Raw genomic sequence first — 57,332 nt, 5'->3', positions numbered from 1 at the left:
CCGATGGTGCGCCCCTTGGCGAGGGTCTCCTTCTTGACCAGGTCCAGCACCTCTTGCAGCGTCGGGATCTCGAACTGGCCGTCGTAGGCGGTGTTGGCCGGGCGGTTCGCCGGAATGCGCTCCTTGGCGCGCAAGGTTTTCAATTCGGCCAGCGTGAAGTCTTCGGTGAACCAGCCGGTGACCGGTATGCCGTCGATGGTCTTGGTGGCTTTCCGGGTGGCGAACTTGAGAATACCGGCGACGTCGGTGGTGCCGCCGATCTCGTTTTCATGGCGCGCCACGAGCACGCCGTCCTTGGTGCTGACCAGGTCCGGCTCGATGATGTCGGCGCCGTCGTCGATGGCCTTCTGGTAGGAGGCCAGCGTGTGCTCCGGACGCAGCGCCGAGGCGCCGCGGTGGCCGGTCACGGTCGGCTGCGGCGGCCAGGCGGAGCCCGGGTTCAGCAGGTCGTCGGCGTCGTTGCCGCCGCACGCGGACAGGAAAACCGCCACGCTGGCGGCGCAGAGCAGGGACATGGTCGGGCGGTGCAGGGTGCGAGTCACGATGGGTATCCAGTGTCACGTTAAAAGTGAAACAATTGTATCAACTTTACATGACCGCGGCGTGACCGCCGCGAGCGCGCCATCCGCCCCGCGCCCACACGCCCGGGTAGCGCCGCTATTTGCCGATGCAGAAGCGGCTGAAGATGACGCCCAGCAAATCGTCCGACGAGAACGCGCCGGTGATGCTCGACAGCTGCACCTGCGCCAGCCGCAGCTCCTCGGCGAACAGGTCGAGCGACTGGTCGCTCTGGGCCGCGTGCGCCGCCGCCAAGTCGAGGTGCTTGCCGGCCGACTTCAGCGCGATCAAGTGGCGTTCGCGCGCCAGGTACAGCGACTCGCCGGTCTGCTGCCAGCCGGCGATGCGCAGCAGTTCGGCGCGCAGCAGGTCGATGCCGATATGCTCGTGCGCCGACAGGTAGACGTGGGTGGCGTCGTCCATCGGGTCGACCGCCGGCTTGTGGCCCGACAGGTCGATCTTGTTCCAGATCCGCAGCACCGGCACGCCGTCCGGGAAGGCCGCGACGATGCCCTCGTCGGCGCGGGTCGGGCCGTGGTCGGCGTCGAGCAGGTGCAGGATCACGTCGGCCTTGCCGACCTCGCCCCAGGTGCGTTCGATACCGATGCGCTCGACCAGGTCGACGTCGTCGTTGATGGCGCGGATGCCGGCGGTGTCGATAATATTGAGCGGAATGCCCTCGATCTGGATGGTTTCGCTGACCTTGTCGCGGGTGGTGCCGGCGATCGGCGTGACGATGGCGACGTCGGCCCCGGCCAGCGCGTTCAGCAGCGAGGACTTGCCGACGTTGGGCTGGCCCACCAGCACCACGTTCAAGCCTTCGCGCAGCAAGGCGCCCTGGGCCGCCTGCTGGAACACCTTGCGCAGCGCCCCGATGACGCCGTCAAGCCGGCCGCGCGCGTCCGACTTCTCCAGGAAGTCGATTTCCTCCTCGGGGAAGTCGAGCGTGGCCTCGACCAGCATGCGCAGGCCGGTGACCTGCTCGACCAGCGCGTGGATGGTTTTCGAGAACGCGCCCGAGAGCGACTGCGAGGCCGACTTCGCCGCCGCCTCGGTGGAGGCGTCGATCAGGTCGGCCACGGCCTCGGCCTGGGCCAGGTCGAGCTTGTCGTTGAGGAAGGCGCGGCGGGTGAATTCGCCCGGCTCGGCCAGGCGCAGGCCGATCTCGCGGCCGGCTTCGAGCACGCGCGCCAGCAGCATTTGCAGCACCACCGGGCCGCCATGGCCCTGCAACTCCAGCACGTCCTCGCCGGTGTACGAGTGCGGGCCCTTGAAATGGATGGCGATGCCCTGGTCGATGAGGGCGCCGGCGGCGTCGGTGAACGGCAGATAGGTCGCGTGGCGCGGCTGCAAGGTGGCCGCGCCGAACAGCGCGGCCTGCAGCGCCGCCAGGTTTTTGCCGGAGGCGCGTACCACGCCGATGCCGCCGCGGCCGGGGGCGGTGGCGATGGCGGCGATGGGGGAAGAGTCGAGTTTCATGGTGTGATTGTAATTTATCGGGGCGCCGGGCGGGCGTAAAACAGCGGCGAACCGGGGACAGACCACGATTTCCGGGAAATACTTTCTCGGAAATCGTGGTCTGTCCCCGACATGAAAAAAGCCCGCGCTGGGCGGGCTTTTTTGCGAACCGGGCAAGCCGGTTTTATTTGAGCAGCGAGATCGGCGTCGACGGCGCGTACTTCTTGGTGATCACCCATTGCTGGCCGATCGACAGGACGTTGTTGACGACCCAGTACAGCACCAGGCCGGACGGGAAGAAGAAGAACATGACCGAGAACGCCAGCGGCATGAACAACATCATCTTGGCCTGCATCGGATCGGCCGGGGCCGGGTTCAGCTTGGTGGTGATATACATCGAGATCGCGTACAGCACCGGCAGGATGAACCAAGGGTCGGGGTCGGCCAGGTTGGTGATCCAGCCTATCCACGGCGCGCCGCGGATTTCAACCGACGCCTGCAAGACCCAGTACAGCGCCAGGAACACCGGCATTTGCACCAGGATCGGCAGGCAGCCGCCCAGCGGATTGATCTTCTCGGTCTTGTACAGCTCCATCGTGGCCTGGTTCATCTTGGCCGGGTCGCCCTTGTGGCGCTCGCGGATGGCCTGCATCTTCGGCGTGACGACCTTCATCTTGGCCATGCTGCGGTAGCCGGCGGCCGACAGCGGGAAGAACAGCAATTTGATCAGGACCGTGAAGGCGATGATGGTCCAGCCCCAGTTGCCCAGCACTTTGTGGATCTGTTCCATGACCCAGAAGATCGGCTTGGCGATTATCGTCAGCATGCCGTAGTCCTTCACCAGGTCCAGGCCTTCGGCGACCGGCTCGAGCAACTTGGCTTGCTGCGGGCCGGAGTACAGCTTGGCGCTGTTGGTGATGGTGGCGCCGGGCGCCAGCGTACCGAGCGGCATGACGACGCCGACTGCGTAGGTGTTGTTGCCGACCTTCTTGGTGAAGATGTCGCGCGCGACCTTATCCTGCGGCACCAGGGCCGAGACGAAGAAGTGCTGCGAAATCGCCACCCAGCCGTTGTCGGCGTGGGTCGGATGGTCCGGCACGACCTTGCGGTCCGGCTTGGCCAGCTGCTCGGCGTCTTCCTTCTCGATCTTCTCGAACGTCAGCTTCTTGTACTTGTCGGCGGCGGTGTACAGCGTCGGGCCGGTGTAGCTGCTGTTGAAGTAGGAGTCGCCGGCCGGCTTGTGGCCGTCGTGCACCAGCTGCATGTACAGCTCCGGCTTGACCGGCGCGGCGCCGACGTTGCTGACGTCGTGGCGCACGTCGATGACGTAGTCGCCGCGCTTGAACGTGAAGGTCTTGGTCAGCTTGACGCCGCCTTCGACCGCTTCCAGCACGAGCTGGACCTGGTTGCCGCCGTCCAGCGCGCGCGCGCCGGGCTGGGCCGCGAACACCGTCTGGTGGGTCGGAAAGCTGCCGGCGGTGGCGCCCACCAGGCCGGTTTGCGCCAAGTAGGTTTTGCCGGCGCCGGCGTTGACGTCGAACAGGACCTGGTTTTTCTTCTGGTCGATACCATCCTTGAACTGCAACAGTTCCAGGCGCACCAGCTGGCCGCCGAGGGTGTCGATGTCGGCCTTGACGACGTCGGTGGTGACGCTGATGCGCTCACCCTTGACGGCGGCCGCCGGCGCGAGCGCGCCCGGCAGCGCCGCGGCGCCGGTGGCCGCGCCTACCGCGGCGGGCAGGTCGGACGTGGCGCCGGGCGCCTTCGCGGCCTGCTGCGCCGCCGGGGCGAAGAACGACGGGTGCTTGTTCGAGACCATCCACTGATCCCAAAGGAAGAACAGCGACACGGAAAACACGATCCACAGGATGGTACGTTTATTGATATCCATTAGGGTATTTTGTCAGGAGTGGTTGCAACCGCAAGCGGTCGTTGAAGATGTGCCGCCGTCGGCCGGCGGGACGGGGTCGAAGCCGCCCTCGTGCCAGGGATGGCAACGGCCGAGGCGTTTGGCCGCCAGCCAGCTGCCCTTGGCGGCGCCGTGCAGGCCGATCGCCTCCAGCGCGTAACTGGAACAACTCGGGTAAAAACGGCAATTCTGCCCGAGCATCGGGCTGATCGCCAGTTTGTAGGCGCGCAGCAAGAGCAGCAGCACGCTTTTCATGGGGCTTTCCGGGCCTGTTGCGAGGCGAACAGACGAGTCAGTTCGACGCGCAGCTCCGCCTTCAGCTGGGCCGTCGTGGCCGGACCGGCCTTGCTGTTGACCGCCTTCGACAGGCGCACCACGCAGTCGAGCGGCGCCAGGTTCGAGACGCGGAACAACTCGCGCGTGACGCGCTTGATCGTGTTGCGGGTCGCCGCGCGCGGCGCGAAACGCTTCGCCACCACGACGCCCAGCCGCGCATGCGGCAAGTCGTTCTGGCGGGTGTACAGCACGAAGTGCGCGGTTTTTTGCGCCGGACGCAAACGAAAAACGGATGAAAATTCATCCGTTTTAACGATGCGCCGAACGCGTGCGAAGTCGTGGGAACCTTCGCCTGAATTGCCGACTGTGTTAGTGCAGCTAGTCACGCGATCAGCTGGCAAAGACTGGCCTATACGGCCAGACGTTTGCGGCCTTTTGCACGACGTGCATTGAGCACATCACGGCCGCCACGGGTGGCCATACGAGCGCGGAAGCCGTGCGTACGCTTGCGGCGGACGACGGAAGGTTGGTAAGTACGTTTCATGTTGGTCTCGCTAAAAACAAAAAAAATGCAAAATCGGGTCTGACGTCCCGTCAGTTTTTGGTGCCAATGACAATCGCGCACTTATGCCAAGGCACAAGCTGGCCAGTCTCATCGCCCGCTTAATCCACGCTTACTCCATATTGTCGTTCAAGTGAATAAACACGGAATACGGGCGGGGAACCCTGAATTATTCAGCATATGCCCCCCTGTTGTCAAGCATCACCGTCGACGCCGGTGAAATCGGCGCGCCGCGGCGGCCGTGGCGCGGCCCGCGCGCGACGCCGCTACGCCCGTGCCGGCGGCCCCGGCGCGGCGCGGCGGCGCGCAAAAATCAAGCGTGCCTGTGGATAACTTTCGCCGGCGAGAGTAGAATAGCGCGTTACGTGTGGCGAGCCCTCGCGCGATCCTTGCAGTTGTGGCAACACTGCACGCGGTTCGCACAGGGCAGTATCGATACGCCCTCCCACACCTTTTCACATAGACATTCATGGACAATTTCTGGCAGACCTGTTCCGCGCAATTGGAACTGGAGCTGACACCGCAACAATTCAGCGCGTGGATCAAACCGCTCATCGCCCTCGACTACGAGGACGGAAAGTTGCGCATTGCCGCGCCCAATCGTTTCAAGCTGGACTGGGTCAAGACCCAGTTCGCCAGCCGCATCAGCGCGCTCGCGGTGCAGTACTACGAAGGTCCGACCGAGGTCCAGTTCGTGCTCGACCCGCGCCTGGCCCTGCCGAAAAAGCCGGCGGCGCCGAGCGCCAGCCCCGCCAGCGACCCGAACGGCGGCGCCGCGCCGGCCAACCGCGCCGCCGACGCGGTGCCCAGCGTGCCCGAGCTGTTCAACATCGGCAACTCGCCGCGGCGCGAACAAAGCCGCATCAACACCGACCTGACCTTCGACAGCTTCGTCACCGGCAAGGCCAACCAGCTGGCGCGCGCCGCCGCGATCCAGGTCGCCAACAACCCGGGCGTGTCGTACAACCCGCTGTTTTTCTACGGCGGCGTCGGCCTGGGTAAGACCCATTTGATCCACGCCATCGGCAACCAGGTGATGGCCGACCAGCCGGGCGCGAAGATCCGCTACATCCACGCCGAGCAGTACGTGCGCGACGTCGTCACCGCCTACCAGCGCAAGGGCTTCGACGACTTCAAGCACTACTACCATTCGCTGGACATGCTGCTGATCGATGATATCCAGTTCTTCGGCGGCAAAAGCCGCACCCAGGAAGAGTTTTTCTACGCCTTCGAGGCGCTGATCGCGGCGAAAAAGCAGATCATCATCACCAGCGACACCTATCCGAAAGAGATCACCGGCATGGACGACCGCCTGATCTCGCGCTTCGACTCCGGCCTGACGGTGGCGATCGAGCCGCCGGAGCTGGAAATGCGCGTCGCCATTTTGCTCAAGAAAGCCAAGCAGGAAGGCGTCACCTTCTCCGACGACGTCGCCTTCTTCGTCGCCAAGCACCTGCGCTCGAACGTGCGCGAACTCGAGGGCGCGCTGCGCAAGATCCTGGCGTACTCGCGCTTCCACGGCAAGGACATCACGATCGACATCGTCAAGGAGGCGCTGAAGGACTTGCTGTCGGTGCAGAACCGCCAGATCTCGGTGGAGAACATCCAGAAGACCGTGGCCGACTTCTTCAACATCAAGGTCGCCGACATGTATTCGAAGCGGCGCCCGGCCAATATCGCCCGGCCGCGGCAGATCGCGATGTACCTGGCCAAGGAATTGACGCAGAAGAGCCTGCCGGAAATCGGCGAGCTGTTCGGCGGGCGCGACCACACCACGGTCTTGCACGCGGTGCGCAAGATCGCCCTGGACCGCACCAAGAACCCGGAGTGCAACCACGAACTGCACGTGCTGGAGCAGACGCTGAAGGGCTAAGTAGGTCGGCTTACGCCAGCGGCTTACCGCCGCGGAAGGAGCCAGCGGGACTGGCCGGAAAACGGGTTTGCCTTTATTATTTGGCAAAGTTGCGCGGCCCTGGCGGCGCACCTCCCGGACGCAGCGTTGTGAATGAAGTACCGTTAAAACCATCTATTCGAGGATTACTATGCAATTGGTCAAAACCACCCGAGATACCCTTCTCCGGCCACTGCAGATCGTGAGCGGTATTGTCGAGCGTCGGCACACTATGCCGATTCTGGCCAATATCCTCATCCGCAAGGACGGCGAGGGCGTCTCCTTCCTGTCGACCGACACCGAAGTGCAGATCACCACGCACGCCCAGATCGGCTCCGGCGCCGACGTCGCCGGCACCACCGTGGCCGCGCGCAAGCTGCTCGACATCCTGCGCGCGCTGCCGGAATCGGGCGACGTCACGATGACCCTGCTGAACAAGCGCCTGACGGTGCAAACCGGCAAGTCGCGCTTCGCGCTGCAGACGCTGGCGGCCGAGGAGTTCCCGACCGTGCAACAGGCCGAGACCTACAACGCCAGCGTCACGCTGCCGCAAAAGACGCTCAAGCACCTGTTCAACATGGTGCATTTCTCGATGGCGCAGCAAGACATCCGCTACTACCTGAACGGCCTGCTGCTGGTCCTGGACGGCAAGAACGTCATCGCCGTGGCCACCGACGGCCACCGCCTGGCCTTCTGCCAGGTCGAGACCGAGCAAACCTTCGAACGCCAGGAAGTGATCATTCCGCGCAAGACCATCATCGAGCTGCAGCGCCTGCTCGAAGAGAACGACGAGCCGGTCCAGCTCGACATCGCCGCGAACCAGGTCAAGCTGACGTTCGCCGACATCGAACTGATCTCCAAGCTGGTCGAGGGCAAGTTCCCCGACTACACCCGGGTCATCCCGAAGGGTTACAAGAACGACTTCACGATCGGCCGCGACGAGCTGCTGCGTTCGCTGCAACGCGCCGCCATCATGACCAGCGACAAGTTCAAGGGCGTGCGCTGCATCATCAGCCCGGGCAGCATGAAAATCAGCTCGACCAACGCCGACCAGGAGGAAGCCGTCGAGGAAATGGAAATCGACTACGGCGGGGACGCCGTCGACATCGGCTTCAACGTCACCTACCTGCTCGACGTGCTCAACAACCTGAAGTGCGAGCAGGTCAACATCGCGCTGGGCGACTCGAATTCGTCCGCGCTGATCTCCATCCCCGACAACGCCGACTTCAAGTACGTTGTCATGCCGATGCGGATTTAAGCCACAAGACGCCGGGGCCGGCCACCCGCCGGCCCCGGCGTGAGCAATTCCCGAATCAATCAGTTATTTGAGAAAGCAGTCCATGTCCGAGAGCCCACAAGAGAACCCGATCCCAACCGCAGCGCCAGCGCCAGCGGAAGAATACGGCGCCGCCTCCATCCAGATCCTGGAAGGTCTGGAAGCGGTGCGCAAGCGCCCCGGCATGTACATCGGCGACACCTCGGACGGCACCGGCCTGCACCACCTGGTGTTCGAGGTGCTGGACAACTCGATCGACGAATCGCTGGCCGGGCATTGCACCGACATCCACGTCACGATCCACTCGGACAACTCGATCTCGATCACCGACAACGGCCGCGGCGTGCCGACCGGCTTGAAGATGGACGACAAGCACGACCCGAAACGCAGCGCGGCGGAAATCGTCATGACCGAGCTGCACGCCGGCGGCAAGTTCGACCAGAACTCGTACAAGGTCTCGGGCGGCTTGCACGGCGTCGGCGTGTCGTGCGTCAACGGCCTGTCGAAACTGCTGAAACTGACCATCCGCCGCGACGGCAAAGTGCACTACATGGAATTCGTCCGCGGCGTGCCGCAGAACCGCGACATCGTCATGGTCGGCGACATCGCCACCTCGCCGATCAAGGTCATCGGCGAAACCGACAAGCGCGGCACCGACGTCCACTTCTGGGCCGACGAGCAGATTTTCACGCACGTCGAATTCCACTATGAAATCCTGGCCAAGCGCATCCGCGAACTGTCCTTCCTCAACAACGGCGTCAAGATCAAGCTGACCGACCAGCGTTCCGGCAAGGAAGAGATCTTCGCCTTCGAGGGCGGCACGCGCGGCTTCGTCGAGTACATCAACAAGGCCAAAACGGTCTTGCACCCGACCATTTTCCAGGCCACCGGCGAGCGCATGTCGGACCAGGGCACCAACATCTCGGTCGACGTCTCGATGCAGTGGAACGACGCCTACAACGAGCAGGTGCTGTGCTTCACCAACAACATCCCGCAGCGCGACGGCGGCACCCACCTGACCGGCCTGCGCGCGGCGATGACGCGGGTCATCAACAAGTACATCGACGAGCACGAATTCGCCAAGAAGGCGAAAGTCGAGATCAACGGCGACGACATGCGCGAAGGCCTGACCTGCGTGCTGTCGGTGAAGGTGCCGGAGCCGAAGTTCTCGTCGCAGACCAAGGACAAGCTGGTGTCGTCGGAAGTGCGCGGCCCGGTCGAGGAGATCGTCGCCAAGACGCTGTCGGACTACCTGCAGGAAAAACCCAACGACGCCAAGATCATCTGCGGCAAAATCGTCGAGGCGGCGCGCGCCCGCGAAGCGGCCCGCAAGGCGCGCGACCTGACCCGCCGCAAAGGCATCATGGACGGCCTGGGCCTGTCGGCCAAGCTGGCCGACTGCCAGGAAAAAGACCCGGCCCTGTGCGAACTGTACATCGTCGAGGGTGACTCGGCGGGCGGCTCGGCCAAGCAAGGGCGCGACCGCAAGTTCCAGGCCATCCTGCCGCTGCGCGGTAAGGTCTTGAACGTCGAGAAGGCGCGCTTCGAGAAGATGCTGTCGTCGGAGCAGATCACCACGTTGATCGCCACGCTCGGCACCTCGATCGGACCGGACGAATTCAACGTCGAAAAGCTGCGCTACCACCGCATCATCATCATGACCGACGCGGACGTCGACGGCGCCCACATCCGCACCCTGCTGCTGACGCTGTTCTACCGCCAGATGCCGCAACTGGTCGAGCGCGGCCATATTTACATCGCCCAGCCGCCGCTGTACAAGGTCAAGGCCGGCCGCGACGAGCGCTATCTGAAGGACGACGCCGAGGAGGCGACCTACATGATGACGGTGGCGCTGAACAGCGCCGTGCTGATCCCCCGCGACGGCGCCGAAGGCATCTCCGGCGAGGCGCTGGCCGAGCTGGTGCGCCAGTTCAACCTGGCCAACGCCATCATGATGCGCCTGACGCGCGTCATCGACCGCGCCGCGCTGACGGCCATCATGACCGGCGTCACGCTGCAGCTGGACACGATGGAAAACGCGCAAACCTCGGCCGCCGCGCTGCAAGCGACCATCAACGACAGCGCCGTGAAAGTATACGTGCGCTCGGACGAACTGTCGGAAAAGCACATGCTGCGCATCGAGCGTATGCATCACGGCAACATCAAAGTCACCGCGATCGACGCCGACTTCGCCCAGGGTTCGGACTACTCCGTGCTGGCCAACGCCGCCGCCACCTTCCAGGGCTTGATCGGCGAAGGCGCCTTCATCCGCCGCGGCGAAGGCGAGCGCATGAAGGAAACCGCCGTCGTCGACTTCCACCACGCCATGCAGTGGTTGCGCAACGAAGCCGAGCGCACCGTCTCGAAACAGCGCTACAAAGGGCTGGGCGAGATGAATCCGGAGCAGTTGTGGGAAACCACGATGGACCCGACCGTGCGCCGCCTGTTGAAGGTGCAGATCGAGGACGCCATCGCCGCCGACCAGATCTTCACGACCTTGATGGGCGACGACGTCGAACCGCGCCGCGCCTTCATTGAAAACAACGCCCTGCGCGCCGGCAATATCGACGTGTAAGGTGTCGGCGGCCGGGTCGAAACCGCCGGTCGCATCAAAGATCAGTTCTTAAAATAATGCCTTGCGTGGATTCCACGTAAGGCATTTTGCATCGCATTGGTAGCAGCCCTGCCTGATGTGTCGCAAAAGCCGCCGGCGTGCCGTACTACGCCCTCACGCCATTTCCCGGTTTCGCATCGCTGGCGGGGTGGCAAGCATACCCTTGCTCACGTGAAGCTCGCGTCAATCGTCAACGCGAAGTGTTTGCGTAAAATGCGCTATTGCTCCCACAACTTGAGGAACGTACCGTGTACTCACACACTTTTATCGGCGTCAATAACTTCGACCGTGCACTTTCGTTCTACACGGCATTAATGGAGGTCCTCGGTAACTCGCTGCGTTTCTGTGATCGAGAACGTCCGTGGGCCGGTTGGCAGTCGCATCCAGATCCCCGCCCTTTGTTCCTGATTGGCGCACCGCATGACCAGATGGCACATGATCCCGGTAACGGACAGATGATTGCATTCTTGGCGCCTACCCGCGCGGCAGTGGACCAGGCGTATCAGCTGGCGTTACAGCATGGCGGGTCGTCAGAGGGCGCGCCTGGCCTCAGACCTGACTACCACGAACACTTCTATGGCGCGTATTTCAAGGACCCGGAGGGTAATAAACTGTGCGCTGTCTGCCACGAGGCAGAGCTGAGTTTGGCTTGAAAATGCAAAAAAGCGCGTCGCGGATAGTAAAAAAGCCAACTGATCCAAGTTGGCTTTTTTCCGGATTCTAGCTTACAAACCCTCGAGCGTACTCACCCACTGGTCAAATCGCAAACATTTTTGCCGAATGGTCGTCAATCCAATCTCCAAAGCAAGCAACACGCCAAAATGTGGTTTTGCAGATTTGTAAGATGGCCAACGCGCAATAATACGTTTTGACGGCGCAGTGAAGGGCGAATTGTTCATGTATTCAGGGCCGGCGCATTGCGCCAATTCCGCCCGCCACGCATTGATTGTCGCCTGCGGCACATCGGCGTATTCAAATGCCGTCAAATCGCTGAACAGCAGCGCTTCGTACTCGTGCAGTTGCAGGTAGGGGATCAAATTTGGCTGAGCGACACCGGCGGCAAGGTTGACCTCCAGCGCCGCCACCTGGGGCAACGGCGGCTGGTTCGCGTCCCAGTTGGCGAAGCCTGGAAAGTCGGACGGCAGGCCATACACGTCAAAGAGCGTCGTGACCTTGGCCGCGGAGTCTTGCTTGCACCAAAGCCTGACCTGGCGCTCGATCTTGCCGTAGCTCACCAGGCCGCCCTTGTGCCCCTTGCTGGTCTCGATGATGCGTGGCGTCAGATAGACCTGAAAGTCCGTCAGATGCGGCGCCAACAATTCGCGGACGAAGGTTTCTTCGGTTTGCCCTTCAACCAAAATGTTGACGCGCGTGTGGTTGCCGGCCATTAGCGGGGCCTCCCTCCAAAGACGTTGCGCTTCCACAACTCCCCCAAGGAGTATTCGTCCAACCAGTCCTTGAGCTTGCCAGCTTCAAGCCGCTGGAATGTGGATTGCTCGTCGACGCGGTCGACGACGATCACCTGCTCGGCGTCGAATTGGTTGAGCAATTCCACCGACTGGGTCGACACAATCAACTGGTGCTTGTCGGCGGCCTGCCGCATCAACGACGCCAGCAATTCGATGGCATACGGGTGCAAGCCAAGCTCAGGTTCGTCGAATAGTATCGTGGCAGGCATCAATTCGTCCGGTTGCAATAAGACGGTAGCGAGGCAAATGAATCGCAGTGTCCCGTCCGACAATTGATGGCCGAGAAAAGGAAAGTCGCTACCCTTCTCGCGCCATTCCATCTGTATCGAGGTGAGGTCGAGCGGATTGGGACGCAACTGGAAATCGGCAAAGAACGGCGCCACCAGACGCACCGTGTCGGCGATGCGTGTGTAGTGTTCCGGGAACTGCTGCTGGAGGCGATATAGATAGGCCGCGAGATTCGCGCCATCCGGCCGCAACAAGGCGTTGTCGTTCAAGGCGCCGCTCTGCTTCATCGGCGCGCTGTCGCTGGTATCGTGAAAATGATAGACGATCCAACTCTTCACCGAAGCAACGACATAGGATGCCACCCTGGGATGGCGTTCATTCCCTGATTGGGTTTCGACGTGCCCGGACCCGAGCGGAAAATCGGCGTCGGTGTAAGCCCAGTAAAATTGTTCCTTGGCAAAAATAAAGCCGTTGCCAAGAGTGGGTTCAAGCGCAAGCTTGTAACCGTTATTGCCGAAGTACATCTCCGCCTCCATCCGCGGCGTGCGCTTGCGGCCGTGGTACAGAAAAGCGTCCGGGCCACCGCTCTTGGCGACGTAATAATTCAGCTCGCCCGCCATCAGACGGGCAAGCAAGCGGAAGAAGCTGATGAAATTGCTCTTGCCCGCGCCGTTCGCGCCGACCAATACGTTCAGGTTGTCGAGCCGGAGTTTTTCCAGCGCACGGATGGACTTGTAGCCGCGAATGGTGATCTTACGAATCGGATTCATGGCTCGTTTTTCCTTGGCGGGGAGTGCAATCATCATATCCCAGTTGTCTTTTGACCGCGCGCTGGCTTCGGCGCCGCGCTCGCTGCGCCGCCAAGCGCACGTAGCTATACAAGAACAGTTGCGCATCGGGCAGGAGCATGCTGACCGCGTCGAGCCGGCCGAACGCTATCAACGCGTCGTTGAGCCGGCTTTGCAGTTTGCCGTTGAAATCCAAGACCGGGAATGGTGGTAAGGCCATCGGCACAAAAGCTTGGCAGGCCACACCGCCGGCGCTGGTTGAAGTGTAGAGGCCCGTCGTTCCGCGTTCCATGAGCGTCTGTTAAGTTAAAATTAGCCAGGGCCTTATTTTAACTTAAGCCCCAAGTTGAAATAGAACTCCTCCCTTTTGCGAAAAAAAACCTGGGTGATGCCAGGATGCTGGCCGCCGCGCTCGAATCCAAATGCGCGACGTCCTATTCCGAGGCCCTTCAGGGATGGCCAAGTCATTGAGGGCATGATGACCGTAAAAAACCCGTTCTAGAACGCCAGCAAACCGTATCACAACCTCCAATGAAAGCCCACATGACCTCACCAGCGTTACCCAACCGTGCCACCTGCGATGAAACTTGCTTATGGCTGAGCGGGCAAACGGGCACGCCGTGGAACCTGGCCCGTCTGTTGGAAAACGGGCTGACGCCCTACGTCTGGCTCGAATACTCGGACGAATACGCCAACTTGTTTGCCGAAGGCATCACCGCCTACGCGGCGCCCGTCGTCTTTATCGAGGACACGCAACGACTGGCGGCCGGCAGCGACGACGTGCTGATCCGCTTCACGCGCGACTCCGACCGGCTCGCCATCCAACTGGAACCGCCGGGCTTGCGCATGCCGCTGCACGCCTTGCGGTTTTTCCAGCGCGACGTGGCGAAACTGGCGGACGAGTTGTTGCACCCGAAACCCGCCGAACCGGCACCGGTGGCGCTGCCCATGGAGAGCAAAAACGGCATCGGCAAGGAGCAGGTGCTTTGCGTTTTTGGCGGCATCGTCAAAATGGACCTCGACAAGGCCCTGGCCGGCGGACAAGGGATCTTTGGCGACGACGGCGCCCGCGTCAGGAAAAACTCGCGCGCCGGCAAGAACAGCCACCTGTGGAACCCGGTGACGCTGGCGTTCGGTCTGCACGACGTGCACCGGGTGCCGATGTCGCACCTGAAAAAGGCTTTCGCCACGCAGCCGCTGCTACGCGAATGGCAGGACGCGTGGCTGGAGTCGTTGGCGTTGCTGGGCGAATAAGGCCGCGCAGCCGGGTGCTATCGACACCGGGACCGGCACATCCAGCGCGCCTCTGCGCGCGCGGCCGCTGGGGTAGAATGCGCCTAGCGACCGCTGTCGCCCACCCGGCGCGCGGCCGCCGCCGGCCCCCACACACTCGACGATTCCATGAAAGCAGACAAGACCCTGGCCACCTACCGGCGCATGCGCGCGCAGCCGCTGTGGCGCCTGCTCGCCTCGGCCAACGGGCCGACGGTGATGGGGCTGCTGCAAACGCATCTGTACGACGCCGAGCGCAACCTGCCGGCGTCGATCTTCCACGAGCGCATCGAGCGCGAGCTCGAGCGCCTGCGCAACCTCGGCGAGGACTGGCCGCAGACGGCCCAGGCCTACGTCGCCGGCTGGCTCGCCGAGGGCCACCTGGAGCGGCGCTTCCCGGCCGGCGCGGCCGAGGAGGAGTACCAGTTGGCCACCTCGACCATCGAGGCGCTGCGCTTCGTCTCCGGGCTGGCCAAGCCGCACGCGGCCGCCACCGAGAGCCGCCTCGGCCTGGTCATCGACGCGCTCGCGCGCCTGTCCGACGACACCAACGCCGACAAGGCCAGCCGCATCGCCCGCCTGCGCGCCGAGCAGCGGCGCATCGAGCGCGAAATCGCCGACATCGAGCACGGCGTGCTGCGCGTGCTGCCCGAGGCCGCCGCGCTCGAGCGCACGCGCGAGATCATCACGCTGGCCGACGGCCTGGCCGGCGACTTCCGCCGCGTGCGCGACCAGTTCGAACAGCTCAACCGCGATCTGCGCGAGCGCATCATGGACAACGACGGCAACCGCGGCGACGTGCTCGACTCGCTCTTCGCCGGCATCGACCTGATCGGCGAGAGCGAGGCCGGGCGCACCTTTTCGGCGTTCTGGCGCCTGCTCACCGACCCCGAGCAATCGGCCACGCTGGAGCAGGCGCTCGACCAGCTGATGTCGCGCCCGTTCGTCGCCGGCCTCGACGCCAAGGAGCGCCGCTTCCTGCTGCGCCTGACCCGCACCCTGCTCGAACAGGGCGGCATGGTGCACGACGTGCTGCAGTCGTTCGCGCGCAGCCTGAAGCATTTCGTGCAAAGCCGCGAGTTCCTCGAGCAGCGCCGCCTGAGCCAGTTGCTGCGCCAGGCGCAGCGCGCCGCGCTGGCCCTCAAGGACGAGGTCAAGGCGACCGAGACGCTCCACTACACCCTGGCGCTGACCAGCAGCAGCCTGCGCTCGCTGTCGCAATGGCTGCTGCACGACCCGGCGCTGCAGGCGCTGCCGGCGCGCATGGTCGACGGCGACGCCGCGCCCATCGACCTGGAATCGGTCGGCGAGCTGGTGGCGCAATCGGAGATCGACTTCCGCACGCTGAAGGCGAACGTGCGCGCGGTGCTGGCGCTGCGCTCGCAGGCGTCGGTGGCCGACGTGCTGCTGGCGTTCCCCGCCGCGCAGGGGCTGGGCAGCGTGCTGGGCCTGCTGGCCCTGGGCAGCCGCCACGGCGAGCTCGCCGCGAACAGCGAAACGGTGGCGTGGACCGGCGCCGACGAGTGCCGCCGCAGCGCACGCATACCGGTGGTGTATTTTTTGAGGGAACGCGCCGATGAACTGGCCTGAGCAGCACCAAGACGACGCCACCGCGGCTAGCGCCGCGAGCGCGCAGGCGGCGGCCGCCGCGGCGCCGTGCGCCGAGGGCGCGCCGCCGACCACCGCGCTGTTCATGGGCGACAGCGGCGAACTGTCGCTCGACACGCGGCGCGCGCTGGTGCAACTGCTGTCCGGCCCGGCGCTGGACGGGCGCCGCCACGCCAAGCTGTGGCCGGTGCTGCTGCGCGACGAGGTGGTGGTGCGGCGCCGCCTCGCCGAGCTGTTCCTCGACCTGGTGATCGACCGCGACGCGCAGGTCGCCTTCACGCGCCAGGCCGACACCGGCGACCTGGAGGTGCCGCTGCTGCTGCGCCGCGCCCAGCTCACCTTCATCGACTCGATCCTGCTGCTGTACCTGCGCCAGCGCCTGACCCAGGCCGATTCGCACGGCGACCGCGCCGTCGTCTCGCTCGACGACATCACCGACAACATGACGCTGTACGAACGCGCCGCCAGCACCGACCGGGCCGGCTTCGCCAAGCGCGTCCACGCCTCGCTGGAAAAGGTCAAGAAGCACAACTTCGTGCAGAAGATACGCGGCAGCGAGGACCGCTACGAGATCTCGCCGACGCTCAAGCTGTTGTTCTCGGCCGAGGAGATCCAGACGCTGACGGGCCTGTACCAGCGCATGGCGGCGGGCGACGCGGCCGCGCCGGCGCGCCAGCCGCCGGCGGACGAGGACGGGGACGAACAATGAACCAGGATCCACGCCCGGCGCTGCTGTTGGCGCGCCAGCAATTCCGCATGGCCCGCCTGCAGGTGTACAACTGGGGCACCTTCTCCGATCTGCACGACGTGCCCATCAGCGAGCGCGGCTTCCTCATCGTCGGCCGCTCCGGCGCCGGCAAGTCGACGCTGCTGGACGCCTTTTCGGCGCTGCTGGTGCCGCCGCGCTGGATCGACTTCAACGCCGCCGCGCGCGAGGCCGACCGCGCCGGGCGCGACCGCAACCTGGTCAGCTACGTCCGCGGCGCCTGGGCGGCGCAGAGCGACGCCGCGTCCGGCGAATACGCCACGCGCTACCTGCGCGCCGGCACCACCTGGTCGGCGCTGGCGCTGAACTACCGTAACGCGCTCGGACACGAGGTCGCGCTGGTGCAGTTGTTCTGGTTGCGCGGCAACAGCAACGGCAACACCGACGTCAAGCGCTATTTCCTGGTCTTCGAGCGCCCCTTCGACCTGCGCGAACTGGGCGACTTCGGCGCCAACAACTTCGACGTGCGCAAGCTCAAGCTGGCCTTCCCCGACGCCTTCGCGCGCGACGAGTTCCGCCCGTATTGCGAGCGCTTCTGCCGCCTGCTCGGCATCGACAGCGACATGGCGCTGCGCCTGCTGCACAAGACCCAGTCGGCCAAGAACCTGGGCGACCTGAACACCTTCCTGCGCGACTTCATGCTCGACAAGCCGGAAACCTTCGACGTGGCCGAGCGCCTGGTCAGCGAGTTCGGCGAACTGAACGCGGCGCACCAGGCGGTGGTGACGGCGCGCGAGCAGGTGCAGACGCTGGCGCCGGCGCGCCAGCGGCACCAGCAGATGCAGTCGCTGCAGTTGCGGCGCAACGCCCTGGAGGAACTGCGCGCCGGCATGAACGGCTACCGCGAGCAGCGCCGCGTCGAGCTGCTGACCGCGTACCTGGCCGCCCTCGACGTCGAGGCGCACGGGCTGGACGGCCAGACCCAGCACCGCCAGGGCGTGCTGGACAACCGGACCGCGGCGTTGCGCGACCTGGAGTACCAGCGCCGCGAGGCCGGCGGCGACCAGATCGAGCACTGGGAAAACGAAAAGAGCGCGCTGGAAAGCCAGCGAGTGGAACGCATGCGCAGGCGCACCCAGGCGGTGGAGGCGAGCAAGGCGCTGGGCTGGACCTTCCCCAGCGCGCCGCAGGGTTTCGCCGAGCTGCTCGGCACGGCGCGCCGGGAGATCGACGACTGGAGCCGCGGCGACGCCGGACAGGAGGAAATATTGGTGCTGGACCGCGCCAGGACCGAGGCCGAGAACGCCCGCGCGGCGGTGGCGCAGGAAATCGCCTCGCTGCGGCGCCAGCCGTCCAACATCCCGGCGCCGATGATCGCGCTGCGGCGCGACATCGCCAGCGCCATCGGCGTGGCCGAGGCCGCCCTGCCCTTCGTCGGCGAACTGGTGGAGGTGAAGCCGGACGAGGCGCCGTGGCGCGGCGCCGTCGAGCGCGTGCTGCACGGCTTCGCGCTGGCCATCCTGGTCGACGAGGACCACTACGGCGCGCTGGCCAACCACATCAACGGCGTCAACCTGGGCCGGCGCCTGGTGTACTTCCGCACCGGCCGCGCCGAGGCGGCGCAGGCGCGCCCGCTGCGCGCCAACTCCCTGGTCCTCAAGCTCAACGTCAAGCAGGGCAACTACGCCGCTTGGCTGCAGGCCGAGCTGCGCCAGCGCTTCGACTACGACTGCGTCGATTCCATCAAGGCCTTGCGCGCCGCCAGCGAGCGCGCGCTGACGCGCGAGGGCCAGGTCAAGCACAGCCGCTCGCGCCACGAAAAGGACGACCGCAGCAGCGTCGACGCGCGCCAATTCTGGCTGCTGGGTTTCGACAACCGCGAAAAACTCGCCATCTACGAGCAGCAAAACCGCGACCTGCAAGCCACCGTCGCCGGCCTGCAGGCGCAGCTCGACAGCCTGCGCCAGCAGCGCACGCAAAGCGGCGCGCGCATCCTCAAATGCCAGACGCTGGTCAACCTGCAGTGGCAGGAGGTCGACGTGCTGCCGCTGGCCGAACGCATCGCCGCGCTCGAGCGCCAACTCAGGAGCGCGCGCGAAGGCAACGCGGTCCTGCAGCGCATCGACGCGCAGCTGGCCGAACAGCGCGAACTGGTGGTGAAAGCCGAAGCGAGCCTGCGCGACAGCATCGCCGACCAGAAGGCTTGCCAGCGCCAGATCAACGACCACCGCCAGCAGTTGGAAAAACTGCAGCAGGACGACAGCCTGGTGGCGCCGACGCCGCACCAGCGCCAGGGCCTGGACCAGCGCTACGCCGCGCTGGACGAGCCGCTGCGCCTGCGCAACCTCGACAACGCCGACCGCGCCGTCGGCAAGGCCCTCCACGCCGACATCGAGGCGCTGAACCGCGACATCGCCGTCTGCGAAAAATTCGTCGAAGCCCAGTTCGCCGCCTTCATCCAAAAATGGCAGGCCGATTCGGACGGCCTGGACGCGGCCGTGGGCGCCGCCGCGGACTTCTTCGCCAAGCTGGCGCGCCTGGAAACGGACGGCCTGCCGGCGCACGAGCAGCGCTTTTTCGAACTGCTGCAAAACCAGAGCAACCAGAACCTGGCGGCGCTGTCGACCTACCTGAACGACGCCCGCAAGGCCATTCTGGAGCGCATGGACATGGTCAACGAAAGCCTGCGCCAGGTGCCCTTCAACCAGAGCGCCGACCAGCGCACCTACCTGCACATCCAGCCCAGCGACCGCCAGTTGCCGGAGGTGCGCGAGTTCAAGCAGGACATCCAGCGCGCGCTCAGCCACGCCTGGAGCGACGACGCGCAATTCGCCGAGGCGCGCTTCGTCGCGCTGCGCCGCCTGGTCGACCGGCTGGCCAGCCAGGAGCCGGAGCAGCGCCGCTGGCGCGAGGCGGTGCTCGACGTGCGCCTGCACGTCGAATTCATCGGCCGCGAGCTCGACGAGGGCGGCGCCGAGGTCGAGGTCTACCGCAGCGGCGCCGGCAAGTCGGGCGGCCAGCGCCAGAAGCTGGCGACGACCTGCCTGGCCGCGGCGCTGCGCTACCAGCTCGGCGGCAGCGACTACGGCATGCCGATCTACGCCCCGGTGGTGCTCGACGAAGCCTTCGACAAGGCCGACAACGAGTTCACCGCGCTGGCGATGAACATCTTCGCCAACTTCGGCTTCCAGATGATCGTCGCCACGCCGCTGAAGTCGGTGATGACGCTGGAGCCGTTCATCGGCGGCGCCTGCTTTGTCGACATCCGCGACCGGCGCGTCTCCGGCGTCCTGATGATCGAATACGACGACCAGCGCCAGCGCCTGCGGCTGCCGCAACAAACCCGCGACGAGGCCTCCCATGAAGCTGCCCGCTGACGTGCGCCAGTTGCTGGCGCGCCGCTTCGACGCCATGCACCGCGACTGGCTGGCGGACGACGCCGGCGCGGCCGGCTGGCCGCTCGACATCGCGCTTGGCGCGCCGACCGAGGCGGCCGCGCTGCGCCAGGTCGAGGCGGTGCGCGCCTGGGTAGCCGCCTGGGGGGCGTGGCGGGGCGCGGGCGAGCTGCGCTGGTGCGAGCGGCAGTGGAAGGTGCTCGGCACCCAGCGCCTGCCCGCCACCCTCACCGTGCACGGTCCCGAGCAGGCCGCCCTGTGGATCGGCGAGCAGGAGCGCTGGGACCGCGCCGCCAGGCGCCGGCAAGTGCTGGCGGCGCGCTGGCCGGTGCTGGCGCGGCGCCTGCCGCGCCAGTTCGCGACGCTGGCGGACTATGCCGAGGCCGACTTCCAGCGCCTGCTCGACATGCTCGCCTGGATCGAGGCCAACCCGCGCTCCGGCCTGTACCCGCGCCAATTGCCGGTGGCCGGCCTGGACAGCAAATGGCTGGAGTCGCGCAAGGGCGCGCTGCTCGAACTGGTCGCGGCAATGCGCGGCGCGCCGGCCGACGGCGCCGATTTTTACGCCCTGTGCGGTTTGCAAAAGCCGCCCGCGCAGCTACGCATGCGCGTGCTGGACCCGGCGCTGCGCGCCCGGCTCGGCGGCCTGGGCGACGTCACCGCGCCGGTCGACGAATTGGCCCGCCTCGACCTGAAGCCGACGCTCGTGCTGGTCGTCGAAAACCTGCAAACCGGCCTGGCGTTGGCCGACATTCCGGGCGCGCTGGTCTTCATGGCGCTCGGCTACGGCGTCGACCTGTTGGCGCAACTGCCGTGGATCGCGCAGGCGCGCTGCCTGTATTGGGGCGACATCGACACCCACGGCTACGCGATCCTGCAGCGGGCCCGGGGCCATTTGCCGCAGCTGCGCTCGGTCCTCATGGACGAGGCCACCCTGCACCGCTTCGCGGCGCTGTGGACGGATGAAAAAACGCCGCACCCGGCGACCACGCTGACCGGGCTCACGCCCGACGAGCACGCCGTCTATACCGGCCTGAAACTGCACCGCTGGCGGCACCAGCTGCGCCTGGAGCAGGAGCGCATCGACTGGAGCGTCGCCTGGCAGGCGCTGCTTGCCGCGGCGGCGCACTAGAAGCGGCGAAGCGTGCGATAGCGCACGGTTGGCTTGCCTGCGCGCAGCGATGATGTGGCTTTCGCGACCGTAAATAGGAGAACACCATGACCAACCGCATCGGCAACAAGGATATCGCCCAGCACCGCAGCAAGCAGGAAAAGAAACGCATCAAGCAGGACAACATCGCCAGGGAAGCGGTCAAGAAGGCCACCGCCAAGGCGAAATACCGCAACGAGGTGAAAGGCCGCGTGTCGGCGGCCCAGGCGGCGCAGGCGTTTTAGCCGCCCTGGCGGCGCGCGGGCGCGCCGTTGCGCCTGCGCCGCGCGCCCTCCGGTGGGGATAACCACAGGGTGGGGCGGACGGCCCATATGCCCCAAGCCAGCCACACGCCGTAAGTGGATGCGGGCGGCAACCCGGCGCACGGACTCAGTCGACGATGAACAGCGTCGCGCCGGTCGCGGTGAAGGAGCGGTGCGGCTCGGCGTCGTCGGCCACCTGGTAGCTCATGCCGGCCTTGAGCAGGAAGGTGCGGCCGTCTTCCAGTTCGGTATGCAACTCGCCCGCCGTGCACAACAGCACGTGGCCCTTGACGCACCAGTGGTCGGCCAGATAGCCGGGCGTGTATTCGACCATGCGCACGCGGATCGGGCCGAATTTGCGGGTGCGCCAATAGGCCATGCCGCTGTCGCCTTTGTGCTCGGTTCGCTCAATCTGCGACCAATCCGTCACGCCGAACGGGATATCTGACATCTGCATCTACAACTCCTTGGTGGATGTCCGCCAGCGCCAGCGCGCTGGCGAAAAAAGCATCGAAGCGGTGTAGCGTAGCGTAAACCGCCCGGCCGCGCGGCGGCGGCGCTTTTTTCGCGCCGCCGCGCACTTTTGCGGCCGCCGCCGGCGCCGGTTTGCTATCATCGTGATTCTTGTCGGATGGTAATAATTCGACCCGTTCCACGCTGTCCCGCCGCAAAAAGGCACGCGCCATGACCCAGAATTTTTTCCAGACCTTCATCCTGCTGCTGCTGGTGACCGATCCCTTCGGCAACGTGCCGCTGTTCGTCAATGCGCTGTCCAAGGTGGCGCCGGCGCGGCGCTGGCGCGTGGTGGTGCGCGAATGCCTGATCGCCTTCGTCGTGCTGCTGCTGTTTATGTTCTTCGGCCGCCACCTGCTGGCGGCGATGCAACTGTCGGAAGTGGCGCTGCGCATCGGCGGCAGCGTGATCCTGTTCCTGATCGCCATGCGCATGGTGTTCCCTCAAGCGGGCGGCAACGGCGACGCCGACCTGGAGGGCGAACCCTTCATCGTGCCGCTGGCCATTCCCGCGCTGGCGGGGCCGTCGGCGCTGGCCACGGTGCTGCTGTTTTCATCGCACGAGATGCGCGACGTGATGGCGCATGTGGCGGCGCTCACCGCCGTGGCCGCCGTCTGGCTGGCCGTCTTCCTCAGCGCCGAGCGGCTGCAACGGGCGCTAGGCCCGCAGGTGATGACGGCGTTCGAACGCCTGATGGGGCTGATATTGACGGCGATGGCGGTGGAAATGCTGCTGGCCGGCGTGCGCGCGTTCGCCAAGACGCTGTAGCGCCGCCGCTTGCGGCGACGGTATAATATTTCTCCGCGCATCATCCAATAGCGCCGGGGGAGAACGCCGTGAGCCGCACCAACCATGTTTGCCTGATGGCCGAGTACAACCAGTGGATGAACGCCAAGGTCTATGCGGCGGCCAGGACCTTGCCGGACGCCGGACTGGGCGCCGACAGGAAGGCTTTTTTCGGCTCCCTGTTCGGCACCCTGAACCACATCGCGGCCGGCGACACGATCTGGCTGCGGCGCTTCGCCGCCAGCCATCCGGCCACGTTCGCGGCGCTGGAGCCGGTGCGGCAATTGGCGCAACCCGCCGGACTGAGCCAGCTGCTGTTCCCGGACTTTGACGCGCTGGCGCAATACCGGCAGTGGCTCGACGCCGTCATCGTCGAATGGGCCGGTGCGCTGAGCGAAGCCGACCTCGATCATGCGCTGCGCTATTCCAACATCAAGGGCGACGCCTTCGAGCGGGATTTTTTCAGCCTGCTGATGCATTTCTTCAACCACCAGACCCACCACCGCGGCCAAGCCACGACCCTGCTGTCGCAGGCCGGCGTCGACGTCGGCCCGACCGACTTGTTGATGCTGATTCCGAACCGCGCCGAGGCGGCTTGATGAATTCAACGCCGACGCGCTAGCTGGCGGCGCGGCGCTGCATCGTACGCCTTTCGGTCAGCGAGCCGACGGCCGCGCCCTGCCCCATCGCCATGCCGCCGGCGTCGTCGACCATGTCGGCGGCGGCGCGCACGCTGCGCTCAAGCTGGTCGGCGTTGCGCTGGCCGCGGTGGTACCAGTTGCGCACGATCTGCGCCGCCGTCTCGCGCCCGCCCAGGCCGAACGACAGGCCCAGCGCCAGCGCCAGCGCACCCACCACCGCCATGAACAGGGTGTTGACCAGCGTCGTCGCGATGCCGATCTGGTTGACCGCGACGACGATGCCGAAGGCCCAGATCAACCCGGAGGCGACCTTCGCCAGCAAGTCCGGGTTGCCCAGCCCGCCCTCGGCGGCGGCGCCGCGCACCAGGCTGCTCAAGGCCCGCGCGGCCAGGCCGGCGATCACCAGCACCACCAGCGCCACCACCACGTTCGGCAGCCACAGCAGCAATTGGCGCAGCACGTCCGACACCGCCGGCAAGCCCAGCGCGTCGAAGGCCACCACCAGCGCCACCAGCCGCACGAACCACTTCACGACCATGCCGATCATGCCGGACGCGTCGCTCCCGGTGCCCATTTTTTGCACGAAGTCGGAGAAGCCGGAGCGCTGCGACAGTTCGTTGAACTTGACCGTGCGCAGCAGCGCGGCGACGGCTTTTTCAATCACCGCCGCGATCAGCCAGCCGGCGATGAGGATGACGGCGAAGCCGATGATTTTCGGGATCGACGAAAAAAACATCGCCATGGCCGCAGCCAGGGAAGTCATCAGGGCGGTGCTCCACTCGGTGATTTGCGATTGCATATTTGCTCCAGTCTGCGTCGGTTGATCGGATAGACGGCGCCAACTGAATCGCCGGCCTTAGCAAATAGACAGGGCCCAACCGAAAAAGTTTATGCTTTTCCCGGCCGGCTTGCGCTTTTCGCGGCGGAAGCTGTTTCCCGCGCAAGAATCGACACGAAAATCGCCGCGGCGCTCGCGGCGGCGCGCGCACCGGCGCGGCGCGGGCACATTTCCCCAGTATTCCCCCGGTCTTTCCCTCGGCTCCTGCGCGCGCGCCGGCACTTGCGGCCGAAAACCCGCTATGCTGCGCCTGTGGCGCGTCCGCTAGCGCGACGCTATCCATGCAAGCACCCAACCATCGCACCGGCACCACGCCTTACCACCACCATTTATCACCATGAATCAGGCAGAACAGCAGCGTCTTCTCGACATTTTGGAGTACTGGCACAAGATCGAATTTTTCGTTCCGTTTGATCTGGCGCAAGTGAGCGACACGCAAGACGACTGGAAGTTGCGCTGGCTCGCGCGCGCCGACCTGGCGAGCCAGCCGGCGGGCTTCCTGTCGCAGATGAGCGTGCCGCCCGACCTGAGAATCAACGGCTTCAAGCTGTTCCTCGGCGTGTTCGACAAGGCCGAGATCGCCAGCGCCAGCAAGGCGCCCGCTTCCGCCCACGAACAAATGGAGGAGGCCGAAAAAGACAGCCTGCAAGGGCGCTCCTGCTTCGCCCGGATCGCCCTGAACGCCTTCGGCGAGCCGAATTTCGACCCGGTGTCGGTGTCGACCGTGCCGTGGGCGCTCGGCCAGGGCGTGGCCGGACTGGGGCTGGACGCCTTCGACGCCGCGCTGCAAGACCTGAAGGACCGCTTGCAGAACTTCCGCGCCGCTTGCCGCGCGGCGTTGGCGTCCGAGCCCGACGGCACGCCGACGGCGGCCATGAGCGGCGCCGACATCGTCGCGCTGTTCGAGCTATTCACCGCGTGGGCCAGTTTCACGCCAACGCGCGGGCAACCGCTGGCGCTGCTGGAAATCAGCACCGAGAAAATTCCGGCGCAGAGGGAACGCGCCGACGACGCCGCCCCGGCGCAGCCGTCGCAGCCGTCGCACAACGGCGAACTCGATTTCGACGTCGACATCGAACCGGAGCCGGCGGTCGACATCCTGAACAGTTTTTACATCGAAGACATCGAGCGCGCCATCTGCGCGGTGCGCGCCGGCGCCGTGCCGGCCGCGCTGCAAGCCTACCTGACGCCGCTGGCGCGCGAGCAGCGCATCGACCTCTACACCGACGCCGGCCGCCAGGCCATCGTCGAGACGCTGCATCCGCTGCGCGGCAACCGCGGCCACTGGCTGGAAGACGCCCAGCGCTCGATGAGCCTGATGCAGCAATTCGCCATCAACGCCGGCCTGCGCCACTTGGCCGACGGCGGCCTGTTTTCCGTCAACGGCCCGCCCGGCACCGGCAAGACCACGCTGCTGCGCGACATCTTCGCCGAGAACATCGTGCGCCGCGCCGCCGTGCTGGCGCGCCTGGGCAAGGCGGCCGACGCCTTTTGCGGCAAGGTCAGGGTCGGCTTCAACGGCGACACCAAGCAAGCCACCATCGCGCGCCTGATCCCCGCACTGTGCGGCTTCGAAATGGTGGTGGCCTCGTCCAACAACGCGGCGGTGGAAAACATCTCGACCGACCTGCCCAAGCGCAAACAGCTGGGCGCCGCCTGGTCCGGCGCCAGCTATCTGCAAACCGTGGCGCAGCGCCTGGCGGCCGAGGGCAGCGACGGCCGCGTCAAGCCGCTGGCGCCCGGCGACACGCCGTGGGGCCTGATTTCCTGCGCGCTCGGCAAGAGCGAAAACCGCAAGCGCTTCGTCTCGAAATTCTATTACGACGGCAAGGAGCCGTACCGCGCCGCCCAGCCCGGCGCGATGCAGCACATCCGCCAGTGGCTGGCCAGCCACCGCGGCGTCGGCTTCCAGCAAGCGGCCGCCGAGTTCCGCGCCGCCGAGCAAAGCGTCGAGGCGGCGCTGGCCGAGCTGGCCGACTACGCCGACCTGTGGGCCGGCGCCGGGTCGGCCACGCGCGAGCAGTTCTGCCGCGCCGGACTAGAGGCCGCCGAGCAGGCCGCGGCCCAGGAGGGCGCCGTCCAACGGGCGCTGGCCGAGGCCGAACGCGCGCTCGCCGGCCACCTTGAGCACCGCGCCGCGCTGCAGGAGGAAGAGCGCTTGCTCGACCGCGCCGCGCCGGGCTTTTTCGCGCGCCTGCTGCGCACCGCGGCGGCGCGCGGCCACCGCGCCGACGTGGCCGCCAACGCCGACGCGCAGCGCGCCGCCGGACGCGCCATCGCCGCCGCCAAGACCCTGATCGCCGGCGAGCTGGCATCGCAGCGCGCGCGCGCCGGCGCAGCCATGGCGGCGGCCCAGGGCGCCCTGGCGGCCATGCAACGCGACTGGGACGCGCTGCAAGCCCGCCAGCAAGCCTGCCGCGCCCGTTTCCCCGACCTGGCGCCGCCGGCCAGCCTGGCGCAACTGGAGGACGACGCGGTGCAGATCGCCGGCCTGTGGCACGACGCCGCCGTGGCGCATCTGCGCTCGACCCTGTTCGCCAAGGCGCTGGCGCTGCACGAGGCCTGGCTGGCCGAGGTGGCGCAAAAGGGCGGCGCCGGCTTCGGCGGCAACCTGTTCGCCATCGCCCTGCTGCTGGACGGCAAACGCCCCGACGACGACGCCCACGTCGCGCCGGTCTGGCAAAGCCTGTTCATGGTGGTGCCGGTGGTGTCGACCACCTTCGCCTCGTTCGCGCGGCAGTTCCGCGGCATGGACGCGGCGTCGCTCGGCTGGCTCTTCATCGACGAGGCCGGCCAGGCCGTGCCGCAAGCGGCCGTCGGCGCGCTGTGGCGCGCCCAACGCGCCGTCGTCGTCGGCGACCCGCTGCAGATCGAGCCGGTCTTCACCGTGCCGGCGCAACTGGTCAGGGACTTGTCGGCGCAATCGCCGCACACCGCCGACGCCGCCTACGCGCCCGACAAGGTATCGGTGCAGCGCCTGGCCGACGCCGCCAACCCCTACGGCACGCTGGTGGCCGGCGACGCCGCCGAGGGGCTGTGGATCGGCAGCCCGCTGCGGGTGCACCGGCGCTGCGCCGACCCGATGTTCGCGTTGTCGAACGCGATCGCCTACGGCGGCAAAATGGTGTTCGGCCTGGCCGACCGCGAACCGCCGGCGCACGCGCCCGGCCTGGGGCACAGCGCCTGGATCGACGTCGCCGGCGCGACCGCGTACAAGCAGGTGGTACCGCAGCAGATCGAGCTGGTGGCGGAACTGCTGGTGCGGCTGTACCGGCGCGAAGGCGCGCTGCCGTCGCTGTACATCATCTCGCCGTTCAAGGCGGTTAAAAACGAGGTGAAGAAGCGCCTGCTCGGCATCGACTGGAGCGGCGCCGCGCCGAAGCGCAAGGAACTCGAACTGTGGTGCCGGGAGCGGATCGGCACCGTGCACACCTTCCAGGGCAAGGAGCAAAGCATGGTGCTGATGGTGCTGGGCGCCGACCACGGCAGCGCCGGCGCGGCGGCGTGGGCGGCGTCGAAGCCGAACCTGCTGAACGTCGCGCTGACCCGCGCCGAGCACTACATCTACATCATCGGCGAAGCCGCGGTATGGCGCGACCAGCCGCATTTTTCGGTGGCGCACGCTTGTCTGCGCAAGACCGACGCGCCCAGCTTCCTGCGCCAACTGCCGCTGATGGCGTTACCCTCCGCAGGTCGGATGAGCGTAGCGTAATCCGACGCCGAGCCGCTGTCGACGCCAGTCGGGTTACGCCGCTGGTTTCAGCGTCGCCGCGGTTTGCCCGAACATCACGCGCTTGGCCTCCTCGCTCATGGTCGGCTGGGTATTAACCTCGTCGGCGCGGGCGTAGGCGCGCCGGGTCGCCGGTCGCGCCGCGATGGCCGCGAACCAGCGCGCCAGGTGCGGAAAATCGGACAGCTTCTGGCCCTGCTTCTCGTGCGGCACGACCCACGGGTAGGCGGCCATGTCGGCGATCGAATACGCGTCGCCGGCGAGGAAGGCGCGGTCGGCCAAGCGCCGGTCCAGCACGCCGTACAGGCGGTTGGTTTCGTTCACGTAGCGGTCGATCGCGTACTGGATTTTTTCCGGCGCGTACTGGACGAAATGGTGGTTCTGTCCGGCCATCGGCCCCAAGCCGCCCATCTGCCAGAACAGCCACTGGGTCACTTCGGCGCGGCCGCGCACGTCGGCCGGCAGGAACTGGCCGCTTTTCTCGGCCAGGTATTGCAGGATCGCGCCGGATTCGAACAGGGAAATCGCCGCGCCGCCGTCGGCCGGGGCCTGGTCGACGATCGCCGGAATGCGGTTGTTGGGCGCAATCGCCAGGAATTCGGGCCGGAATTGCTCGCCCTTGCCGATGTTTACCGGGAAGATGCGGTAGGGTAGGCCCGCCTCCTCCAAGAACATCGTCACTTTATGGCCGTTTGGCGTGGTCCAATAGTACAGATCGATCATGTTTTGCTCTCTCCAAGTGGGGTTGCCGGCAAGGCGCTAACAATGTGCATGCCGGCGGCTGCGGGCACCGATATAATGCCACGTAAGCAAAAAAAGATTTGGCCAGCCCTCCCCCGGCCCCAGCCTCCCCCTTCCGCAGCAACACACTGGAAAGCGACGCCCATGCGCAAGACCCTGATCGTTCTGATGGCTGTTTTCCTGGCGGGCTGCGTCGACGATTCGGCCTCCTACTACATCGACGGGCGCGACCATTCGCTAACCTTGCGCCGCCAGCAAAGCTATTTCTGGAAAGACCAGGCGGCCGTTTCGCTGGTGGCCGCGCGCGTGCCGGAGTGCCAGCGCCTGCACCGGCTGACCACCGCGGAGCCGGCCGGCGACATGAAGGCCGAGCTGTTCGCCGCCGGCGACGGCACCTGGAACCTGCGCCTCGGCGACCAGTTGTGGCAGGTCGAAACGACCACCTGCAACAGCCTGACCGAGTTGCAGAACGATCCCAAGGCCGACCTCGGCCAGCTGGTCGGCAGCTTCGTGGTCAAGGGCGACAAGCTGGTGTTCGAGGCGGCGCCGGCGCAGTAGCGTTGCGTTTGCCAGGATCAAAACCGCGAGTTGGCGTGTCGTAGGTCGGATAGCGAAGCGTAATCCGACAATGTTGGCCGAAGCGAGACGCGCCGCCCCAGGCCGACGTTGTCGGGTTACGCCCTCGCGGGCTAACCCGATCTACAAAATCCGGCGTTTACGCGCGCGGGTAAGCAACATTATTCGGCCTGCGCTTGGACGCGATAAGACAAAAACAACAAAGTTGCCTATCCATTCAAACGCTCGCTGTCGAGGTGGGAGAGTTGGTAGTCGTTGTAGCGGCCGCCCGCCGCCGCGTCGGCCGGGATGGCCTCGTCGAGCCGGGCCAGGTCGGCCGCCGACAACTTGACGCTGGTCGCGCCCAGCGCCTCCCGCAGGCGGTCGCGGCGGCGCGCGCCGACCAGCGGCACGATGTCGTCGCCCTGCGCCGCCACCCAGGCGATGGCGACCTGCGCCACCGTCACGCCGAGCGCGTCGGCGATCGCCCGCACACGCTCGACCAGGTCCAGGTTGCGCGTCAGGTTGGCGCCCTGGAAGCGCGGGCTAAGCTGGCCGCGGAAGTCCGCTTCGCCTTCGCGCTGCTTCGACCAGTGCCCGCTGATCAGGCCGCGCGACAGCACGCCGTAGGCGGTCACGCCGATACCCAGTTCGCGCGCAACCGGCAGGATGTCGCGTTCGACGCCGCGCGAAATCATCGAGTACTCGATCTGCAGGTCGCTGATCGGATGCACCGCGTGGGCCCGGCGCAAGGTCTCGGCGCCGACCTCGGACAGGCCGATGTGGCGCACGTGGCCGGCCTTGACCAGGTCGGCGATGGCCCCCACCGTGTCCTCGATCGGCACGTTCGGATCGAGCCGCGCCGGGCGGTAGATGTCAATGCGGTCGGTGCCCAGCCGCCGCAGCGAGTAGGCGGCGAAATTTTTCACCGCCACCGGGCGGCCGTCGACGCCGCCCCAGCCGCCGTCCGGGTCGCGCAGCGCGCCGAACTTGACGCTGACGACGGCGTTGTCGCGCCGCCCGCCGGCCAGCGCCTCGCGCAGCAGCAGCTCGTTGTGCCCCATGCCGTAGAAGTCGCCGGTGTCGAGCAGCGTCACACCGGCTTCCAGCGCGGCGTGGATGGTGGCTAGGCTCTCGCCGCGGTCGGCCGGGCCGTACAGGTCGGACATGCCCATCAGGCCGAGGCCGAGTTGGGCCACTTGCGGGCCGGTGCGGCCAAGTTGACGATGTTCCATGTTGAATCTCCCAAGGGTGCGATGCGGTGGGGGCGCGGCGTGTGCCTGGCCCGGTGAAGCATTATGCAATTAACGATTCCGGTAATAAATGGGGTAATATTTATTACTTTATTCGAGAAAACGAAACAATCGGGAAGGTGGCGACATGGACCAGCTGAAGGCGATGCAAATTTTCAAATGCGTGGCGCAGTGCAAGAGCTTCACGCAGGCGGCCGAGCAGCTCGACCTGCCCAAGCCGACCGTGACGAACGCCGTGCAAAGCGTCGAGCAGCAGCTCGGCGTGCGGCTATTGCAGCGCACCACCCGCAAGGTCAGCCTGACGGTCGAGGGCGGCATCTACCTGGAGCGCTGCATCCGCCTGCTCAACGACCTTGAAGACGTCAACGCCCTGTTCCTCGGCCCCGACCACCTGCCCAGCGGCGCGGTGCGGGTCGACCTGCCGGAACGCTTCGCGCGCCTGCAGGTGATCCCGGCGCTGCCCGATTTCTTCCGGCAGTATCCGAACATACAGGTGCGGCTGGGGTCGAACGACCGCTACGCCGACCTGGTCGGCGAGGGCATCGACTGCGCGCTGCGCGTGGGCACGCTGCGCGACTCCAGCCTGGTGGCCAAACGCGTCGGCGAGCTGCACCAGGTGAACGTCGCCGCGCCCAGCTACCTGGAACAGCACGGCCGCCCGCACAGCCCCGCCGACCTGGCACGCCACTACGCCGTCAACTTCTTTTCCAGCCAGAGCGGCCGCGACTTCGACTGGGAATACCAGGAGGACGGCGCGACCCGTTCGATGGTGATGCGCAGCCTGATCTCGGTCAGCAGCGCCGAAGCCTACGTCGCCAGTTGCCGCGCCGGCCTGGGCCTGATCCAGGCGCCGCGCATGGGCATGGAGGCGCTGCTCGACGCCGGCGAGTTGGAGGAGGTGATGCCGCGCTGGCGCGCCGCGCCGCTGCCGGTCGCCATCGTGTATTCCCACAACAAGCACCTGTCGCCGCGGGTGCGGGTGTTCGTCGACTGGCTGGCCGGCATCCTGGAGCTGGCGTGACCAGCCGCGGCAATCCCGTCGGCGCAACGCGGCTGGCGGCGTAGGCACGTGGGTCGGCGATGTCCTTGGTTTCTTCGCCCCCCGGCGCCCTAGGTTTTTTCCTACATTATTGAGCGGCGTGTACTGACGTTAATGTTGAGCCATTTTGCTACTCTGAATATGAACCAATTCACTTAGGGAGCAATACTATGCGCGCGCTTGTTTATCATTCCCCCCACGAAGTCAAAGTCGATACCGTACCCGACCCGGTGCTGCAGGCGCCCGACGACATCATCGTCAAGATTACCGCCACCGCCATCTGCGGCTCCGATCTGCATCTGTACCGCGGCAAGGTACCCGGCATGGACGCCGGCGATATCCTGGGCCATGAATTCATGGGCGTGGTGGTGGACAAGGGCGCCGCGGTGACGGCGCTGGACAAGGGCGACCGCGTGGTGGTGCCGTTCGTAATCGCCTGCGGTAGTTGTTTTTTCTGCGACATGCAGTTGTTTTCCGCGTGCGAAACCACCAACCCCGACCGTGGCACGATCGTCAACAAGAAAAGCCTGCGTTCCGGCGCGGCGCTATTCGGCTTCAGCCATTTTTACGGGGGCGTGCCGGGCGGCCAGGCCGAGTATGCGCGGGTACCCAAGGCCAACGTGGGGCCGATCAAGATTCCCGCCAACCTGGCTGACGAGCAGGTTCTGTTTCTGAGCGACATCTTGCCCACGGGTTACCAGGCGGTGTTGAACGCCGGCGTGGGAAAAGGCTCCAGCCTGGCCATTTTCGGCGCCGGCCCGGTCGGCCAGATGGCCGCCGCGTGTGCGCGCATGCTCGGCGCCGAAACCATTTTCATGGTCGACCACCATCCGTACCGGCTTGAGTTCGCGCGCAGCCAATACGGCGTGATCCCGCTCAATTTCGATGAAGTCGACGCCGCCGAGATGATCATAGAAGGCAGTAATTCACGTGGCGTCGACGCGGTGATCGACGCGGTCGGCTTCGAAGCCAAGGGCAGCACGCTGGAAACGATGATGACCAATTTGAAGCTTGAGGGCAGTAGCGGCAAGGCGCTGCGCCAGTGCATCGCGGCGGTGCGCCGTGGCGGCACCGTCAGCGTGCCGGGCTTGTACGCCGGCTTCATCCACGGTTTCCTGTTTGGCGACGCGTTCGAAAAAGGTATTAGCATCCGCGCCGGACAGACCCATGTCCAGCGTTTCATGCCGGAATTGCTCGACTTTATCGACGCCGGCAAGCTACGCCCGGACGTCATCATTTCGCACCGGCTACCGCTGGAGCAAGCCGCCGAAGGCTACCGCATGTTCGACAAGAAAGAAGACGATTGCCGCAAGGTCGTGCTGACACCGTGATTATTATTGCTTGGCCGCGTAGCCGGGTTCCGCGGTGGCGCGAGTTGTGTGGATGAAGACGTCGGCGCCGCCGTCTTCCCGTCCCGGGTCGCTCGGCAGCGCCAAAGCCCGTGCCGCCAGTTGCCGCGCCGCTGCCGCTCGCCAACTGGCTGGCCGGCATCCTGGCGTTGGCGTGAATCGAACTGTGGCAAAATGCGGGCCGGCCTGCGCGCCGCCCATTTTGTCGTTTGAAGGAACTGGCATGACCAAGATCGAAGCAATGAAACGCATCAACGACCGCCTCGGCAACGCCGCGCTGACCGAGCAGAACACGCACTTCGCCAACGTCGTCGTGTATGGCGCCGACGAGGGCTGGTGGCTGAAAATCCCCTACCTGACCTTCAAGCGGGAACTGCACTTCATCCTCAACAACGAGAAGACCAGGAGCTTCCAGCACCTGACGATCAACGCCAACCAGATCCTCAGCCCGGGCATGAAATTCCGCAGCAGCGACGGCGCCGCCGACGCCTTCATGTCGGCCTCGTCGCCGAAACGCCTGGTCGACCTGCTGCCGGGCGGCAGCAAGTACAACTTCACCCGCCACGTCGTCAACGACTACCGCCACTAGCCTGGACACGTAGCTCGGATGCGGGGGCCGCCGAGGCAGCGTAATCCGACGCCGGGCCGCCGCCGACGCCTGTCGGGTTACGCCCTGGCGGGCTAACGGCGCGGGCGGTGCGCGTCCACCAGCAGCGCCGATATCGACACCGCCGACGGCGACTCCGGCCACTCGTCGACGGGGCCGAACCAGCGCGCCTCGGCGATTTCGTCCTCGTCGACGCGAATCTCGCCGTCGAGGTAGTCGGCGGTGAAGGCGATCATCAGCGAATGCGGGAACGGCCAGGACTGGCTCATGAAGTATTCCAGATTGTGCACCCGCAGGCCGACCTCCTCCATCACTTCGCGGTGCACCGCCTCCTCGATCGACTCGCCGGCTTCCAGGAAGCCGGCCAGCGGCGAATAACGCTTCGACGGCGAGGCCGTGTGCAACGCCAGCAGCACCGCGTCGCCCTTGCGGATCAATACCATCATCGCCGGCGAGATGCGCGGGTAGGCCGCCATGCCGCAGGCCGGGCATTGGTAGCAGCGCTCGCCCGGCGCCAGCGCCATCGGCGTCGCGCAGGCGCCACAGTAGCGGTGCGTGCGCGCCCATTCGACGATCTGGTTGGCCCGGCCCGCCAGGCCCAGCAGCCCGTCGTCGACGGCGCCGAACAGCGCGCGCAGGCCGTGGAAGGCGTAGCCCGGGTCCGCCAGCGCGTCGTCGGCCAGCGCCAGCGCCTGGCAATAGCGGCCGTCCCACAGGCCGACCGGATGGGCGCCGGCCGGCTCGACGCCGAGGGCCGCCAACGCGGCCGCGTCCGGCAAAGCCAGGTCGGCGCTGCGCAACAGCAGGCGGTTGCCGTGGAAAACGAAGGTCAGCGCGTCGGCGTGCGCCTGCGGCGTCGTCAACGCGGTGAAGGAAGCGGGTGTCTGCAGCATGCGCGGCCCTTGGTGGAGGTAAGTGGGAACAACTGGCCGGTGAAATGATACAGGCTCGCCGGGCGGTCGGCGCGGCCGCCGCCGCGGTGCCGCCAAGTGCGGCCGTTTTGCCCCTCTGCTCCGGGCTTGGCGGCCTTACAACACCGGATATATTGTTGACAACGGCGGGCGCCGACGACGCCCCGGCCGGGGCTGGAAAGTCGCTCTTTCCCCCCGACAAAAAGGTATGATAGGGTTTACCCACCCGGCCGGCCACGGCGCCACCGGACTAAAAACATGGAAGATCGACGATGACCGTACCCGCCTCCGCCTCCGCCCTGCCCGCGTTCCCGCCAGAAGCCGCGCAGGCCGTGCGCCAGGCCGGCGACGGCACGCTGGCGGTGGTCGACTTGTTCAACGCCGCCCAGCAATTGATCAACCAGGGCCAGGTCGCGGCCGCCATCGCGCTGTACCGCCTGTGGCTGGAGCGCACCGTTTCGCCGCTGAGCTACGCGGTCTGCTTCAACCTCGCCGTGGCGCTGTCGGGCGAAGCCGACGACCCCGGCGCCGAACAGTTGTACCGCCGCGCCATCGAGTTGAATCCGAATTTCGCCGAGGCACGCCTGAACCTGGGCACGCTGCTGGAGCGCTGCGGCCGCCCGGAAGAGGCGCTGCTGGCCTGGCGCGCGGTGCTCGACGGCCTGCAACCGCCGATCTCGGCGAACCGCGCGCTGCACCTACAAACGCTCAACAACCTGGGCCGCCTGCTGGAAATCCGCAAGCAGCTGGCCGAGGCCGAGGCGATACTGGCGCGCAGCCTGACGGTCGAACCGGACCAGCCGAACGTGATGACGCACTGGGTCCACCTGCGCCAGAAGCAGTGCGAATGGCCGGTCTACAGCGGCCTGTCGCACATCTCGACCGACCTGATGATGAGCGGCACCTCGGCGCTGGCCATGCTGAGCGCCTCGGCCGACCCGGCCCAGCAACTGGCGGCGGCGCGCCGCTTCGTCGACGAGAAGGTGCTCAGCGCCGTCAAGCCGCTGACCGGCGCCTACGGCTACGCCCACCAGCGCCTGCGCATCGGCTACCTGTCGTCGGACCTGTGCTCGCACGCGGTGGCGATCCTCACGGCCGAGTTGTACGAGCTGCACGACCGCAGCAAGGTCGAGGTTTACGCCTTTTGCTGGAGCAACAACGACAACTCGCCGCTGCAGGCCCGCGTGGTCAAGGCGATGGACCACTACGTGCGCATCGCCGACATGAGCGACGAGCAGGCCGCGCGCTGCATCCTCGGCCACGAAATCGACATCCTGGTCGACCTGCACGGCCTGACGCTGGGGGCGCGCCCGAACATCCTGTCGTACCGCCCGGCGCCGGTGCAGATGACCTACCTGGGCTTCCCCGGCACCACCGCGCTGCCGGGCATCGACTACGTGCTGGCCGACGCGTTCGTACTGCCGCCGGCGACGGCCGCCTACTTCACCGAAAAACCGCTGTACCTGCCCGACACCTTCCAGATCAACGACCGCCAGCGCCTGATCGGCAACTGCCCCGACAAGGCCAGTTGCGCGCTGCCGCCGAGCGGCTTCGTGTTCTGCTCGTTCAACAACAACTTCAAGTTCACGCCGGAGGTGTTCGCGGTCTGGATGCGCATCCTGCTACGCGTGCCGGACAGCGTGCTGTGGCTGGTGGCCGACCACGAAATCGTGCGCACCAACCTGCGCCGCAGCGCCGAGCAGGCCGGCGTCGAGCCGGCGCGCCTGGTTTTCGCCGCCCGCGCGGTGCCGGCCGAATACCTGGCGCGCTACCAGTTGGCCGACCTGTTCCTCGACACCTTCCCGTTCAACGCCGGCACCACCGCCAGCGACGCGTTGTGGGCCGGTCTGCCGCTGCTCACCTGCGCCGGCGCCACGTTCGCCTCGCGCATGGCCGGCAGCCTGCTGCGCGCGGTCGACCTGCCCGAGCTGATCACCTACAACTTCGCCGACTACGAGGAACTGGCGGTGGCGCTGGCGCGGGACCCGGCGCGCGTCGCCGCGATGAAGCGCCAACTGGTCGACAACCGCCTCAGCTGCGCGCTGTTCGACAGCCCGCGCTTCGTGCGCAACCTTGAGGCGCTGATGCTGGGCGTGGCCAAGCCGGCGGCGCCGCCGGCGGCGCCGCCGACGCCGGTCGAGCAGATCCCCATCGTCACGGTGTCGTACAACGCGCCCGACCTGATCGCCGCGCTGCTCGGCTCGCTGCGCCGGTTCTACCACAACCGCGTCTACGTCGTCGACGGCTCGCGCCCCGAAGTGGCCGAGCAGATCCGCGCCGTCGCGGCGCAGTTCGACAACGTCGAATTCATCCCGTTCGGCTACAACATCCACCACGGCCCCGGCCTGTCGTGGGCCATCAACCACCTGGGCCTGGAGGGCCAGGTGCTGTTCCTCGATTCCGACGTCGAAATCGTCAACCCGGGCTTCCTCGAATCGCTGCAAAGCCATTTGAAACCGGGCATGTACGGCGTCGGCGGCATCCAGCTGGTCAACGAGCAGGGCTACGACCGCCCCGACGACGGCGCCGTGCGCTACCTGCACCCGGCCTGCATGCTGACCAATATCGACGTGGTGCGCCAGTGGCCGATGCCGATCAAGCACGGCGCGCCGCTGATCCAGACCATGCTGGCGCTGCACCGCGCCGGCGCGCACGACCTGATCGACAGCATCGACTGGGTCAGGAACGACTTCAGCCGCGACCCGCGGCGCGTCTACATCAAGCACGACTGGCAGGGCACCGTGATCCGCACCGGCGGCTACCACTACGACCTGCCGACGGCGAGCGCCCAGGTCAACCTGGACCTGCTGGCCCTGGTGCCGCTGGACGCCCAAAAACTGGTCGAACTGGGCTGCCACGACGGCGCCTTCGCCAAGGCCTACAAGCAGCGCAACCCGATCTGCAACTATACCGGCATCGAGCGCGACCTCGGCCCGGCCCACGCGGCGCGGCCGCACTGCGACTTCGTCTTCGACGTCGACGTCGAGGGCGCCGGCGCCGAGCTGTGGGCGCACACCGCCGGCGCCGACTGCTGGATCCTCGGCGAGGTGCTGGAGCAGCTCAGCGACCCGTGGGCGCTGCTGGCCAAGATCCGCGCCAACATGGCGCCGGGCGGGCGCCTGGTGGCCGCCGTGCGCAACTTCCAGCACTGGAGCGTGCAGGCCCACCTGAACGCCGGCGACCTGCGCTACCAGGACGGCGGCGTGCTCGAACCGGCGCAGCTGCGCGTGTTCACCCGCGGCGGCGCGCTCGAGCTGTTCCGCCGCGCCGGCTTCCAGATCAGCGGCGGCAGCGCGCGCATCCTCGACGAGCCGCTGCGCGAAAAATACCTGCCGGCGATCCGCATGATGGCCGAGGCCAGCGGCCTCGACCCGGCCGTCGCGGTGGCCGACGCGCTGCCGGCGCAATACATCATCAGCGCCGTCGCCGCCTAGCGCCAAGCGCGCCACACAGCCCATTTTCCCGGAGCCGCACCAGCCATGAGCCTACCCAAAGTCAGCGTCGTCATCCCGTCCTACAAGCCCGGCCACTTCGAGCAGTGCCTGCGCTCGGCGCTGGGCCAGACCTATCCGAACATCGAAATCCTGGTCAGCGACAACTGCCCGAGCGAGGCGATCCGCGACGCCTGCGCGCGCCACCCCGGCGTGATCTACCAGCGCAGCGGCGCGCTGCGCGAAGCGAACGTGCTGTCGAGCTTTTACTCCGGCAAGGGCGAACTGATCAAACCGCTGTTCGACGACGACATCCTGCACCCCTTCTGCGTCGAGCGCATGGTGGCGGTGATGAACATGAACCCGTCGACGCAGATGGTGTTCTCAGCCTCGCAGGTGATCAACGCCGACAACGAACGCAGCGAAACGCGGCGGCCCTACCAGGCCAGCGGCAGCATGCCCGGCCTGGACATGCACCGCTCGATGGCGCTGGGCATGCGCAACTTCGTCGGCGAGTTCACCAGCATCATGTTCCGCCGCGAGAAGCTGTGGAGCATCGGCTGGAAGGACCTGTTCCGCATCGGCAGCCACGACTTCACGCTCGGCCTGGCCGACGTCGCCGCCTACTGCAACCTGGTCAAGGGCGGCGACGTCTTCTACATCGACGAGGAGCTGAGCTATTTCCGCCGCGACCAGCGCCTGCAGTCGAACTCGAACCCGGCCGCGAACCCGAATTTCGGCAACTGCTTCTCCGATTACATCGACCTGCTGGTGGTGTCGCACGAACAGGGGCTGGTCAGCCGCGCCGAGCTGCTCGGCCTGGAAGCGCAGGTCGACTCGGTGCACCAGCGCCTGGGCGGCGTGTTCGAGCAGGTCGGCCGCTCGCGCCTGCGCTACCTCGACTACGTCGCCGCGCTGCCGGCCGACGCCGCGCCGGCCCAACCACAGTAAACCCCAGGAGGCGCCCCATGGAAATTCTCGACCAGTGCCAGCTGATTGACCTGCCCAAGCACCACGACCCGCGCGGCAACCTGTCGGTGATCGAGGGCGGCGTGCACGTGCCCTTCGACATCAAGCGGGTCTACTACCTGTACGACGTGCCGGGCGGCTCCTCGCGCGCCGGCCACGGCCACATCGAGCTGCAGCAGTTGTTCATCGCCATGTCCGGCAGCTTCGACGTGGTGGTCGACGACGGCTACAGCCGCAAGAAGGTGCAGCTGAACCGCTCCTACCACGGCCTGTACGTGCCCGGCATGATGTGGCGCGAGGTGGAAAACTTCTCGTCGGGCGGGGTCTGCCTGGTGCTGGCCTCGACGCCGTACGACCCGAAAGACTATTACCACGACTACGACGAATTCGTCGACGCCGCGCACCAGCACCGCGAACGGCGCGCGGCCCTGGAAAAGAGCCCGACATGACCATTCCCTTCCTCGATCTGAAAGCGATCAACCTGGCCCAGGCCGACGAGCTGGAGGCGGCCTTCCACCGCGTGCTGCATTCCGGCTGGTTCGTCCTCGGCGGCGAAACCGCCGCGTTCGAGGCCAGTTTCGCCGCCTACTGCGGCAGCCGGCAGGCGATCGGCGTGGCCAACGGCCTCGACGCGCTGTTCCTGATCCTCAAGGCCTACGGCATCGGCCCCGGCGACGAGGTCATCGTGCCGAGCAACACCTTCATCGCCACCTGGCTGGCGGTCAGCCACTGCGGCGCCACGCCGGTGCCGGTCGAACCCGTCGAGGCGACCTACAACATCGACCCGGCGCGCATCGAGGCGGCCATTACGGCGCGCACCAAGGCCATCATGCCGGTGCACCTGTACGGCCAGCCGGCCGACATGGCGCCCATCATGGCGCTGGCCGGCAAGCACGGGCTGAAGGTGATCGAGGACGCGGCCCAGGCGCACGGCGCGCGCTGCCGCGGCGGCCTGGTGGGCCAGCTGGGCGACGCCGCCGCCTTCAGCTTCTACCCGGGCAAGAACCTGGGCGCGCTGGGCGACGGCGGCGCCGTCACCACCGACGACGCCGAACTGGCGCAGCGCATCCGCACCTACCGCAACTACGGCTCCCAGGTGAAGTACTACAACGAGGTGGCCGGCTACAACTCGCGGCTGGACGAATTGCAGGCGGCGCTGCTGAGCGTGAAGTTGAAGGTGCTCGACGAAGGCAACCGCCAGCGCGCCGCCATCGCCGCCGTCTACCAGCGCGAGCTGGCCGGCATCGCCGGCCTGACGCTGCCGGCGGTGCCGGAATGGGCCGAGCCGGTGTGGCACCTGTACGTGGTGCGCCACGCGCGGCGCGACGCGCTGGCGGCGGCGCTGGCCGGGCAGGGCATCGGCACGGTGGTGCACTATCCGGTGCCGCCGCACCGGCAACCGGCCTACGCCCACATGGGTTTCAAGGAGGGCGACTTGCCGCTGGCCGAGGCGATCCACCGCGAGGTGCTGAGCCTGCCGATGGGCACCACCATGACGCTGGAGCAGGCGCGCCAGGTATGCGCGGCGATCCGCCGCCACCTCGCCGCTTGAGCGCGAACCGGACGGCGCGACGCGCCGGCGCCTCCCCCCTACCCATCACATGCCGGCCGGCGCAGCGCGCCGCCCGGCCGGAGCACACGAGATGATCCATCCTAGCGCGCTGGTGTCGCCGCTGGCCCGGCTCGGCGAGAACGTCAGCGTCGGCCCCTTCAGCGTCATCCACGACAACGTCGAGATCGGCGCCGACTCGGTCGTCGACGGCTTTTGCGAGCTCGGTTATCCCAGCCCGCTGGCCGACGGCCTGCCGCTGCTGATCGGCGCCGGCGCGCGGATCCGCTCGCATTCGGTGTTTTACCAGGGTTCGCGCTTCGGCGCCGGCCTGGTCACCGGGCACCGCGTCACGGTGCGCGAAAAAACCGTGGCCGGGCTGGCCTTCCAAATCGGCACGATGAGCGAAATCCAGGGCGACTGCAGCGTCGGCGACCACGTGCGCTTCCAGTCCAACGTCTTCGTCGGCAAGATGTCGCGGATCGGCAATTTCGTCTGGATCTTCCCGTACGTGGTGCTGACCAACGACCCGCACCCGCCCAGCAACGTGCTGCTCGGCTGCGACATCGGCGATTTCGCCGCGATCGCCGCGATGTCGGTGGTGCTGCCGGGCGTGAAGGTGGGCAGCCAGGCGCTGGTGGCGGCGCACAGCAAGGTGCAGCGCGACGTCGCGCCGGGCACCGTGGTCGGCGGCAATCCGGCGCGCTACCTGTGCGACACCGCCAAGATCGTGCTGCGCGACGGCAGCGAGCGCCCGGCCTACCCGTGGACCACGCATTTCCGCCGCGGCTACCCGGACGCCGTCACCGCCGGCTGGGACGCGCCGGCGCACGGATAGCCGGCGCGCGGCGCGGCAAGCGCGGCGCGGCCGGCGCCCCGATTAATTCCGTACGGAAATTGAAAATCGGACCTCCGCGGGGCGATCCACCTTTGCTTTTCGTTTAGAATACGAGGGACACGGCTGACCAACCAGTCTGCGGAACAAACTCATAACAATCTGGGGATAGCGTGAAAGCAGTCATCTTGGCAGGCGGACTGGGCACCAGGCTCAGCGAAGAAACCACGGTCAAACCGAAGCCGATGGTGGAGATCGGCGGCAAGCCGATCCTCTGGCACATCATGAAGAATTATTCGGCGCACGGCATCAACGACTTCGTCATCTGCTGCGGCTACCGCGGCTACGTGATCAAGGAATTCTTCGCCAACTACTTCATGCACACCTCGGACGTCACCTTCGACCTGCAAAAGAACGCGATGGAGGTGCACGAGCGCCACGCCGAACCGTGGCGCGTGACGCTGATCGACACCGGCGCCGAGACCATGACGGGCGGGCGCCTGAAGCGGGTGCGCCAGCACGTCGACAACGACGAGGCCTTCTGCTTCACCTACGGCGACGGCGTGGCCGACGTCGACATCGGCGCCAGCATCGCCTTCCACAAGGCGCACGGCAAGCTCGGCACCATGACGGCGGTGCAGCCGCCGGGGCGCTTCGGCGCCATCGACATCGACGGCCAGCGCATCGTCAGCTTCAAGGAAAAACCCCAGGGCGACGGCAACTGGATCAACGGCGGCTACTTCGTGCTCTCGCCGCGGGTGATCGACTACATCGACGGCGACGCCACCACCTGGGAAAAGGCGCCGATGGAAACGCTGGCGCGCGACAACCAGATGGACGCCTTCCACCACCACGGCTTCTGGCAGCCGATGGACACGCTGCGCGACAAGGTGCTGCTGGAGGAGCTGTGGCAAAGCGGCAAGGCGCCGTGGAAGCGCTGGCCGTGACGCCGTCGTTCTGGCACGGCAAGCGGGTCTTCCTGAGCGGCCACACCGGCTTCAAGGGCGGCTGGCTGAGCCTGTGGCTGCAACAGCTGGGCGCGCACGTCACCGGCTACGCGCTGGCCGCCCCCGCCGGCCCCAGCCTGTTCGAGGCGGCGCGCGTCGGCGCCGGCATGGACAGCGTGCTCGGCGACATCCGCGACGCGCCGGCCCTGCGCGCGGCGATGCGGGCGGCGCGCCCGGAAATCGTCATCCACATGGCGGCCCAGGCGCTGGTGCGCCATTCCTACGCCAACCCGGTGGAAACCTACTCGACCAACGTGATGGGGCTGGTGCACCTGTTCGAGGCTGTGCGCGCCACGCCGGGCGTCAAGGCGGTGCTCAACGTCACCAGCGACAAGTGCTACGAAAACAAGGAATGGGCCTGGGGCTACCGCGAGAACGAGGCCCTCGGCGGCTACGACCCGTACAGCAACAGCAAGGCGTGCGCCGAACTGGTCACGGCCGGCTACCGCAGCTCCTTCTTCAACCCTGAAAAATACGCCGAACACGGCGTGGCGCTCGGTTCCGGCCGCGCCGGCAACGTCATCGGCGGCGGCGACTGGGCCGAGGACCGCCTGATCCCCGACATGCTGCGCGCCATCGCCGCCGGCGAACCGGTGCGCATCCGCAGCCCGCACGCGGTGCGGCCGTGGCAGCACGTGCTGGAGCCGCTGTCGGGCTACCTGAGCCTGGCCGAACACCTGTACCGCGACGGCGCGGCGTACGCCGAGGGCTTCAACTTCGGCCCGCACGACGTCGACGCCCGCCCGGTCGAATGGATCATCGCGCGCCTGTGCGAAAGCTGGGGCGCCGGCGCCGCCTGGCAGCTGGACGGCGCGCCGCAGCCGCACGAGGCGACCTACCTGAAACTGGACTGCTCCAAGGCGCGCGCGCGCCTGCACTGGCAGCCGCGCTGGAACCTGGGCCGCACGATCGACCAGATCGTCGCCTGGCACCGGGCCCACGCCGGCGGCGCCGACATGCACGCCCTGACGCTGGCGCAAATCGCCGACTATCAACACACCGACACCAAGTAAGGCCGCAACCATGAGCGAAGCACAAAGCAAAGAACAACTGCGCGAGCAGATCATCAAACTGGTGGCCGAATACGGCGCCCTGGCCAGCGCGCCGAAGCCGTTCGAGCCGGGCGTGACGGTGATTCCGCCGGCCGGCAAGGTGGTCGGCGCGGCGGAGATGGAACTGATGGTCGAGGCCTCGTTGGACGCCTGGCTGACCACCGGCCGCTTCAACGACCAGTTCGAGGCCAAGCTGGCCAAGCTGATCGGCGTGCGCCACCTGATCACGGTGAACTCGGGCTCCTCGGCCAACCTGGTCGCGTTCAACACGCTGACCTCGCCGAAGCTGGGGCAGCGGGCGATCCAGCCGGGCGACGAGGTGATCGGCGTGGCCGCCGGCTTCCCCACCACCGTCAACCCGATCCTGCAATTCGGCGCCGTGCCGGTGTTCGTCGACGTCGACCTGGCCACCTACAACATCGACGTGACGCAGCTGGAAGCGGCGATTTCCGGCAAGACCAAGGCGATCATGCTGGCCCACACGCTGGGCAACCCGTACAACCTGGACGTGGTCGTGGCGCTGTGCAAAAAGTACAACCTGTGGCTGATCGAAGACTGCTGCGACGCGCTCGGCTCGACCTACCGCGGGCAGATGGTCGGCACCTTCGGCGACATCGGCACCATGTCGTTCTACCCGGCCCACCACATCACCATGGGCGAAGGCGGCGCGGTGTTTACCGACAACGCCGAGCTGAAGATGATCGCCGAGTCGTTCCGCGACTGGGGCCGCGACTGCTACTGCGCGCCGGGCAAGGACAACACCTGCGGCAAGCGCTTCTGCCAGAAGCTGGGCACGCTGCCGCAAGGCTACGACCACAAATACACCTACAGCCACCTCGGCTACAACCTGAAGATCACCGACATGCAGGCCGCCTGCGGCGTCGCGCAGATCGAGCGCGCGGCCGGCTTCATCCAGGCGCGCAAGGACAACTTCGCCTATCTGAAGCAGCGCCTGCAATCGTGCGCCGAGTTCCTGATCCTGCCGGAGGCCACCGAGCATTCGGATCCGTCGTGGTTCGGCTTCCCGATGACGCTCAAGCCGGAGGCCAACGTCAGCCGGGTCGACCTGCTGACCTACCTCGACCAGCACAAGATCGGCACCCGCCTGCTGTTCGCCGGCAACCTGACGCGCCAGCCCTACATGATCGGGCGCCACTACCGCGTCGCGGGCGAGCTGACCAACACCGACCGCGTCATGCACGACACCTTCTGGATCGGCGTGTTCCCCGGCCTGAGCAGCGAGATGCTCGACTTCACGATCGAGAAACTGGAAGCGTTCTTTGGCGTCGGCTTCTAACGTGCCGGCGACGGCAAAAACCGCCGGCGTCGAACCCGGCGCGGGCTTGCCCCCTCCGGGCCGGACCCCGGCTTCCCGGCCGTGCCCTCGCCCGGCCGGCGACAAGGAACGACATGACTGACACAACCGGCGGCCGCGCCGCCGCCGGCTACCGCCCCGGCGTTTCCCCTGCTGACGTCGGGCTGATGCTCACGCACACCCCGGCCGCCGTCTGGGAGGCCCTGCGCGGCCAGCGCATTTTCGTCACCGGCGGCACCGGCTTCGTCGGCTGCTGGTTGCTCGAGGCGCTGCTGGCCGGCCACGAGCGCTTCCAGCTCGGCCTCGAACTGACGGTGCTGACGCGCGCGCCCGAACGCTTCCGCGCCAAGGCGCCGCACTTGGCCGGGCACCCGGCGCTGCGCCTGATGGCCGGCGACGCCACCGATCTGGCCGGCGTCGACGGCCGCTTCGACACCATCCTGCACCTGGCCACCGACGTCGTCAGCCCCGGCGCCGACCCGCTGCGCGTGTACCGCGACATCGTCGGCGGCGCCGAACAAACGCTGGCGCTGGCGGCCCGCGCCGGCAGCGCGCGCTACCTGCTGACCAGTTCCGGCGCCGTCTACGGGCGCCAGCCCGGCGACTGCCCGTTGGTGCCGGAACAGCACACCGGCGCGCCCGCCACCACCGACCTGCAGAGCGCCTACGGCCAGGCCAAACGCAGCGCCGAATTCCTGCTCGCCTGCCACGCCGGCGAGCACGGCACGCAGGCGCGCATCGCCCGCTGCTTCACCTTGGTCGGCCCCTACATGGCGCTGGACGCCCAGTTCGCCATCGGCAATTTCATCCGCGACAGCCTGGCCGGCGGGCCGGTGCGGGTCGGCGGCGACGGCACGCCGCTGCGCTCCTACCTGTACGCCGCCGACATGGCCGTGTGGCTGCTGACGATCTTGATCAACGGCGACGCCCAGCCCTATAATGTTGGTTCGTCGCAAGCCATTTCGGTGGCCGAGCTGGCGCGCCACGTCAGCCGCACGCTGCGCGGCGCCGAGGATGTCGTCATCGCCCGGGCGGCGGCGAGCGGCCCGGCGCCGGCGCGGTACGTGCCGTCGACGGCGCGCGCCGCCAGCCTCGGACTGCGCGAATACACCGACCTGAGCGCGGCCATCCGCGCCACGGCCGCCTGGCATACGCAGCCCCCCGCGCGATGAGCACGCCCGCATCGCATCCGGCGCACGCGCCCGACCATCCCTGGGACCACAGTATGTCCGCCTCCCCCCTTCGCCACCTCCGACGCGCGCTGCCACGGCCGGGCCCGTCGTCGACCCACAGGACAGAGCACCAATGAACACAACCGAAGACCTAGCCCAACGCATCCGGCTGCAAAGCCTGCGCATGTGCCACCAAAAGAGGGCGTCGCACCTGGGCGGCGCCCTGTCGGTGGCGGACGTGTTGGCCGTGCTGTACGGCGCGGTGCTGGCGAAGGATCCGGCGCGGCCGCGGGCGCCCGAGCGCGACCGCCTGTTCTACAGCAAGGGACATGCCTGCACGGCGCTGTACGCGGCGCTGGCCGAAACCGGCTATTACGACAGGGCCGAACTGGACAGCTATACCGACAACGGTAGCCATTTCACCTCGCACGTCAACCATAAGGTGCCGGGCGTGGAACTGTCGACCGGCAGCCTAGGCCACGCGCTGTCGGTGGCGGCCGGGGTCGCGCTGGCCGGCCTGCGCCGCGGCCAGCCGTGGCACACCTACGCCATCCTCAGCGACGGCGAACTCGATGAAGGATCGAACTGGGAGGCCATCCTGTTCGCGCCGCACCACCGCCTTGAGAATCTGACGCTGATCGTCGACTACAACAAGATCCAAAGCTTCGGTAGCACCGCCGAGGTGCTCAACCTCGATCCGCTGGGCGCCAAGTTCGAGGCGTTCGGCTGGGACACGCTCGAGGTGGACGGCCACGACCACGACCAACTGTCGGCGGCGTTGTCCAAGCAGGGCCGCCTGGGCCGGCCGCGCGCGGTGATCGCCCACACCGTCAAGGGCAAGGGCGTGAGCTTCATGGAAGGACAGTTGGCCTGGCATTACAAATCGCCCGACGCGGCGCAATACGCGGCGGCACTTGCCGAGCTGAGCGGGGAAACAGCATGAGAAACAGTTTTATCACGACCCTGACGGCCCAGGCCGCGCAGGACGAGCGCATCTTCCTGCTGTGCGGCGACCTCGGCTATTCGGTGCTGGAGCCGTTCGCCGCGCAGTTCCCCGAGCGCTTCCTGAACGTCGGCATCGCCGAACAGAACATGATGGGCCTGGCGACCGGCCTGAGCATGGAAGGCTATACGGTGTTCTGCTACTCGATCGGCAATTTTCCGACCCTGCGCTGCATGGAGCAAATCCGCTACGACGTCGCCTACCACGAAGCCAACGTCAAGGTGATCGCCGTCGGCGGCGGCTACGCCTACGGCCCGCTGAGCACCTCGCACCACACCACCGAGGAACTGGGCATGTTGCGCACCATCCCCGGCATGGTGGTGGCGGCGCCCGGCGACCCGGCCGAGGTCGAGGCGATGACGGCCTTCCTCGCGCGGCACCGCGGCCCCTGCTATATGCGCCTGAACAAGGCCGGCGAAGCGCGGCTGCACTTGCAGCCGCCGCCGCTCACCCTGGGCGGCATCGTGCCGGTGCGGGTGGCTGCGGGCGGCGCCCACAGCGCGGCCGTGTTCGCCACCGGCGACATGGTCGGCTACGCCAGCCGCTACCTCGAGCAGCACCGGGTCGCGGCCGACCTGTACAGCTTCCCCTTCGTCAATCCAATCGACACCGCGCAACTGGCGGCGCTGGCGCGGCGCTACCACCAGGTGGCCACGCTGGAAGAGCACCAGGCCAACGGCGGCTTCGGCTCGGCGGTGCTGGAGCGGCTGCACGACCTGCTCTCGGATGGTGCGCTGGCGCGGCTGCCGGCGGTCAAACGCATCGCCATTCCGAACACCTTCACCAGCGTGGCCGGGACCCAGGACTATCTGCGCGAAAAAATGCGCCTGCGACTGGACGGCTGGCCACCCGCCCCGTCCTGAGCCCGGCCATGTCCGCGAGCGCCCCGCCGCGACCGCGCCGCCCCGGCTCCAGCCAGGCCGGCGCCCGCCGCCGCGGACCGCGATCCGGCGGCGGCGCCGTCGCGCGGCTCGCCACGGCCCCGTAATCCTCACCATTTTATAGGTATCCTCCATGGCAGAAACGGCAGCAGCGCGCCCGGCATTATCGATTTGCATCCCCACCTTCAACCGCGCGCCCTTCCTCGGCGAAACGCTGCGCAGCATCACCAGCCAGGCCGATTTCCAGCAGGGCGGGCAGATCGAGGTGGTCATCTCCGACAATTTCTCCGACGACGACACGGCCGCCGTCGCGCAGCAGTTCGTCGCCGCCTTCCCCGGCAAGGTGCACTACCACCGCAACGCCGCGCCTGTGCAGGCCGACAAGAATTTTGAAATCGTCATGGGCCGCGGCCGCGGCCTGTATTTGAAACTGCACAACGACAATCTGCTGATCAACAACGGCAGCCTGGCTGAAATGTTGAAGGTGATTACCGCGACGGCCGCCGAGAAGCCGGTGCTGTTCTTCACGAACGGCAACAAGAACTTGGGCAACCCGATTGAAGCGCTGAACAACGTCAACGAGTTCGTCAACCGCGTCTCGTATTTCGCGACCTGGATCGGCGGCTTCGGCATGTGGCGCGAGGAATTCCAGGCCATGCCCGACTTCGCCCGCAACACCAATCTGCGGCTGATCCAAACCGACGTCCTGTTGCGCCTGCTGGCCATGGGGAAACGCGCCATCGTGCTGTACCAGCAATATTTCTCCGGTCTGGATATCGGCAAGAAGGGCGGCTACAACATCGCCGAGGTGTTCGGCCAGAATTACCTGAGCCTGCTCAAACCCTATGTGGCGTCGGGCGCGCTGAGCGACGAGGTGTTCCAGGCGGAAAAGAAGGCTATCCTTTTGAACCACATTATTCCGTATTACTTCGATAACAACAACGGCTTCCTGAAGAGCGGCTTCTTCCCCTACATGCAGGATTATCTGCACGACGACTATTTCTACAAGGCCATCGAACACTTGATCGACGCGGCGCCCGCCGCCGCCCCGGCGGCGGCGGCGCCGACGGCGGAAAGCCAGCAGGCCGCCCACCAGGCCCAGATGAACGCGCAATGGCGGGCGCTGAACCCGCACAACGAGGTCAGCCTGACGCGCATCTACGGCCCCTTCGACTTCAACAAGGTGACGGCGGGCCGCAAAAGCTATGGCGGCCTGACGGTGTGGACCTTCGGCTGCGGCGACGAGCGCCTGACGATCGGCAACTTCGTCTCGATCGCCGACGACGTCAAGTTCCTGCTGGGCGGCAACCACCATTACGACGGCGTCTCCACCTTCCCGTTCATGGCGAAATATTTCGCCACCGCCGAGTCCGGCACCAAGGGGCCGGTCGTCATCGGCGACGACGTCTGGATCGGCTACAACAGCACCATCCTGTCCGGCGTCACTATCGGCCAGGGCGCCATCGTCGCCGCCGGCAGCGTGGTCAGCAAGGACGTGGCGCCGTACAGCATCGTCGGCGGCAATCCCGCCAAACTGATCAAGTACCGCTTCGAAGCGGACGTCATCGAAAAACTGGGCCGGCTCGATTTCGCGCGGCTGAGCGACCAGTCGATCCTGCGCAACAAGGACATCCTGTACCAGGCGCTGACGTCGGACAACGTCGACGCCATCCTGGACCGGCTGATGTCCTGACGGCGCCGCCGTGGCCGGCGCGGCGACGCCGGCTTAGCGGAAGCTCAGCTTGACGGCCTTGTACAGGTACTCGAATTCATCCATGTCGGCGTTGCGCGCCATGTTCCACAGCGCCGGCGCGCGCGAGATCAGTTCGAACTTGTCGAAGTCGATGGCGAAGTCGTCGGCCCGCACCGGCGGAATGCGGGTGTGGTTGACGTGGTAGATGAACTTCGACGAGACGCGGTTGAAGTGGCCGACGTAGTTGGCCACGTTGTTGAGCGACATCTCCGCCAGGCTGTAGGAATTGAAGGCCAGGTCGACCGAGTCGTCCTTCAGCTCGGGCAGCGCGAAGTTCGGCAGGACGACGGCGTCGTACCGGTCCAGGTCGGCGGTGGCCAGGTCGATTTCGCCGTACAGCGCGATGTTCTTTTCCGGGAAGGCGCTGAGCAGGTAAAAGGCGGTCAGCGCCATGTTTTCCGGCAAGTCGACGTCGATATAGGTCAGGTCGGCGTTGTCGCGCATCAGGAAGTGGCCGAGGCCGCCGAAGCCGCCGCCCAGTTCCAGCACGGCCTTGCGCTTGGCGCCGCGGATCAGGCGGGCGATGATGGTGGCGTAGTAGTGCTGGTAGTCGACGCCGGCGCGCAGGAACTTGCCGTCGATGTAGTAGCCGTAGGGGTTGCCGACGAGCGGCGTTTCCAGCGCGTCCAGCGTGTGGGTCTTGCCGATCGAATCGAACCAGATCTGCATGCGGTGCATGACGTCGGCCGTGTACAAGCCCTTGGCCTCGTCGCTGACGTTGCCGGAGAAGTAGGTGGTTTCCATGTCGACCGGCATGCCGTGGATGCCGATGCTGCAGCTTTCGCGGAAGAAATTGCCGTAGATGCGGGCGATCTCGGCGTTGTCGCCGCGCGCCATCGCCGCCATCACCTTGTCCATATAGCCCTGGTAGATCGGCAGCCACATGTGGCTGACCTGGTACTCTTCCGGCGCGTCCTTTTGCACCGCCTTCGACTTGTTATAGGACGCGACCACCCTATCGATGATTTTGCTGTCAACGTCGACTTTACGCTCGGCAAAGCCGTTTTCTACAGTTAAAAACATGCTTGATCCTTTGATGGCAAATGGAGGGGGGACGGCGGGCCGGCGCCGTCAGGGTTCGCGTATCGATTCGTCCATGGCCTTGGTTAGCGGCCACAGCAGGTAGGACATCACCGAGCGCTTGCCGACGACGATTTCCGCCGTCAGCGTCATGCCCGGCAGCAGCCGCGCCTGCGGCGCCATCTTGCGCAGGCGCGCCTGGCCAAAGCTGATGCGGCTCTGGTAGTAGGCGTCGGTGCCCTGGCCGGGGTTGGCGGCGTCGCGCCGGAAGGCGTCCTCGCTGATGGTGCGCACCGTCGCGTCGAGCGCGCCGTGCTTCTGGAACGGGAAGGCGTCCAGCTTCAGGTGCACCGCGTCGCCCGGCTTGATGTAGCCGATGTCGAGCGAGTCGATCTGCACCTCGGCCTCGAGGTCGGCGCCCAGCGGCACCAGCGTGAACATCTGCTCGGCCTCCTTGACCACCGAGCCCTGCGACAGCTTGGCCATGTCGAGCACGACGGCGTCGACCGGCGCCACCAGTTGCACCAGCTGGCGCCGCTTGTCGGCCTTTTGCAATTGTTCGTTGACGCCGTCGCGCTCGCGCGTCGCGGCCAGCAGGTCTTCCATGGCTTTTTGCCGCCAGCTCTTGCTGAAGGCGCCGCGCTCCGATTGCAGCGCGGCCTTCTCGCTGATCAGTTCCTGTTCCTTGTTGCGCGCCAACAACATCTCGCGCTCCACTTCGAGGCGCCGGTCGCGCGCCTCCAGCAAATGGATCTTCGCGCCGAACTGCTGGGCGATGAGTTTTTCCTGCATCGCCTCCATCTCGCCCAGCGATTTGACGCGCTGCGCCAGCACCTGCTGGTCGCGCCGGTTGGTCTCGATCGCGGCGGCGACGCGCGCCAGGTTCTGGTCCAGCTTGCCCAACTGGGCCTGCAAATTGGCTTGCCGCTCGCTCGCCAGCTGCGCTTGCAGCAGGCGGTCGGCGGCGTCGGCGGCGCCGCCCTGCTGCGGCGCGCCCGGCTGCCCGGACAGCTCGGCGCGCAGGCCGGCGGCCTGGGTGTCGAGGCTGCCCAAGCGGGTGCGCAGCTGCGCCTCGTCGGCCTGGGCGAAGGTCGGGTCCAGCGTGGCCAGCACCTGGCCCTTGCGCACCACCTGGCCGACGCGCACCTCGATCTTCTGGATGATCGACGTCTCCAGCGGTTGCACGATGATATTGGGCAGCGGGTTGACCATGCGCCCGTGCGCGATGACGACCTTCTCGACCTCGGAAAAGCAGGCCCACAGCACCAACACCAGCAGCGCGCCGGCCATCACGTGCAAGGTGATGCGCAGGTACGGCGGCAGCGGGCTGCGTTCGATCGCGTCGGCGTCCGGCAGGAAGTCGATTTCGGTGGCGTCGCCGCGCTTGGCGGCTACAGGTGGCTTGTTTGTTGGTTCCATAGGTGCTGGTAGGTGTCGCTGCGGGTGAGCAATTCGGCGTGGCGGCCGCTGTCCATCAGGCGGCCCTGCTGCATCACCAGGATGGTGTTGGCGTTGACCAGCGTCGACAGGCGGTGCGAAATCATGACGACGGTGCGCCCGACGGCGATGCGCGACAGGTTGCGGATGAAGATCGCCTCGCTTTCCGGGTCCAGCGCGCTGGCGGCCTCGTCGAGGATGAGGATGCGCGGCTTCGACAGCAGCGAGCGGGCGATCGACAGCCTTTGCTTCTGGCCGCCGGACAGGTTGGCGGCGTTTTCCTCGAGCAGGGTGTCGTAGCCCAGCGGCAGGCGCTCGATGAACTCGTCGGCGCCGGCCGCCTGCGCCGCCTCGACGATCTCCTCGAAGGTGGCGTCGGGCTTGGTGACGATCAGGTTGTCGCGCACGGTGCCGCGGAACAGGAAGTTTTCCTGCAGGACCACGCCGATTTGCCGGCGCAGGTGCGACAGTTCGATTTCGCGGGCGTCGATGCCGTCGAAGCGGACGATGCCCTCCTGCAGGCCGTACAGACCCTGGATCAGCTTGGTCAAGGTGGTCTTGCCGGAGCCGCTGCGCCCGACGATGCCGACCACGGTGCCGGCCTCGATGGTGAAGCTGGCGCCGTCGAGCGCGGTGGCGCTGGCGCCCGGGTAGCGGAACGTCACGTCGTCGAAGCGGATCTCGCCGTTGAGCACCGGGCGCAGGCCGCCGGCGCCGGCGCGGCCCTCGGGGGCGCGGTTCATCACCTCGCCCAGCATGCGCACCGACAGCGCGGTTTCCTGGTACTCGTTGACCAGGCCGACGATGGCGATCAACGGTTGCACCACCCGCCCGGAGATCATCTGGAAGGCGATCAGCGCGCCCACCGTCAGGGTCTGGTCGAAGACGTCCTGGGCGCCGATGACGATCAGCGTGACCGGCATCATCTTGCCGAGGAAGTCGGTGACGGCGTTGCCGGTGATGGAGATCTGACCGACGCGGAAATGCATGGTGATGGCCTCGGCCGAGCGCTGGTCCCAGACGCGCCGCTGCGACGGCTCGATCGCCAGCGCCTTGACGGTGCGCATGCCGTGGATGGTTTCGACCAGCATCGCCTGGCGCTGCCCCTCGGCGGCGTAGAGCGCGTTGAGGCGGCGCTGGAAGGTCGGCACCATCGCCACCACCACCGCGCCGATCATCAGCGCGAACAGCAGCACGATCATGGCCAGCTTGAACGAATAGGCGAACAGCACCGGCAGGAAGACCACCAGGGCGATCATGTCCAGGCCGGTGAAGAACAGCCGCCCGGTGAGGAAGTTGCGGATCTTTTCCAGCTGCTGCATGTGGCGCGTGACGACGCCGGCGGTGGTGGTCTCGAAGAAGTCGATCGGCAGCGACAGCAGGTGGCCGAAGGTGCGCCGGGTCAGGCGCATGTCGATCTTGTTGGTGGCCGACAGCGTCAGCATCTGGCGCAGGAAGCCGAAAACGGCGTCGAAGGCCAGCGCGATGACGATGCCCACCGCCAGCACCCACAGCGTGGTCTGGCTCTGGTGCGTCAGCACCTTGTCGATCACCAGCTGGAAGAACACCGGCGAGGCCAGCGCCAGCAGGTGCATCGCCAGCGCGGCGATGAAGATGTCGCGGAAGGCCGCCTTCTGCTTGAGGATCTCGGGGATGAACCAGCGCAGCCCGAACGGCTGGTTGGGGTCGGTCAGCTTGTGCTGGCGTTTGACGAACACCACCTCGCCGTCCCAGCGGCGCAGGAAGGCTTCGCGCTCCTCGAGCGCGACGGCGGCCTGTTCGGCGATCGGGTTGAGCAGCGCGACCTGGCCGCCGCCGTCGGCGCGCACGCCGACGATGATCACCATGTTGCCGTCGCGCAGGCGCGCCATCAGCGGGAACACGCCGCCCTGGGCCAGCAGCCCGGCCCAGGACAGTTTGTCGATCTTCGCCTTCAGGCCGATGTCGGCGGCGATGCGCAGCAGCGCGCCGTTGCCCGGCTCTTCGGCGCCGAGCGCGTTCTCGTCGATCAGGCGTTCCGGGTTGATCTGCAGGCCGTGGTGCTGGGCGATCGCCGTCAGGCACTGGATCGCGGTGTGGGGGAATTTATCGTGCATGTGGACGGGAGGGGGACGAGCGCATCAATGCGCAAACAGATCGCGTGAAAACATCGGTGTGCACCTTCTCTTGTTAGCAAATGGATAATAGGGCGATCACATCGGCGGGCGGGCCGTCTTGCCCAGCGATTCTACCGCAGGCAACGCTTTCCCGGCGCCTTTTATGATGCCCGTGGCACATAAAAAAAAGCGGCAAGATGTCGCCATCTTGCCGCTTCCATCGGCGGCGGGGAGCACCCCGCCGCGTCGCCTGCCGCTTACTTCGGTCCGAGCGCCAGGATGCCGTTGCTGGCCGCGTTTTGCAGCGCGTTCAGTCGCAGCGTCGAGTCGGTCGAGGCCAGCGCTTCGCTGGCGCCGATCGCCTTGCCGTGGGCGTCGAACTGCTTGAGCACGTCGGCCATCGCACCGACGCTGGCCGCCACCGAGGCGCCTTGGAAGGCGCTGCCGGCGTCGAGCTTGAAGGCGCCGCCGCCGGCCGCCGCCGCCCCCTCGCCGAACGAGGCCATCGCCTGCACCAGGCCGGAGACACGCTCGCGCATGTCGGCCGCCGGCGCCGGCGTCGGCGCCGCCGCGGTCTGGAACCAGACGTCGGCCACCGCGTGGCTGCTGCCGTCGGTGCTCTCGTAGGTCGACTTCAGACCGATGATGTTGCCGTTGTCGATGGTGCCGGCCTTGGCCACGTCGAGGTTCAGCTTGGCGATGTTGAGCTCGGCGAGCGACTTCAGCTCGCTGGCCTGGCTGACACCGTCGGCGTTGCCGTCGACCCAGACGCGCAGGGCGTCGAAGGCCTGGTCGCCGGCGCCGATGCTGCCGTCGCCGTTGGTGTCGAGTTCGGCCATCGCGGTGTAGCCGGTGGCGGCGGTTTTGCCGTTCGCCAGCACGGTCGAGGAACCGAACAACTCGCGGCCGTCGTTGATCACGCCGTCATGGTTGCGGTCCAGGACCAGCAAGCCGTCGCCGCCGCCGATCCAGCCGGTGCTCAACTTGCTGCCGTTGGCCAGCAGGTCGAACTGCACGCCGGCCGTCAGGTTCAGCGTGGTCACGCCGTCGCCGTTCAAGTCGAGGGCGATAGGCGTGATGTACGGCAGCGCCGAGGTCTGGTCGGTGCTCATCGCGCCGACCTGGGTGCTGGTCAACGCATGCACCTGGGCCGAGGTGAAGGCGTGCACCTGCGCCGTCGTCAAGGCCGTGATCTGGTTGGTGCTCAGCACGTTGATGGCCGCGGTGTCGAGCGCGGCGATATCCGCCGTCTGGATCGCCGCGATCGAGTTGGTGGTCAGCGCCACGACCTGGCCGGTGCTCAGCGCGCCGATTTGGCTCGACGTCAGCGCCACGACCTGGTTGGTGCTCAGCGAGGAAGCGATGCTGGCGGTGCTCAGGGCGGCGATCTGGCTGGTGCTCAGGCTGCTGACCTGGGCCGTCGTCAGCGCGGCGACCTGGGCCGTCACGAGGGCGGCGATCGCCGCGGTTTTCAGCGCCACCAGATCGGCCGTTTCCAGCGCAACGATGTTGTTGGTGCTCAACACCGCGGCCTGCGCGCTGCTCAGCGAGGCGGCCTGGGCGGTGGTCAGCGCCACCACCTGGTTGGTCGACAGGACCCCGACCTGGTTGGTGCTCAGCGCGCCGACCGCCGCCGTTTGCAGCGCGGCGAAGTCGGCCGTTTGCAGCGCGACGATGTTATTGGTCGACAACACCGCCACCTGGCTCGATTTCAGCGCGGCGGCCTGGCCCGACGTCAGCGCCACGACCTGGTTGGTGCTCAGGCTGCTGGCGACGGCGTTGGTGCTCAGCGCGGCGATTTGCGCGGTGCCCATGATGCTCACCTGGGCCGTCGTCAGCGCCACCACCTGGGCGGTGCTCAGGGCGGCGACGGCGGCGGTTTTCAACGCGCCGAGGTCGGCCGTTTCGATCGCCACGATCGCGTCGGTGCTCAGGGCGGCCGCTTGCGCGGTGCCCAGCGCGCCGACCTGGTTCGAGGTCAGCGCGACGACCTGGTTGGTGCTCAGGACGGCGACGCCGCTGGTGCTCAGCGCGGCGGCCTGGGCGGTGCCCAGCACGTTCACCTGGGCCGTCGTCAGCGCCGTGACCTGGTTGGTGCTCAGGGCGGCGATGGCGGCGGTTTTCAGCGCGCCGATGTCGGCCGTTTCAATGGCGACGATCGAGTTGGTGCTCAGCGCGGCCGCTTGGGCCGAGCCCAGCGCGGCGACCTGGTTCGAGGTCAGCGCGACGACCTGGTTGGTGCTCAGCGCGGTGCCGACGTTGGCGGTGCTCAGCGCGCTGATCTGCGCCGTGGTCAGGCTGGTGACCTGTGCGGTCGTCAGCGCCACCACCTGGGCCGAGGCCAGCGCGGCGATGCCGGCGGTTTTCAGCGCCACCAGGTCGGCCGTTTGCAGCGCCACCAGGTCGCTGGTGGTCAACGCGGCGACCTGGGCGCTGTTCAGCGCGGCGGCCTGGGCGGTGCTCAAGGCGACGATCTGGTCGGTGCTCAGCACGCGGATCTGGTTGGTCGTCAAACCGCCGATGGCGCCCGTTTGCAGCGCGGCCAGGTCGGCCGTTTCCAGCGCGACGATGCCGTTGGTGCTGAAGGCGGCGGCCTGGGCCGAGCCCAGCGCGGCGGCTTGGCCGGTGGTCAGGGCGACGACCTGGTTGGTGGTCAAGCCGCTGGCGATGGCGTTGGTGCTCAGCGCGGCGACCTGGGCGGTGCCCAGCGTGGCCACTTGCGCCGTCGTCATCGACGCCACTTGCGCGGTGCTCAGCGCGGCGACGCCGGCGGTCCTCAGCGCGCCGATGTCGGCGGTCTGGATCGCCACCAGCGAGTTGGTGCTCAGCGCGACGACCTGGGCGGTGCCCAGCGCGCCGACCTGGTTCGACGTCAGCGCCACGACCTGGTTCGTGGTCAAGCCGTTGGCGACGGCGTTGGTGCTCAGCGCGGCGACTTGGGCGGTGCCCAGCGTGCTCACTTGCGCGGTGGTCAGCGACGATACCTGGGCGGTGCTCAGCACGGCGACGGCGGCCGTTTGCAGCGCGCCGATGTCGGCAGTTTCAATCGCGGCGACCGAGTTGGTGGTCAGCGCGGCGGTTTGGGCGGTGCCCAGCGCGCCGATCTGGCTCGACTTCAAGGCCACGATCTGGTTGGTGCTCAGGGTGGCGACGCCAACGGTGCTCAGCGCGGCGATCTGCGCGGTGCCCAGCGTGCTGACCTGGGCGGTCGTCAGCGCCGTCACCTGGTTGGTGCTCAGGGCGGCGACGGCGGCGGTTTTCAGCGCGCCGATGTCGGCCGTTTCAATGGCGACGATCGAGTTGGTGCTCAGCGCGGCCGCTTGGGCCGAGCCCAGCGCGGCGACCTGGTTCGAGGTCAGCGCGACGACCTGGTTGGTGCTCAGCGCGGTGCCGACGTTGGCGGTGCTCAGCGCGCTGATCTGCGCC

General features: G+C 66.8%; 48 protein-coding genes (2 of these 48 only partly in view). 29 read left to right on the top strand and 19 right to left on the bottom strand.

Annotated elements, in window-relative coordinates:
- From JANGC3_RS0120945 to rpmH, 6 genes are all read right to left on the bottom strand, one after another.
- Positions 1-515, bottom strand: partial view of a glycerophosphodiester phosphodiesterase gene (locus JANGC3_RS0120945; RefSeq protein ID WP_017878452.1) — the start only. 625 nt of this gene lie to the left of the window's left edge; 515 of the gene's 1,140 nt are visible here — the first part of the coding sequence; it begins with the start codon at positions 513-515; the stop codon falls past the left edge of the window.
- A gap of 142 nt (positions 516-657) precedes the next feature.
- On the bottom strand, positions 658-2,037 hold the full coding sequence (gene mnmE, locus JANGC3_RS0120940; RefSeq protein WP_017878451.1) for a tRNA uridine-5-carboxymethylaminomethyl(34) synthesis GTPase MnmE: 1,380 nt from the start codon (positions 2,035-2,037) through the stop codon (positions 658-660).
- 163 nt (positions 2,038-2,200) lie between these two features.
- Positions 2,201-3,907: a membrane protein insertase YidC gene (yidC, locus tag JANGC3_RS0120935; RefSeq protein ID WP_017878450.1), complete on the bottom strand. Its 1,707-nt coding sequence runs from the start codon at positions 3,905-3,907 to the stop codon at positions 2,201-2,203.
- Between the two features lie 12 nt (positions 3,908-3,919).
- Complete coding sequence (gene yidD, locus JANGC3_RS0120930; RefSeq protein WP_017878449.1) at positions 3,920-4,180, bottom strand: membrane protein insertion efficiency factor YidD; 261 nt, start codon at positions 4,178-4,180, stop codon at positions 3,920-3,922.
- Positions 4,177-4,587, bottom strand: a complete 411-nt coding sequence (gene rnpA / locus JANGC3_RS0120925) for a ribonuclease P protein component (RefSeq protein ID WP_081611933.1) — start codon at positions 4,585-4,587, stop codon at positions 4,177-4,179. Before rnpA ends, yidD begins: the two co-directional genes overlap by 4 nt.
- 23 nt (positions 4,588-4,610) lie before the next feature.
- A complete protein-coding gene (gene rpmH, locus JANGC3_RS31825; RefSeq protein WP_010401996.1) occupies positions 4,611-4,745 on the bottom strand; it encodes a 50S ribosomal protein L34 in 135 nt (44 codons plus the stop codon).
- A gap of 487 nt (positions 4,746-5,232) precedes the next feature.
- On the opposite strand from rpmH, the gene dnaA reads away from it, so the two are divergent.
- From dnaA to JANGC3_RS0120900, 4 genes are all read left to right on the top strand, one after another.
- The gene (gene dnaA / locus JANGC3_RS29760; protein ID WP_017878447.1) at positions 5,233-6,636 is read left to right on the top strand and encodes a chromosomal replication initiator protein DnaA; all 1,404 of its coding nucleotides are present in this window, start codon (positions 5,233-5,235) and stop codon (positions 6,634-6,636) included.
- A gap of 169 nt (positions 6,637-6,805) precedes the next feature.
- Complete coding sequence (gene dnaN / locus JANGC3_RS0120910; protein WP_026133283.1) at positions 6,806-7,912, top strand: DNA polymerase III subunit beta; 1,107 nt, start codon at positions 6,806-6,808, stop codon at positions 7,910-7,912.
- Between the two features lie 82 nt (positions 7,913-7,994).
- Positions 7,995-10,505, top strand: coding sequence for a DNA topoisomerase (ATP-hydrolyzing) subunit B (gene gyrB, locus JANGC3_RS0120905; protein ID WP_017878445.1), 2,511 nt, complete (start codon positions 7,995-7,997; stop codon positions 10,503-10,505).
- Between the two features lie 287 nt (positions 10,506-10,792).
- Positions 10,793-11,197 carry a VOC family protein gene (locus tag JANGC3_RS0120900; protein ID WP_026133282.1) on the top strand — a complete coding sequence of 135 codons (405 nt, stop codon included), beginning with the start codon at positions 10,793-10,795 and terminating at the stop codon, positions 11,195-11,197.
- Between the two features lie 72 nt (positions 11,198-11,269).
- Here the strand turns inward: JANGC3_RS0120900 and JANGC3_RS0120895 are convergent, their stop codons facing one another.
- Genes JANGC3_RS0120895 through JANGC3_RS32920 form a run of 3 tightly spaced genes read right to left on the bottom strand, consistent with a single transcriptional unit; the run spans position 11,270 to position 13,321 of the window.
- Positions 11,270-11,932 (bottom strand): DUF4276 family protein, encoded by a 663-nt coding sequence (locus JANGC3_RS0120895; protein WP_017878443.1) that lies wholly within the window; start codon positions 11,930-11,932, stop codon positions 11,270-11,272.
- Complete coding sequence (locus tag JANGC3_RS0120890) at positions 11,932-13,011, bottom strand: AAA family ATPase (protein ID WP_017878442.1); 1,080 nt, start codon at positions 13,009-13,011, stop codon at positions 11,932-11,934. The genes JANGC3_RS0120895 and JANGC3_RS0120890 overlap by 1 nt, the downstream gene beginning before the upstream one ends.
- Positions 12,995-13,321 carry a hypothetical protein gene (locus tag JANGC3_RS32920; RefSeq protein WP_157406791.1) on the bottom strand — a complete coding sequence of 109 codons (327 nt, stop codon included), beginning with the start codon at positions 13,319-13,321 and terminating at the stop codon, positions 12,995-12,997. Before JANGC3_RS32920 ends, JANGC3_RS0120890 begins: the two co-directional genes overlap by 17 nt.
- Before the next feature lie 251 nt (positions 13,322-13,572).
- On the opposite strand from JANGC3_RS32920, the gene JANGC3_RS0120880 reads away from it, so the two are divergent.
- The 6 genes from JANGC3_RS0120880 (at position 13,573) to JANGC3_RS33345 (ending at position 21,405) form a co-directional block, all read left to right on the top strand.
- Positions 13,573-14,283: a hypothetical protein gene (locus JANGC3_RS0120880; RefSeq protein WP_026133281.1), complete on the top strand. Its 711-nt coding sequence runs from the start codon at positions 13,573-13,575 to the stop codon at positions 14,281-14,283.
- A gap of 147 nt (positions 14,284-14,430) precedes the next feature.
- On the top strand, positions 14,431-15,891 hold the full coding sequence (locus JANGC3_RS0120875; RefSeq protein ID WP_017878439.1) for a DUF3375 domain-containing protein: 1,461 nt from the start codon (positions 14,431-14,433) through the stop codon (positions 15,889-15,891).
- Positions 15,878-16,618: a DUF4194 domain-containing protein gene (locus JANGC3_RS0120870; protein ID WP_017878438.1), complete on the top strand. Its 741-nt coding sequence runs from the start codon at positions 15,878-15,880 to the stop codon at positions 16,616-16,618. Before JANGC3_RS0120875 ends, JANGC3_RS0120870 begins: the two co-directional genes overlap by 14 nt.
- Positions 16,615-19,992 carry an ATP-binding protein gene (locus JANGC3_RS0120865; RefSeq protein ID WP_026133280.1) on the top strand — a complete coding sequence of 1,126 codons (3,378 nt, stop codon included), beginning with the start codon at positions 16,615-16,617 and terminating at the stop codon, positions 19,990-19,992. The genes JANGC3_RS0120870 and JANGC3_RS0120865 overlap by 4 nt, the downstream gene beginning before the upstream one ends.
- Positions 19,976-21,142: a DUF3322 domain-containing protein gene (locus tag JANGC3_RS0120860; protein WP_017878436.1), complete on the top strand. Its 1,167-nt coding sequence runs from the start codon at positions 19,976-19,978 to the stop codon at positions 21,140-21,142. The genes JANGC3_RS0120865 and JANGC3_RS0120860 overlap by 17 nt, the downstream gene beginning before the upstream one ends.
- Positions 21,143-21,228: 86 nt before the next feature.
- Positions 21,229-21,405 carry a hypothetical protein gene (locus tag JANGC3_RS33345; RefSeq protein WP_017878435.1) on the top strand — a complete coding sequence of 59 codons (177 nt, stop codon included), beginning with the start codon at positions 21,229-21,231 and terminating at the stop codon, positions 21,403-21,405.
- A 145-nt stretch (positions 21,406-21,550) separates the two neighbouring features.
- Here the strand turns inward: JANGC3_RS33345 and JANGC3_RS0120850 are convergent, their stop codons facing one another.
- Together JANGC3_RS0120850 and JANGC3_RS32915 are read right to left on the bottom strand one after the other, a co-directional pair.
- Complete coding sequence (locus JANGC3_RS0120850; protein ID WP_017878434.1) at positions 21,551-21,880, bottom strand: DHCW motif cupin fold protein; 330 nt, start codon at positions 21,878-21,880, stop codon at positions 21,551-21,553.
- Positions 21,831-22,136 (bottom strand): hypothetical protein, encoded by a 306-nt coding sequence (locus JANGC3_RS32915; protein ID WP_157406789.1) that lies wholly within the window; start codon positions 22,134-22,136, stop codon positions 21,831-21,833. Before JANGC3_RS32915 ends, JANGC3_RS0120850 begins: the two co-directional genes overlap by 50 nt.
- On the opposite strand from JANGC3_RS32915, the gene JANGC3_RS0120845 reads away from it, so the two are divergent.
- A complete protein-coding gene (locus tag JANGC3_RS0120845) occupies positions 22,108-22,704 on the top strand; it encodes a MarC family protein (protein ID WP_017878433.1) in 597 nt (198 codons plus the stop codon). The two genes, JANGC3_RS32915 and JANGC3_RS0120845, sit on opposite strands and share 29 nt — an antisense overlap.
- 95 nt (positions 22,705-22,799) lie before the next feature.
- A complete protein-coding gene (locus JANGC3_RS0120840; RefSeq protein WP_017878432.1) occupies positions 22,800-23,321 on the top strand; it encodes a DinB family protein in 522 nt (173 codons plus the stop codon).
- A 19-nt stretch (positions 23,322-23,340) separates the two neighbouring features.
- Here the strand turns inward: JANGC3_RS0120840 and JANGC3_RS0120835 are convergent, their stop codons facing one another.
- Positions 23,341-24,162: a mechanosensitive ion channel family protein gene (locus tag JANGC3_RS0120835; protein WP_017878431.1), complete on the bottom strand. Its 822-nt coding sequence runs from the start codon at positions 24,160-24,162 to the stop codon at positions 23,341-23,343.
- A gap of 376 nt (positions 24,163-24,538) precedes the next feature.
- On the opposite strand from JANGC3_RS0120835, the gene JANGC3_RS0120830 reads away from it, so the two are divergent.
- A complete protein-coding gene (locus tag JANGC3_RS0120830; RefSeq protein WP_157406787.1) occupies positions 24,539-27,913 on the top strand; it encodes a DEAD/DEAH box helicase in 3,375 nt (1,124 codons plus the stop codon).
- A gap of 33 nt (positions 27,914-27,946) precedes the next feature.
- Here JANGC3_RS0120830 and JANGC3_RS0120825 read toward each other — a convergent pair whose 3' ends face one another.
- On the bottom strand, positions 27,947-28,654 hold the full coding sequence (locus JANGC3_RS0120825) for a glutathione binding-like protein (RefSeq protein ID WP_017878429.1): 708 nt from the start codon (positions 28,652-28,654) through the stop codon (positions 27,947-27,949).
- 162 nt (positions 28,655-28,816) lie between these two features.
- On the opposite strand from JANGC3_RS0120825, the gene JANGC3_RS0120820 reads away from it, so the two are divergent.
- Positions 28,817-29,230 carry a hypothetical protein gene (locus JANGC3_RS0120820; protein WP_017878428.1) on the top strand — a complete coding sequence of 138 codons (414 nt, stop codon included), beginning with the start codon at positions 28,817-28,819 and terminating at the stop codon, positions 29,228-29,230.
- Positions 29,231-29,457: 227 nt separating this feature from the next.
- On the opposite strand, the gene JANGC3_RS0120815 is transcribed toward JANGC3_RS0120820, so the two are convergent.
- Positions 29,458-30,462: an aldo/keto reductase gene (locus tag JANGC3_RS0120815; protein WP_026133278.1), complete on the bottom strand. Its 1,005-nt coding sequence runs from the start codon at positions 30,460-30,462 to the stop codon at positions 29,458-29,460.
- A 145-nt stretch (positions 30,463-30,607) separates the two neighbouring features.
- Here JANGC3_RS0120815 and JANGC3_RS0120810 point away from each other — a divergent pair, with 145 nt between their 5' ends.
- The 3 genes from JANGC3_RS0120810 to JANGC3_RS0120800 all read left to right on the top strand — a co-directional run bounded on the left by JANGC3_RS0120810 (position 30,608) and on the right by JANGC3_RS0120800 (position 33,457).
- Complete coding sequence (locus JANGC3_RS0120810; RefSeq protein WP_017878426.1) at positions 30,608-31,501, top strand: LysR family transcriptional regulator; 894 nt, start codon at positions 30,608-30,610, stop codon at positions 31,499-31,501.
- A 188-nt stretch (positions 31,502-31,689) separates the two neighbouring features.
- A complete protein-coding gene (locus tag JANGC3_RS0120805; protein WP_017878425.1) occupies positions 31,690-32,850 on the top strand; it encodes a zinc-dependent alcohol dehydrogenase in 1,161 nt (386 codons plus the stop codon).
- 241 nt (positions 32,851-33,091) lie between these two features.
- The gene (locus tag JANGC3_RS0120800) at positions 33,092-33,457 is read left to right on the top strand and encodes a hypothetical protein (RefSeq protein WP_017878424.1); all 366 of its coding nucleotides are present in this window, start codon (positions 33,092-33,094) and stop codon (positions 33,455-33,457) included.
- A 92-nt stretch (positions 33,458-33,549) separates the two neighbouring features.
- On the opposite strand, the gene nudC is transcribed toward JANGC3_RS0120800, so the two are convergent.
- Positions 33,550-34,368, bottom strand: a complete 819-nt coding sequence (gene nudC, locus JANGC3_RS0120795) for an NAD(+) diphosphatase (protein WP_017878423.1) — start codon at positions 34,366-34,368, stop codon at positions 33,550-33,552.
- A 290-nt stretch (positions 34,369-34,658) separates the two neighbouring features.
- Here nudC and JANGC3_RS0120790 point away from each other — a divergent pair, with 290 nt between their 5' ends.
- From JANGC3_RS0120790 to JANGC3_RS0120735, 12 genes are all read left to right on the top strand, one after another.
- Positions 34,659-37,820, top strand: a complete 3,162-nt coding sequence (locus JANGC3_RS0120790) for an O-linked N-acetylglucosamine transferase family protein (RefSeq protein WP_017878422.1) — start codon at positions 34,659-34,661, stop codon at positions 37,818-37,820.
- Between the two features lie 45 nt (positions 37,821-37,865).
- On the top strand, positions 37,866-38,768 hold the full coding sequence (locus tag JANGC3_RS0120785; RefSeq protein ID WP_017878421.1) for a glycosyltransferase family 2 protein: 903 nt from the start codon (positions 37,866-37,868) through the stop codon (positions 38,766-38,768).
- 17 nt (positions 38,769-38,785) lie between these two features.
- A complete protein-coding gene (locus JANGC3_RS0120780) occupies positions 38,786-39,235 on the top strand; it encodes a sugar 3,4-ketoisomerase (protein WP_017878420.1) in 450 nt (149 codons plus the stop codon).
- A complete protein-coding gene (locus tag JANGC3_RS0120775) occupies positions 39,232-40,338 on the top strand; it encodes a DegT/DnrJ/EryC1/StrS family aminotransferase (RefSeq protein ID WP_017878419.1) in 1,107 nt (368 codons plus the stop codon). The genes JANGC3_RS0120780 and JANGC3_RS0120775 overlap by 4 nt, the downstream gene beginning before the upstream one ends.
- Positions 40,339-40,429: 91 nt before the next feature.
- Positions 40,430-41,173: an acyltransferase gene (locus JANGC3_RS0120770; protein WP_026133277.1), complete on the top strand. Its 744-nt coding sequence runs from the start codon at positions 40,430-40,432 to the stop codon at positions 41,171-41,173.
- Between the two features lie 170 nt (positions 41,174-41,343).
- The gene (rfbF, locus tag JANGC3_RS0120765) at positions 41,344-42,117 is read left to right on the top strand and encodes a glucose-1-phosphate cytidylyltransferase (protein WP_026133276.1); all 774 of its coding nucleotides are present in this window, start codon (positions 41,344-41,346) and stop codon (positions 42,115-42,117) included.
- Positions 42,078-43,190 (top strand): CDP-glucose 4,6-dehydratase, encoded by a 1,113-nt coding sequence (gene rfbG / locus JANGC3_RS0120760; RefSeq protein WP_017878416.1) that lies wholly within the window; start codon positions 42,078-42,080, stop codon positions 43,188-43,190. Before rfbF ends, rfbG begins: the two co-directional genes overlap by 40 nt.
- A 10-nt stretch (positions 43,191-43,200) precedes the next feature.
- Positions 43,201-44,526: a lipopolysaccharide biosynthesis protein RfbH gene (gene rfbH / locus JANGC3_RS0120755; protein ID WP_017878415.1), complete on the top strand. Its 1,326-nt coding sequence runs from the start codon at positions 43,201-43,203 to the stop codon at positions 44,524-44,526.
- A 113-nt stretch (positions 44,527-44,639) separates the two neighbouring features.
- Positions 44,640-45,716 carry an NAD-dependent epimerase/dehydratase family protein gene (locus tag JANGC3_RS29755; RefSeq protein WP_081611931.1) on the top strand — a complete coding sequence of 359 codons (1,077 nt, stop codon included), beginning with the start codon at positions 44,640-44,642 and terminating at the stop codon, positions 45,714-45,716.
- A 133-nt stretch (positions 45,717-45,849) separates the two neighbouring features.
- Positions 45,850-46,659 carry a transketolase gene (locus JANGC3_RS0120745; RefSeq protein ID WP_017878413.1) on the top strand — a complete coding sequence of 270 codons (810 nt, stop codon included), beginning with the start codon at positions 45,850-45,852 and terminating at the stop codon, positions 46,657-46,659.
- Positions 46,656-47,582 (top strand): transketolase family protein, encoded by a 927-nt coding sequence (locus JANGC3_RS0120740; RefSeq protein ID WP_017878412.1) that lies wholly within the window; start codon positions 46,656-46,658, stop codon positions 47,580-47,582. Before JANGC3_RS0120745 ends, JANGC3_RS0120740 begins: the two co-directional genes overlap by 4 nt.
- Before the next feature lie 151 nt (positions 47,583-47,733).
- Positions 47,734-49,293: a glycosyltransferase gene (locus JANGC3_RS0120735; RefSeq protein WP_017878411.1), complete on the top strand. Its 1,560-nt coding sequence runs from the start codon at positions 47,734-47,736 to the stop codon at positions 49,291-49,293.
- Positions 49,294-49,326: 33 nt separating this feature from the next.
- On the opposite strand, the gene JANGC3_RS0120730 is transcribed toward JANGC3_RS0120735, so the two are convergent.
- The 4 genes from JANGC3_RS0120730 to JANGC3_RS29750 form a co-directional block, all read right to left on the bottom strand.
- Positions 49,327-50,376: a putative sugar O-methyltransferase gene (locus JANGC3_RS0120730; RefSeq protein ID WP_017878410.1), complete on the bottom strand. Its 1,050-nt coding sequence runs from the start codon at positions 50,374-50,376 to the stop codon at positions 49,327-49,329.
- Positions 50,377-50,424: 48 nt separating this feature from the next.
- Positions 50,425-51,792: an HlyD family type I secretion periplasmic adaptor subunit gene (locus tag JANGC3_RS0120725; protein ID WP_017878409.1), complete on the bottom strand. Its 1,368-nt coding sequence runs from the start codon at positions 51,790-51,792 to the stop codon at positions 50,425-50,427.
- On the bottom strand, positions 51,765-53,906 hold the full coding sequence (locus tag JANGC3_RS0120720; protein ID WP_017878408.1) for a peptidase domain-containing ABC transporter: 2,142 nt from the start codon (positions 53,904-53,906) through the stop codon (positions 51,765-51,767). The genes JANGC3_RS0120725 and JANGC3_RS0120720 overlap by 28 nt, the downstream gene beginning before the upstream one ends.
- A gap of 257 nt (positions 53,907-54,163) precedes the next feature.
- Positions 54,164-57,332, bottom strand: partial view of a hypothetical protein gene (locus JANGC3_RS29750; protein WP_017878407.1) — the 3' portion only. It continues 1,049 nt past the right edge of the window; 3,169 of the gene's 4,218 nt are visible here — the last part of the coding sequence; the start codon falls outside the window, past its right edge — the gene reads right to left on this strand; it ends in the stop codon at positions 54,164-54,166.

It is taken from the genome of Janthinobacterium sp. CG3 (assembly GCF_000344615.1).
Classification (GTDB): Bacteria; Pseudomonadota; Gammaproteobacteria; order Burkholderiales; family Burkholderiaceae_D; genus Janthinobacterium.
This window is presented reverse-complemented; position numbering and strand designations above follow the sequence as displayed.

Excerpts from the sequence above, each read along its gene's own strand:
- mnmE (WP_017878451.1), bottom strand. The coding sequence starts at position 2,037 with ATGAAACTCGACTCTTCCCCCATCGCCGCCATCGCCACCGCCCCCGGC.
- yidC (WP_017878450.1), bottom strand. The coding sequence starts at position 3,907 with ATGGATATCAATAAACGTACCATCCTGTGGATCGTGTTTTCCGTGTCG.
- yidD (WP_017878449.1), bottom strand. The coding sequence starts at position 4,180 with ATGAAAAGCGTGCTGCTGCTCTTGCTGCGCGCCTACAAACTGGCGATC.
- rpmH (WP_010401996.1), bottom strand. The coding sequence starts at position 4,745 with ATGAAACGTACTTACCAACCTTCCGTCGTCCGCCGCAAGCGTACGCAC.
- dnaA (WP_017878447.1), top strand. The coding sequence starts at position 5,233 with ATGGACAATTTCTGGCAGACCTGTTCCGCGCAATTGGAACTGGAGCTG.
- dnaN (WP_026133283.1), top strand. The coding sequence starts at position 6,806 with ATGCAATTGGTCAAAACCACCCGAGATACCCTTCTCCGGCCACTGCAG.
- gyrB (WP_017878445.1), top strand. The coding sequence starts at position 7,995 with ATGTCCGAGAGCCCACAAGAGAACCCGATCCCAACCGCAGCGCCAGCG.
- JANGC3_RS0120895 (WP_017878443.1), bottom strand. The coding sequence starts at position 11,932 with ATGGCCGGCAACCACACGCGCGTCAACATTTTGGTTGAAGGGCAAACC.
- JANGC3_RS0120890 (WP_017878442.1), bottom strand. The coding sequence starts at position 13,011 with ATGAATCCGATTCGTAAGATCACCATTCGCGGCTACAAGTCCATCCGT.
- JANGC3_RS32920 (WP_157406791.1), bottom strand. The coding sequence starts at position 13,321 with ATGGAACGCGGAACGACGGGCCTCTACACTTCAACCAGCGCCGGCGGT.
- JANGC3_RS0120880 (WP_026133281.1), top strand. The coding sequence starts at position 13,573 with ATGACCTCACCAGCGTTACCCAACCGTGCCACCTGCGATGAAACTTGC.
- JANGC3_RS0120875 (WP_017878439.1), top strand. The coding sequence starts at position 14,431 with ATGAAAGCAGACAAGACCCTGGCCACCTACCGGCGCATGCGCGCGCAG.
- JANGC3_RS0120870 (WP_017878438.1), top strand. The coding sequence starts at position 15,878 with ATGAACTGGCCTGAGCAGCACCAAGACGACGCCACCGCGGCTAGCGCC.
- JANGC3_RS0120865 (WP_026133280.1), top strand. The coding sequence starts at position 16,615 with ATGAACCAGGATCCACGCCCGGCGCTGCTGTTGGCGCGCCAGCAATTC.
- JANGC3_RS0120860 (WP_017878436.1), top strand. The coding sequence starts at position 19,976 with ATGAAGCTGCCCGCTGACGTGCGCCAGTTGCTGGCGCGCCGCTTCGAC.
- JANGC3_RS33345 (WP_017878435.1), top strand. The coding sequence starts at position 21,229 with ATGACCAACCGCATCGGCAACAAGGATATCGCCCAGCACCGCAGCAAG.
- JANGC3_RS0120850 (WP_017878434.1), bottom strand. The coding sequence starts at position 21,880 with ATGCAGATGTCAGATATCCCGTTCGGCGTGACGGATTGGTCGCAGATT.
- JANGC3_RS0120845 (WP_017878433.1), top strand. The coding sequence starts at position 22,108 with ATGACCCAGAATTTTTTCCAGACCTTCATCCTGCTGCTGCTGGTGACC.
- JANGC3_RS32915 (WP_157406789.1), bottom strand. The coding sequence starts at position 22,136 with ATGAAGGTCTGGAAAAAATTCTGGGTCATGGCGCGTGCCTTTTTGCGG.
- JANGC3_RS0120840 (WP_017878432.1), top strand. The coding sequence starts at position 22,800 with ATGGCCGAGTACAACCAGTGGATGAACGCCAAGGTCTATGCGGCGGCC.
- JANGC3_RS0120835 (WP_017878431.1), bottom strand. The coding sequence starts at position 24,162 with ATGCAATCGCAAATCACCGAGTGGAGCACCGCCCTGATGACTTCCCTG.
- JANGC3_RS0120830 (WP_157406787.1), top strand. The coding sequence starts at position 24,539 with ATGAATCAGGCAGAACAGCAGCGTCTTCTCGACATTTTGGAGTACTGG.
- JANGC3_RS0120825 (WP_017878429.1), bottom strand. The coding sequence starts at position 28,654 with ATGATCGATCTGTACTATTGGACCACGCCAAACGGCCATAAAGTGACG.
- JANGC3_RS0120820 (WP_017878428.1), top strand. The coding sequence starts at position 28,817 with ATGCGCAAGACCCTGATCGTTCTGATGGCTGTTTTCCTGGCGGGCTGC.
- JANGC3_RS0120815 (WP_026133278.1), bottom strand. The coding sequence starts at position 30,462 with ATGGAACATCGTCAACTTGGCCGCACCGGCCCGCAAGTGGCCCAACTC.
- JANGC3_RS0120810 (WP_017878426.1), top strand. The coding sequence starts at position 30,608 with ATGGACCAGCTGAAGGCGATGCAAATTTTCAAATGCGTGGCGCAGTGC.
- JANGC3_RS0120805 (WP_017878425.1), top strand. The coding sequence starts at position 31,690 with ATGCGCGCGCTTGTTTATCATTCCCCCCACGAAGTCAAAGTCGATACC.
- JANGC3_RS0120800 (WP_017878424.1), top strand. The coding sequence starts at position 33,092 with ATGACCAAGATCGAAGCAATGAAACGCATCAACGACCGCCTCGGCAAC.
- nudC (WP_017878423.1), bottom strand. The coding sequence starts at position 34,368 with ATGCTGCAGACACCCGCTTCCTTCACCGCGTTGACGACGCCGCAGGCG.
- JANGC3_RS0120790 (WP_017878422.1), top strand. The coding sequence starts at position 34,659 with ATGACCGTACCCGCCTCCGCCTCCGCCCTGCCCGCGTTCCCGCCAGAA.
- JANGC3_RS0120785 (WP_017878421.1), top strand. The coding sequence starts at position 37,866 with ATGAGCCTACCCAAAGTCAGCGTCGTCATCCCGTCCTACAAGCCCGGC.
- JANGC3_RS0120780 (WP_017878420.1), top strand. The coding sequence starts at position 38,786 with ATGGAAATTCTCGACCAGTGCCAGCTGATTGACCTGCCCAAGCACCAC.
- JANGC3_RS0120775 (WP_017878419.1), top strand. The coding sequence starts at position 39,232 with ATGACCATTCCCTTCCTCGATCTGAAAGCGATCAACCTGGCCCAGGCC.
- JANGC3_RS0120770 (WP_026133277.1), top strand. The coding sequence starts at position 40,430 with ATGATCCATCCTAGCGCGCTGGTGTCGCCGCTGGCCCGGCTCGGCGAG.
- rfbH (WP_017878415.1), top strand. The coding sequence starts at position 43,201 with ATGAGCGAAGCACAAAGCAAAGAACAACTGCGCGAGCAGATCATCAAA.
- JANGC3_RS29755 (WP_081611931.1), top strand. The coding sequence starts at position 44,640 with ATGACTGACACAACCGGCGGCCGCGCCGCCGCCGGCTACCGCCCCGGC.
- JANGC3_RS0120745 (WP_017878413.1), top strand. The coding sequence starts at position 45,850 with ATGAACACAACCGAAGACCTAGCCCAACGCATCCGGCTGCAAAGCCTG.
- JANGC3_RS0120740 (WP_017878412.1), top strand. The coding sequence starts at position 46,656 with ATGAGAAACAGTTTTATCACGACCCTGACGGCCCAGGCCGCGCAGGAC.
- JANGC3_RS0120735 (WP_017878411.1), top strand. The coding sequence starts at position 47,734 with ATGGCAGAAACGGCAGCAGCGCGCCCGGCATTATCGATTTGCATCCCC.
- JANGC3_RS0120730 (WP_017878410.1), bottom strand. The coding sequence starts at position 50,376 with ATGTTTTTAACTGTAGAAAACGGCTTTGCCGAGCGTAAAGTCGACGTT.
- JANGC3_RS0120725 (WP_017878409.1), bottom strand. The coding sequence starts at position 51,792 with ATGGAACCAACAAACAAGCCACCTGTAGCCGCCAAGCGCGGCGACGCC.
- JANGC3_RS0120720 (WP_017878408.1), bottom strand. The coding sequence starts at position 53,906 with ATGCACGATAAATTCCCCCACACCGCGATCCAGTGCCTGACGGCGATC.